The following is a 42,948-nucleotide window of genomic DNA, read 5'->3' on the forward strand; positions in this document are numbered from 1 at the left end:
GCGCACGTCATCGACACCGAGAAGCAGCTCGCCGAGCAGATCACCCACGCCCATGGTGCCGTTCTTGAACAGCCGGTCCTGGCGAACCGTGTGCTCGATGCTGAGTTCAGCGACCTCACCGATGTCGACGACATCGGACGTTCAGCAGCCGATGAGCTGCGCCGCGTGCGGGACGGGTATCACTTTCTGCGACTTGCTGTCGTTCTCGCCATCGCGAGCCCGGCCTGCGAGCGGCGCCTGTGGGACATGCTTGACCGGATTCGGCCACCGGCACCAGATCAACTCGTGGAGACCAACACATCGCTGGAGTCCGCGATAACGCGTCTCAACGAGCTCGTGGAGGATGTCGAAGCGCTCTTGATGGCCGACGAAGTACCGCTCGGCCAATTTTTCCGCCATGCGCATACAGAACTGGTCGCGCTACGCGCGGGACGGTATGACTTCCTGCGGCAATTCCAAGACATCGTCGCCACCGTGAAGACTCCACGCCCGGTGATCGACGGACTGTCGTTCGTGGTACTGCCCCGCGGTGAGCAGCTGCGGACGTATCTCCGCGGCCTGCGATCCTCTGGGCTCTACCGCGGCCACCAGGTCGACGAACAGCGGGTCGCGGTGTTGGAGGAAATCGAGAAGCACTTCGGCGTCGACCAGTGCGAGTGGCATGAAGGGACCGCGTCGTCCGACGGCTTCACCAACCACTATGTGGTCTTAACCATCAAGTCCGCCAACGGCTCTGGGCATCATGCTGTCGCTATCAGTCCGCTGGCAGGCGAGCATGCCACCTATGTTGTGCGCAGCGACTGCACCGAGGAGAACTGGATGACCGTCTTGGCGCAGTCGAAGCCCGATGCCCGTGAGCAAGGTGCGCACAAATTTCTGTTCACCGGCACCGATCCATATAGCGGGATGCGCGCAAAGGTGGTCGATGCCCTGGAGTGTCCACCGCAGGAATTCCTGAAACAGACTTCGGCAGCACAGAATTACCGCCGGGATCACCAGTCCTGAGGAGTGCGCGTCGGCGCCTCACCCGCGTGACTTATCTGGGGTTCAAATTGAGCGTGTATGACTGTTCCCGATTAGGTGCGCGGTGCCGATTCGGCCTAACAGGGAACAGGTCGATCTGCCTGCGTTCCCGATTACGGCTTGACCCGACGGCGAGCGTTGCCGCCCTCGTACAGAATCGGACTAGGGAAGCCCAACAATTGACGCGGCATCACGTGGCGCTGTGGTCCATGACGGCAGCGATGCGACCCAGAGTTACCTGACCGGAGAACGCAAATGACATCTGTCCCCGAGCGTGGTGACATCGACCGCATGCCGCGGGGCGGTCCCGATGCGTCTTGGCTGGATCGGCGCCTACAGACCGACCGCTCTGAGTACCTGGATCGCGACGACGTCGACGATCGGGTGAAGCGACGCATCGTCCGCTCCTTGGAACGGATCGGCAGACTGTCCAACAACCACGAGAAGTTCGCGCTGCTCGCGATCAACCAGGTTGCCGAGGTCCCCGACCCGAGAATCCTAGAACTCGGCGCCGGCCACGGCGGACTGTCACGCAAACTGCTCGAGCTGCATCCCCGCGCGAAGGTCACCGTCACCGACCTCGACCGGGCCTCGGTGGCCGACCTGGTCGCCGGCGACCTGGGCCACGACCCCCGCGCCACAATCGGCACAATGGACGCGACGGCGATCGACGCGCCCGACGGACACTTCGACCTGGTCGTCTTCGCGTTGGGGTTCCACCACCTTGCACCACCGCTGGCCTCGCGAGTCTTCACCGAGGGCACCCGGGTCGCGACAAAGCTGATGATCATCGACCTGCCCCGGCTACCATCGGTTCTGCACATCCTCCAGTTGGGGGTGTTCCTGCCGTTCGCCGCGTTCCACCCCTTCGCGCACGACGGCTTAATCAGCTCTCTGCGTGCCTACAGTCCGTCGGCGATGCGCGCACTGGCCCGTCACGCCGACCCGACCATCGATGTCCGCATCCGTACTCGGGCATGGGCACCCCAGGTCACCATCGCAAGCCGCGAGATCTATCTGGCCGGCGAGGGTGCTAGCTATAGCTAGCTAATCGGGGCCACGAAGTGTTTCATATTCGCGACTAGCGCGCTGCAGCTCCTCATAGTCCGCGTCGGTGACGGATCCGTACCATCTATTGAAGGCATCAGCGAGAGCTCGGCCCCGCGCCCCGCGCTCAAAGTCGAGTCTGAAACGGGTCGCCGCGACGGCGACCCCGTCCACCTGGATCGTCTTGGCCACGTTCTCGGCTGACGAAGGGTCCGGGTAAGTGCGGAGAAATTCAGAGACCTTCGCCGCCAACTCGTTGGCACGTTCTTCGTTGGCATGTGGTATCGGGTTCATTGGTAGTCCTTCTGGAGGTTCTGAGGCGCAGGAGCGCGCGTGCGCCGGGAAGCGAGGTGTGGCTTGCCAGCGCTCAGGCTGTCGGCGGAGGTGGTGCCTCGTCGGTTGGGTGCGGGTCGCGCAGCTGGCCGCCCCGGATCAGGTTGTCGACCGCGGCTTCCCAGGTGCGGAGCTGGTCGGGCGAATCTAGCGGCTCAGGCAGTTGCCTGGAGATGTGGGACCGCAACATCAACGTGCCTAAGACGAGGATAAGCGGGTTGAGTGCGCCCCAGGTTGGGTTGAGGTCAGGGCGCAAGCTTCCCTGGTCGCGCAGGTAGTCCCACTGGTATCGGCCGATGTTGAGGAGCAGGTCGAAGATTCGTCGGCCGGTCTGGTGGTCGTCGATCAGCAGGCGCGCCAGGTAGTCGATCGCGTCGGGATGTTCGGCGATCAGGGTGGTCAAGCGGTGGCTGACGTCGGCGACAGGGTCGGGTGGTGGCGCCGATAGCGGGGCGGCCTCCATGAGGATGGCGATCAGTTCCTGGTCGACGGCCTCGATCAGGGCGCCTTTGGTGCCAAAGTGATGCTGAACTTGGCCGATGGACACGCCGGCGGTCTCCGCCACCATGCGCATCGACGCGGCTTCAGAGCCGAGCGCCGCGAAGCACTCCATGGCCGCCAGGCAGATGCGGCGACGTTGAGGGCGGTCTTCGGGGGCGAAGTGATCCGGTTCGGCGAACGGACTGACCACGAGGCTCACCGTAGTGCTCTCGGACCGCGAACGGGAGGATCTGCGCGAGAAGTTGTGGCGGGCGGGTTCGCCGACAGCCGGCAAGGGCCGTCGCCTGGTCCGACTGTTCGGCCGACAGGTGCGAGCGCGCTTGCCTGTAAAAAGCTTAGGCGCAACGTTATTCAGAAGAGTGCGAGTTGCACCGGCTTCTTCGGGGCGCGCGGTGTGCGACCCCGCTGGCGCGCCTCTTTATGGGCGACTTCGGCGATGGCGGCCTTGGCGAAGGTTAGGAATTCAGCGGACGGGCGGTCGTCGATCTCCTGCCCGGACGGCATGGTCTGTTTAAGCGAATCCCGCAGGGCGGCCGGGACCTTCGACCAGTGCTGCGGGCACATGAACACCTCGGCGGGGACCTCCGTGGGGCAGTCCCGGGCGCGGCAGCGGTGCACGGCGGTGGCGGCGTCGGGATCAGCGGGCATGACTTTTTCCTTCTTTAGCTGCGGCCGGTGCGGATGCGGTGACGGTGTCGGAGGCGGGTGCGAGGTGTTGGTCGGCCGGACCCAACAGGTCGCCGAGCGCGTTGATGAGGCACCAGGTCGCGATGGCGAGGTTGATCGCGGCGGCGATGAGCAGTGGCGCCCAGTTGATGGGTGGGGGCGTGGCGCGACGCACGTGCAGCGAGGGCGGCAGGCGACGCGCGGTCGGCGGCTCGGGAGCCGGATCGAGAAGGGTGGTCATCGGCAGCCTGGTTGGGCCCAGCAGGGAGTTGTCGTCGACCTCGGGGGCCGGTGGTGTTAGTGGCCACCAGTGGCTTGATCCTTCGACGGCCAGCCATCCTTCCAAGACGCCGTAGATGCTTGCGGTGAGCAGGGTCGCGGGGATTTGGGCCAGTAGCCATGGGGTGACGAGTTCGGAGGTCAGCGAAAGGGCGGGGCTGTAGAACAGCAGCGGCAGCGCAGCCAGCGCGGCGCTCCACATCAGGGCCGGGATCGGGTAGGCGCGAAGCCGTTCGGGGATCAGGGTTTTGACGAGCTGGTAGCCGAGTCTGCCGATCGGCCAGCCCAGGGGCGCGGCGATCGCGCACACCAAGACGAGGAGGTTTTCCATTGTGCCGCTGGGGGTTCGGGGGGAGCGCAGCGGCAGCGGCGGGGTCACGTTGTCGTCGTGGGGGTCAGGGCGGGCACCGACCTGAGAGCGGGTGCGGGCGCGGATCTGTTTGGCCAGCAGCTCGGCGCGGCGCTTTTGGAACAGGAAAACGCCTGCGTGGGCGGCGATCCAGGCGCGGCGTCGCTCGTCGAAGATGTCAGCCGGCATGGTCCGGCTGGGTTGCAGGGCGCGCAAGCAGTTCCGATAGCAGCAGGCCGGCGTCGGCGAGGATGTCGCCCGCGTTTCTGATCAGGCCTTCGGCCGCGGCCAGGACAGTGTGGGCGCTGGCGTCGTGGTGTTGGGGCGTGACGGGCTCCCCGCCGTCGAGAACGGCTCGAGCAGAGCCGTGCGCCCATCCGAGAGCTTCATCGAGGCGAGCCAGCGTCGCCGGGGACATGCTGCGCGATCCGGCGGTGGATTTGTGCAGCGTCGAGCGGTTGGGTCCGCCGCGGCGGGCCAATTCGGCGCGGGTCATGTGCAGGACGGCCAGGCGTTCGGAGACGTAGAAGTCGAGCCGGGCGGGTCCGTTCAAAGGTGCATTCACGCCTATGAACCTAACTAAAATCAACCATTGTCGTCTATGACTGTGGACAACTCTGCTTATCCTGCCTACGGTTGGGCTCAAAGCTGCCTATTGGCGGGTCGGAATCCGGCCACGGAAGGGAGGCCACGATGAAGACGCTGGTTGCGGTCCTGGGCGTGCTGATGACCGTCGGTGTCGTAGTGGTGTGCGCGGTTGTCGAGCTGCTCGTCAAACTGGCGCCGCTGCTGGGGTTGGCGGCCTGGATCTGGATCGGCATCAAGGTGTGGCGTAGGTGGCGCGAACGGCGTGCCAACCGCGATCACATCGACGCACCGTGGGGGTGGGAGCACCCGGCTCAAGGTCCAGCGCCGCTCGGCGAGGGCCCGCTACCAACGCCGCGGCCGCCGGCGGTCTCAGTTGCGCCCGCGCGTGCGCTTCCAGTTGCGGGTCGGGCAGCGTCGTTGCCGCCGGTCATCGCCCACCAGGACCGCTCGTTTGTGGTGCGCGGACACGACAGTGGCCTGCTCGCTGATCGCGCGGACGGCTATCTGTACGTCTCGGCGCAGGAGTTGCCGCGCGTGCCGCGGATGCCTGCGACCCACCAGCACCGGCCCAATGCCGCGTCCCGGCGCACGTCGGGACGCCGGGAAGTGCGGCGGCGGCCATGAGTTCGGTTTCCGATCAGCAGTGGCTGCGCCAGATCGGTGTCGACGTCGCCGGCGACAGCAACGACGTGGACGCTCGGGTGAGCGCTATTCCGGTTGACCTCGACGACGCGAGTGCAGAAACAGACGACGAGGCAGAGGAATTCGACGACGTGGACGCCGAGAACGACGACGAGCCGGGGAGTGAGCCGCCAGCCGATCGGGTCGCCACCGACGTGGTTGACGACGACGGGGTTGACGGCGGCGAACTTGACGGCACAGATGTGCGGCCACGCCGCTACACCCCGTGGGTGCTCGGCGCTTTCGCCGGGGTGGCCGTAGTGGCCACGGTCGCCACCGCTCTCGGGGTGGTGCTGTCGGGGCCTGATGCTGCGCCGCCACGGGTGCATCCGTCGCGGCCTGCTCCGGCGCCGACCCTGGCGGCGGCTCCGACGACCGCTGCGCCTGACACCGAGGATCGTCCGCTGCCCTTCACTGCCCGGGCCGACTGTGCGGGCGGCTCGACGTCGGCTAATTCGGTCGCCGATCCCGAACGGCCCTCGCCGTGGATCTGCGTGCGCCACACCGATGGTCAGCCGCTCTACATCACGTTGGGCCCGGCCGGAATTGAGCATTCCTACGTCATTACTGCGGTCAGCATCATCCCTGGCGACACCGCCCCGGCGCAGGGCTCCGGCGGTGATCCGTGGTTGCAACACCGTGTGGTGAGCCTGCTGACGTGGCGTTTCAACGACGTGGCCAATACCGGTATCGACCAAACGACCGGTGACGTGCATGGGGAGGCCGTCCAGCCGGTCCCCAACATCAGTGCCTCGAAAATAACCGTGATCATCCGGCAAACGAGCCGACCGGTCGCGGCTACACCGGCACCGACCTCAACAGAGGACCAGGGACCGTTCAGCGGGATTCTCGGTGGACCAGCGGGGGCGCCGAACGGCCCGGCTGCCAACGGATCGGGTACCAGCCAAGACCGCGACCTCAGCGACGGGACCTTCGCCGTCTCGGGCATCAAAATCATTGGGCACAAGGCGAAGTGATGCAGATCAGCAATGTGTGGAAGCGTCGACTGACCACGTTGGGCCACGGGGGCGGGCGCTTGGCTCTGGTCGTCTTGGTGGCCAGCTCGGCGATCAACGGCCTGGCGCTGCTGTGGCGGTTCATTGTGCCCGCCGACCCGCCGCCGGTCGCGGCGGTTGCGCGCTCGGTCATCAACGAAACCGATCCGGTCAAGGCATTCGCGGAGGACTGCGTCAACGGCCTTCTTACCGCAACCGCCTCCAGTGCAACGAATTTGACGCGGTGCTTTCCCGATGGCCGGCCTTACGCCTTACCGACCACGTCGTCGATGACGGTGTCCAATCCGACCGCCTGGACCTCATCAAAGCCCCGATCACTGCCTAACGACATCACGGTCTACAGCGTGATCGTTCAGGTCGACGAACGGCCGTACCCTTCGGCGCCTCCCATCACGGCGTTCTACCAGCTTCCCGTCGCGGTCTACCGCGACAAAGGCATCCAGGCGCTCGACCGCATCGGCCGCGCCGATCCGCCGCCGCCCGGAGCCGCTGTGCCCCTGGGTTATTCCGTGAGTGTCGCCGCCAACAGCCCGCTGTTCACTATGCTGTCGGGGTTCGCGGCGGCGCTGCTGACCAACACCGGCGGCCTGGAACGGTTCATCACCACCGACTCCGGCATAACACCGATAGGTGCCTATTCCGCGGCGACCCTGGCCACCGCGCAGCTCGACAGTAACCCGCCCGACAATCCTTCGGATAACGCCGAATTGGCCGCCCACATAGAAGTGTCGGCCCGCCGATCCGACTACTCGTCGGTGGCGCTGTCGTATCCATTGACGTTGCGCTCGGTGGGCGGCACCTGGTTCGTCGCCCAGATCGACGCCGTACCCGTGCTGTCTAACGCCACACCCACGCCCGTACCGGCACCCACCTCCCCGTCGCATTAGCCACCACCACGAAAGAAAGAGGAATACATCATGATCGACCCATCCACGCACATCACGAACGTGCAGCTGTTGGCAGCCCACGCCACCTACCAGGCTGCTGGCGCTGGCCTGATCAACATGGCCCACGAGTTGCTCTACATCATTTTGGGGCTCGGTGGCACGTACTTCCTTGGCAGCGGGGTGGTTCGCGCTATGCGCGCGCATCACAAGCAGGGCACCGGCGCCGCGATATCCGCGATCGGCGGCGGCATCGCGCTCGCGGTCGTCGTCATGCACATCATCGGCATCTATCAGCGCGGTAACCAGGAGTTCGAACACCTACCCGGCGGGGTCGGTTCATCCAATGTCAGCAACCGCGGATGGTGACCAACGCCCCCACCGGTGCGCCGCTGCGTCCCACCGAAAAGGCTGAGGCGTGGTCGGGCATCCGCGACATCGACGTCCACATCGGGGAAGCCGCACCCGGCCAGCAGTGGCCCGGTGGACCCTACCGCCCTGCCGAGTGGGTCGCGATCGCACTGATCGCCGGTCCGACGTTGTGGTGGGTCGAGAGCCGTCCTGCCGGGACCACACTGTATGCGCTGGGTGCCGGGGCGGCGCTGTGCGTTGCCACGGTGGTCGCGATGCGGTTGCTGCTGCCCAAGGGGCGGCCGTCGCTGTCCACGCGACTCGTGTTCGCCCGCAACACCTTCCGGCCTCCGCACGTCGTCACCTCACACGCCAACGGGAGCGCGACGGGATTGCGCACTGATGCGACGCTGGACCCGCCGGAGCGGGTGGAGGGCAACTTGGTGTTCACCGCTGGCGGGGTTTACGCGGAGTTCCTGATCGACGGTCTGTCGGTGAGCATGCGGTCGCTGAACGTGCACCGTCGCGCCGCCCAGCTCACCCGCAGCCTGGGCCGCTATCTTCCGTCCGGCTCGCAGCTGCGTGGGCTGCTGGTGGCTGAGGATCAAAACGCCATCTTGCGGGCGATGGTCGGGCCGCACGCCACCAACGCAGCGTGGATTAGGCAGTGCCGGCATTGGATACCTGTGATCGCCAACCCGAACAAATGGGACGGTGATGGCTTCTACGGCCCTGTACGGCCACGGTTTTGGCTCACCGTGCCCGTGGACGCCGGAGTCGAAGGCAGAACCCCGCTGGGCCAGGGCCGGCGCGCCTGGGACTGGGTCAGCGGACGCGACAAAGACTCCGACACCTCGATTCACCATTACGCCACCGTTGCCCGCAAAATCATCCAAGCGCTGCCCAACGACTTCAACATCCGGGCCGCGACGCCGGCGCAGATCCTGTGGTACCGGCGCCACCGCACGATGCTGGGCGTCATGCACGAGCCGATCCCGCCCGCGGGAGTGGGACCGGTCGCACCGGCGGCGCACGATTTCCCCCGCACCGCGTTCGACGAAGGCGGCAACGCTGAGCGCCCCTGGTGGCGAGCCAGTTTCGCGCCTCTGGTTCGCGTCTACGATCCCGATAACCCCGCGCGGCCCGCAAGCTATCAGACGTTCCTGACGGTCGAACACTTTCCCGAGTCGGGCTTGGCGTTCCCGCGTGCGGCGTACCTGAACGCGCTGCTGAACGTCACTACCCAGGCCAGCATCGAGTGGACCCAGCACATCAACATCCGCACGCCCGATGACGCCAAAGCGGTGAACTACCGCAACACCAAAAACATTCAGGACCAAATGCGTCAGCGGGGCAAGCGCGGCGCCGAAAGCGACGAGCTGCCCCGCAAGCTGTCCCGCACCCGCGCCTACACCTCGCATTTGAACGCCAACCCCGCCGAACGCGAACTCGACCATACGGTGATCATCGCCGTGGGTGCGGCGTCCCCTGACGTGCTCGACGACGCGGTCAAACAGATCCGGCAAGAACTCGACACCGTTGGCATCGCGGTCAAGCGACGCCGCGGCTCGCATACGCTGCTGTGGAAAGCGTTCAACACCGGCAGCGAAAACCGCTGCTATCTCGATGAATTCCGTATCCCGACCAGCGCCGACAAGTGGTCGCTGTTTCTGCCGCTCATCTCCGGCCGGGTCGGCAACATCAGGGGCAGCGCCCTGGCGGTCGACCAGACCACGATGCGTCCCTCCATCATCCTGCATGACCCCGAAGGGACCGCGCGGCGCAACAAAAACACCGGACTGGCGGTGGTCGGCGACCCCGGTGGCGGAAAATCCAACCGCACCAAGCTCTCTACGTTCGACCTGATCCTGCGCGGCGCGCGGGCCGTGATCTTCGAGCCCGACACCATCGCCGAATGGAAAAACGCGCTCACCCTGATCGCGGGCGTGCGGTTCGTCGACCCCACCACGGCGCAGTTCTGCTATGACCCGCTGGTCATCTTCGCGGCCAACATTGCCGGCCGCATCGCCGCCGCGCACATCCTGCCCTGGATTGGGCTGCCCCACGACAGCATCCTTGCCAAGCGATACCGGCGGCTGGTGCGTGCCGATACCCGCGCCGCCCACGGCATCACCAGCCACCGGGCATTGATGGACTACCTGCGAACCCAGCCCGGCGCCGACGACGACGAACTGCTGCTGCGCCTGGAAACAGCCGAAGAGGACTTCCCAGGGCTGTTCGATGACACCTTGCCGCCGTATCGCCCTCAAGACTCACCGGCCACGGTGTACCTGACCGGAAACCTGGCGCTACCAGATGCCGATGACCTGACCAACGCAGAGCTGTACAACAAGCTGTCCGGGCCGCAACGCGCCGGAATGGCCATCTACGGGCTGCTCATCGAACTCGAACAGCGCTATATGTTCGACCGTCTCGACGTCTTTGACGTGATGATTTTCGAAGAGTGCGCCGAGCTGTGCGCGTTCACCACCACCGCGCGCATCGCCCACAAGATCACCCGCCGGGGACGCAAGCACGCCACCGGAATATGGCTCATCACACAGGATTACCGGGACCTAGCGCCGATGGGCGACAAGTTCATCACCCAGAAGTGGATCTTCCGCGTCCAAGACCCCGAGCTGGCCTACGCCACGTTGAAATGGGCGCGCATCGACCCCGATATGTATCCACAACTGGTCAGCGCGCTCAGCGAGGACACCAGCCCCGGTAACACCGCCGACGAGGACGTACTGTCCGGCGACGAGTGGGGCCAGCACGTGATCGAAGCCGGCGCTGTCGATCCCCACCGGCTTGGTGAAGGGTTCGCGGTCGACGAACTGGGCCGACCCGCCCGCGTCCAGTTCTTCGGCGCCCCGACACCAGAGCAGGCTCGCGCCTTCGATTCCACGGCGGCGACCGCGTGAGGCAATCGGAGACGCTGGCGGCCTGGCTCGTCTACCACCCCCGTCTGCGGGTGGCCGTGGGCGCGATGACCGCGCTGTATGTGCTGTGCCTGTGGGCCGTCGTGGCCGCACCGCGAGCCTCGGCCGCGGTCGGGTCGGCCGCGCTGGGCTGGACGGGATTACACGACAGCGATGGTGTCCCGCTAGCGGACTACTTCTTGTCGGTGGTCGACACGACCGAAGCCACCCTGAACAACGGCCAGGGAGTGGGCTTGAATCCGACGTCGTGGGCGGCGTGGGTAATCAAGGCGACCAACGCGGCGATCACCCACGGCACGGTCGCGTGGTGGCTGACCAACGAGGCCGCCCTGATCGTGTTCGGCCTCGGAATTGCGTTCTGGCTGTTGAAGTTCGCGCTGTCAAGTTCCTGGCTGCTCGCGTTGGCGCAGATCGGCCGCCCTGTCTTCGCGGCAGTCCACCTGCTTGTCAGCCAGATGTGGCTGGGACCGTTGGCGATCGCGGTGTGTGTGATCTTGGCGGGCCACTACTACCGCAGCGGGCAACCCGGGCGGGGCCTGAATCTGTTGGGTACCGCGGCGGTGTTGACGGCATTGGTGTGGACGGTGTTTCGCAATCCTATCGACGACATGGTCAGCGATCATGGGCTGTTGGGGATGGCCCGCGCCACGGGTTTTCAGATAGCCCAGGATGCCCGGCAGGCATCGTACGCCCCGGGCGGATCGCTGGACGCTCAGCTTGACGCGCTTGTCGCGCAGCTGATTTCAGCGACCGCACGGCCCGCCCTTCAGCTTCAGAACTTCGGCATGGTGGTCGACGACATCGGCAGCTGCCGGCACGCCTGGAGCCAAGCCATCCTCGCCGCGCATGGAACGGGGGACGGACCCGCGCACGCGATGGCGACTTGCGGGGCACCGCAAGCCTTGGCCCACGCTCAGCAGTTGGGGGCCAACGACTTCGTGCTGGGTTTGGTATTCCTGTTCGCCGCCTTCTGGATCGGGGTCTTTCACTGGTATGTCGGACTGAGCACAATGCTGGTCGGAGTCAAGGCCACCTACTACTGCATTGTGGTGGTCCCGGCGGCCATGATGGGCATGACCGGATGGCAGCGGGGCAAAGCATTCGCCATCCGCTGCGGCTCACAGGTGTTGCTGCACGGTGTCGAAATGATCATCTTCACAGTGTTTTTGGCATTGGCCGCCGAAGGTATGGGCTGGACACTGACCACACCGCAGCTCGGACGCGGCGGCGCATTCGTCGTCGCACGCCTGTTGATGGCCAGCATCGGGTCCGCCATCGGGATCATGTTGTTCCGCTACATCGACAAGCACTTTTACACCGATGGTTTCGGCACGATCGGCCACCACCTCGCCTTCGCTTGGGGCTCAGCGCGCGACGGGGTGCGCGATGAGTACAACAACTTCGCTGACGCCGGACGCAAGGCCCGCGGGGTGATCGACCGCTTTCGGCGCGGCCCTGGTGACGATCCCGACGCCCAGGTCGGTGGGGACACCACCGACGACGCAGCGACCGAGTCTGTGCCGGGATTTGATGTCGTCAAGCCCCGCCCCGGCCGGCCGCGCCCCGACAGCGCGCCGACCGCAGCGACACAGACGGCGGGCAGGGCCGCTAGCGGCGCAAGCGCGGGCGAGGCTGCCGGCACCGCGGCCGAGATCGGCGCCGAAGGAGGCGCGGCGGCGGCAGCCGAGGGCGCGGCCACGGTCGCGGCCCCCGAGGTGGTCGTTCCGGCCGTCGTTGTCAGCGAGGCCGCCAAGCATCTGCGCGGCCACCGCACCAACGGCGCAGCGCACCCCGAGCGGACAGACCACGAACGCGGGCCTGGTGACGAAACGCCACCACCGTCGCCGCCGTTCGACCGCCCCGCCGACCAGCCCGCGTATTCCGAGGTCCCGCCGGGATTGACCAGCACGCCGCGCCGCCCAGCGCGCGCGCAGCGTCCAACGTCGATGGACAGCACCGGCGGGTCACCTGACCAAGACCCCGCCCTGCCGTTCGCACCCACGGACAGCGACCAGGCGCCCGTCGAGGCGGCCGTAGAATTTCAGACACCGCCACGACCACGAGGGGATGACCGCCGGTGACCGCCCGCGAGAATTTCGACCAGGGAATCACCCACCTCGGGGTGGGCGGAACCGTCCCCGACCACTGGTCGGCCCGCGATGCATTCACCCGCGCCACCGAAGAAGACCCCGGCATGTGTGATGCCTGGATGGGGCTGGCGGTGGCAGGCGAGGTGAGCGCAGCGACGCTCGGCGGGGCCTATCGCGCCCTGTCGACGCTGCACCGCGAAACCCGCCGCTTCGGGCTAAGTGATTCTGCGCTGGCCCCGACCGTGCATACACCGTTTTTGATTGACCTCTACCCACACACCCCGGTCGGGATCGCGCTGGCCTACGCCGCGACCCTGATCGGTGACGCCAACTACGACGAAGCGGGGATCATCCTCGACGAGGCGAACGTCAGCGCCGAGCCTGAGCAAGCGCAAATCCACCGATTCGTCGGCGCCACACTGTATTTCATCACCCGACGCTGGCCCGACGTGCTCACCTGGACCTCGCGGCCTGCTCCTGCGCATAACGCGATCGTGGAGGCGGCCACCAGGCTTCTCAAAGGGATCGCCCAGACGGGTCTAGGCCAATTCGACGCCGCATTAGCCACGCTGGACTCGATGTCGGAGCTGGCCGAGGAGGCGATGCTAGACCGGCAGGGAACCGACACCCGGCATCTGCTGGCTGAAGCTGCACTGTATCGGGGACTGTGCCAGCGGGCGCTGGGCAACGAGGCGGCGGCCCGCAAGGAATTCGGTGCCGCCAGCATCGACGGCCAGCTGCACGCCGATGCCGCAGCCGCGCTCGAGGACCCGACGTATGGCCCAGCGATAACCACCGCGGAAGCGATCAGCGCTCGCCGGGACCGCTGGGACCCCGAATCGGGGCCGAGTGTGGCCGACCTGCGCAAAGCACAGCAGCGCCAAGAGGCCGGCAAAGTCCTTGAACGCGCCGAGCGGGAGTTGCAGGAATTCATCGGTCTGCGGCGGGTCAAAGAGCACGTTATGGAACTGAAGAACGTCAAGGTCTATGACATGAAGATGGCCGAGCGCGGCCTGCAGATCGGTGAACGCGACACGCTGCACATGACGTTGGTCGGCCCGCCGGGAAGCGCGAAGACGTCGATCGCGCGGCTAATTTGCGAAATGTACTTCGGACTAGGTCTTTTGGAGTCACCGGAGTTCATCGAAGTGTCCCGTAAGGACTTGGTGGGCGCGCACATCGGCGACACCGAGGCCAAGACATCGCTGGTCCTGGAATCGGCGCGGGGTCGGGCGCTGTTCGTCGATGAAGCCCCCGACCTCTACATCGCAGACAACGAGCGCGATTTCGGCCGGATCGCCCTGGACACGATCATGAAGTTTGCCGAGGACCATCGTCACGACACGATGATCGCCATGGCTGGCTATGCCACGCCCCTGAGGCTGATGTTTGGGGCCAACCCTGGTCTGCGGTCACGGTTTCCGTTCCAATTGGAGTTCCCGTCGTGTGAGCCGCAAGACACCGTGGAGATCGCGCAACTGTTCGCGACGCGGTTCAATATCGTCATCGAGCCCGCGGCGCTGTCCAGTTTCAGTGCGACAGCCGAATGGCTGTGCACCACCCCGAACACAGGCGACGGTGAACCCCACAAGCTGATCGACGTCGCCGGTAACGGCCGCTTCGTGCGAACCGTGATCGAAGCGGCCACGCGGAAAGCCAAGGCGCGCATGGCCGCAGATCCCACGGTCGATCTGCTCACCGCAGACGAGACCAAGATCAAGACGATCACCCGGAACGACATCGATGGCGCGATGACTGATGTGCTGGCGGCGCTGAATATCGTGTCGCCCTAACGCAACACCGCCGGGTGACTGAGGTGGACCGAGAGGCCAAATTTTTGCAGGAGCGTGCCTCGCGGGCTGCGACACTGGTATTCATGACATCGCAAGCAGTCGTCGCCGTCGCGAAACAAGCCCGATCAGCCCTCGTGAGTATCCGGTCGATCCCAGGCCTGACCGCCGCCGATGACGCGGATGCCGTTGCGCTTGTTGCCGAGGCGGATCAGCTGACAGACAGTTTCCGCCGGCGGCGCAAAACGCCCGCGGCGGAGAGAGCGTGGCTGACCGGTCTGCGGGCGCTGGTAGCTCGGGGCGGCGAGATTGAGCGGAAATACAGGGCCTGAAGCGCACTTTAGGCACGACATGCCAATCCGTAGCAAATCCGCGTCGCGCGTGTTCGCGCCAATGAGGAGCTGGCCGTCTTGTGGGTCGGGGTAGCTTTAGCCATGCGCATCGTCCTCGTCGCATACACCGTGATGCTGGCTGTCGCTGGGTGCTCGTCGAAGGAAACGACACCTGCCCCGGCGGCCAGCTTGCCGGCGCCAAGCGCGCTTACCGGCGACGGGTACGTCAGATTCGCTGCGAACATCACCGGCCCGGCGACTCGCGCCGAACCGAACCGACCGGAGTGCCTAATCCCCATCCGCGGGGACGATCCACTGGACCTCAATACTAAGGTCAATCTGATAGCGCATCGGCCCGGCGGCGCCACAGGTGTTGACGAGTACGAGGCCGAGTCAGTGCTGGGCTACGGGCGAATTCAAGGCGACGGGACATGCGAATTTCGTGTCGTCATGGAGTTCCCGGTGCCGGCAACCCAGCCGAGTGGCTACACGCTGTCGATACGAGACCGCCGCGGCTGCTCGAACTACTGGCCAATCACGGTTGACCAAATGATGAGCGGGCAACGTGCCCAGCTAACCATCAGCGGAGACTGCTGACTACGCACCTTTGATGGACATGTCGGCGCCCATGCCGGGGCCTGAGTTGCCGCGGGCTAAGTCAGGAAACCCACTGACATGCCTGGGGTTAACGTCTGGTGTGCCTTAGAGGTCTTTGATGGCGATTGTGAGGCCGAGTTCGGCGAGCAAGGGACCGAGTTCCTCGGCGGTTGCGGCGTCTGCCACGAGGTTCAGGGTTCCCTGTAGGTAGCTGATCTGCCGCTCGTCGAGTGCGAGGTAGAGTGCCCGGAACACGGCCGCGAATCCGTCAGCGGCGTCCGGGCCGGCCAGCAGGTTGGTTGTGAAGGAGAAGGCGACGCTTTTCTCCGCGGGGGTCGCAGCAACCGCTCCGCCACCGGCCGGGGATCCGCCGCTGGTGGCGGTGCTTGGCGAGCCCGAGGGGGTGGCGGTGGTCGGGCCGCCGGCGGGTGTGGCGTCTTGTCCTTGACCGCCGGAACCCGCAGTCGAGGTTGTGCACGCTCCAGGGTGGGCTGGCTGGGCGCATGTTGGGCAACTGGCCGGTGCGGGGCGTGCGATCCGCAGCCCGGCGCTGCTCAGGTTCACCTGCCCTGGTGCGGTCGCCGCAACCTCGGTTCCGGCCGCGTCGATGATGCGAAGTTCGCCGGTGTTTATTGCGTCGAAGATGGCGTGCTGTAGATCTGTGTCTCCGCCGTAGAGCAGGGGTAGCCGTGGGGCGCTGTAGAACGCGGCTCGCAGATCTGACAGTGTCTTGCCGTAGTCCTGTTCACGTAGGTTGTGTAGCAATGCCTGGGCGTCGAATTGGCCGACGTCGAATGCTTTGTCCTTATCTGCCAACGCTTTCCATACCGATGTTCCGTTGAGGGATGTCAGTGTGTCGTCGTCGAAGGTGGTCTGGTCGAGGTAGCGTTCCCCGTCTGGGTCGGGTTGTGCCACGAATACGACGTGCTGGTAGGCGCGGCGCAGTGCTTTTTGTAGCTGGTCGCGAGCGTCGGCGAGTTCGCGGGTGCCGATTTCTTTGAGTTCTTCGTCGGCCTGGACCTCCGGGGCTGCCAATGCCCTACTGCGGGCGAGGTATTCGGAGGCCAGGTTTCGGGCTTGGGCGCGTCGTTGGGTGTTGATGACGGAGAAGACGGCGCTGCTAGCCCATTGGACTGGCTGTTGGCCTGCTCCCTGTGCGAGTCCGCTGGCGGCCCTGAGTGCGTCGACGGTGCCGGCTTCGGCTCCGTTGCGAAGGCTGAATTGGGCGGGGTCGAGGATGAATAGGCGTGTGGTGTAGGCGGTGTCGATGCCGAAGTTGAGAAGAACTTCGCCGGGTGTGCGGGTGGGGTCGGCGGGAATGAATTCGAGCTCCCGGAATGGGCCGGAGGTAGCGATCTTCTTGGCGAAGTCGACGAGTACCGCGTCTCGTTCGGCGTCGGTGATGGTGCGGCGGATGCCGGCGACCAGCATGCGGTGGGTGAGACGGGTTGATAAGTAGTAGTGGGCGGGTTTGTTGTTGCCTTGTCCAGCATGGGTTTCCAGCGCCGTCATCCCGCGTTCTGGGTCGACGAGTTCGGAGACGACGGTGTCGGCGTCGGTGATTGTGTAGGCCACGTCGGGAATGCTTGTGGCGGCTTTGACTTCGGGGGCGCTAGCGCCGCGGCCGCGGCTGGGGCGCAGGGTGCCGACGATGCTAGCCAGGAAGATAAGGGTGGCGGCCCGTTCTGCGGCGCGCGGGTTGGCGGCGCTCCATAGCAGCGATTCGCGGCTAAGGTCCTGGCGTCGTGCGGCGCCGTTGGTTTCGTCGTTGTTGATGATTTCGATTTCGGCGAGTGCACGGTAGTTGCCGATGGTGCGTTCGTCTTCGACCAAGCCGCTGCCCAGGATCGCTTCACGGACAACGGAGTCCGACAGTGGTAGGTCGCCGGGCCCGATGAGGGCGGGGACCCATTCACCTGCTTTGCCGCGTTCCTGTTGGGCGTAGACGGTGGCGGCGAAGATGCGGATGGTGGAGCGGACCCGTTGGAATCCGGTGACTTTGCTCCATTCCTCTTTGGCGAGGTCCATCAGCATGGGGTGGAACGGGTAGCAGGCGGCGACCTGTTGGTCCCATTTCCGGCGCCAGTTGGCGCCGATGGGATCCCAGACCTGTTTGGTCCATCCGCGGTCGGCGAACACCGGCCGGTAGAGGTCGGCGGTGGCTGTGACGACCTCGGCGGCGGGTTCGGCGTCGAATAGGCGGCGGCGCAGGATGTCGGCGAAATCGCCTACTTCGGTCACGGTGGCGGGCATGCCGTCGCGTTCCAGCCGCGAGTTCAAGTCATCGCGGCGCGCCTGCGCGGCTGCGGATAGGGCGGTTTTGTCGGCGTCGGAGGCGATCATGACGACCAGCATGGCCACGTGGGGTACGTCGTTGACGACGTCGAGGAGTGCGCGCAGGAAGGCCATGTCCTGGGCGGAAAGTTCGGGGTTGTTGGCGCCGTCGAGCCCGTTGCCGATGTAGTCGAGGACTTCGTCGATGACGATCAGGACGGGCCGGCCGACGGCGCGCAGGGCTTCGGCGATTTTGTGTTTGTCGCTCCAGAATGGTTTGTAGCGTTCGTAGAGGCTGTAGTCCTTGGAGAACAGCCTGAAGAGGAAGCGTTCGTAGAGGCTGTTGGCGGCGGACCCGTCGTATTCCTGAACTGGTGCGCCGGGTGTCATGTTGTCGCAGGGCAGTACGACCACGTGGGGGCCGGCGAGGTCGATGGGCAGTGCGGAGCCGGTCTTGGCTTTCGAGCGCGCGCTGACTTGGCGGCCGAGTTCGGTTGCCAGGAGCGCTTCGGGGTCGGCGGCGAGGTGGAAGGCGCCGATGCAGGCGTGCGACTTGCCGCCGCCCATGCCTTGGTCGAGTCGTGTGACTGCGCGGGCTTTGAGGTAGTCGTCACCGGCGCCGATGCGTATGGCGATCTCGGTGAGGAGGTCGACGAGGCGCTCGGTGGGGTGGGTGATTTCGCCGTAGTACCGGGCGTCTGCGTAGAGCGGTCGGCTGGAGCCGGTGCCGTATACGGCCGCGTGCAACGACATCTGCACGTCGTCGATTTGGCCTGAGGCCGAAAGGATTTCCTGCCGGATTTTCAACGCCTTCCACCATGGCGTGACGGTCGTGGTCAAGGCCGGCCTCCTGGCGTGGTTGGGGGGGTGATCACAGTAGTTTGAATTGGTCTTCTGCGTCGCGCGCTTGCAGTTTGGCGGCGCTGGTTGCGACTGCGGCCGCGGAGACGGCGGTGCCGACGCTGGCGCGGGTGCGCATCACGCGGGTGAATGCGACTGCGTCGGGGTCGTTGTCAGGTAGTCGGTCGGCGAGGAATTGGATTGCCGACCAGAGGTAGAAATCGCCGCTGTCACGGTTCGCGGCGGCGAGAACAGAGCCGATGGCGTCGAGTCCGTCTTCGGAGACGTGGGCGAGGGCAAGGGCTACGTCGATCGTCGCCGATTCTGCGTTGATAGGCTCGGAATAGTCTGCGGCTGAGACGAATTGGACTCCGCTGCTGGCGTCGCGGACCAGGTCGCGGACTTGTGCCAGGTCGAGGTCGGAGGCCAGGGTCTGCCAGCGCAGTTCGGACTTGGCTTGGACTTGACGGCCGTAGAGTCGTACCCACCACAGGGCGAAGCGTGTGCGTGCGTCGAACGATTCCAGTGGTTGATGGTTGATCTCGACGGCCATCGCGTCCTGGACGGCTGCGCGGGCGAGCGGCAGGAAGGTGTAGATGTCGACCGGGTTGCCGCGGGCGTCCAGAACGTGGCTGTAGCGGCCGACGACTTCCATGGCTGGGCCGGCGGCGGCCATCAGCATGTCTGCGGGCGCGAGTCCCCAGCGTTCCCAGTCGGGGTAGCGCAGTTTGACCTCGGCTTTGATCTCTGCGTCGACCGTGCCTTTGCGGCCGGAGGGTCGGTTTGTGGGGGCGAGGCGGCAGGCCATGGTCAGGGTTGTCTCGATGTTGGCTTTGCCCTGTTGGCCGCCGGATTCGGTGTTGGCGGGCCATGATCCGGTCATGACGAGGCCGGCTCGTTCGATCGAGCGCAGTAGTCGCTGCCAGACTTCGGGTTCGCCGTGTCCGAAGACGATGGTGACCACGCCGTCGTCTCGGACGACGTTTCGCATATGGGCGAATGCGTCGGCGATCAGGGTGTCGTAGTGCTCGCGGGTGCGGTGTTCGTCGGGGGCCTCACCGCGGACGCGTTTGACGATGATCTCCTGAGCTTTTTCTTGCGCGCCGTTGGGGTCGGCGGTGATGGTCAGCTCGGGCCATGTGTTGTGTAGGCATCGTTTCAGCCAGACGTAGAACAGGTCGGATGCGTCGGCATAGGCGATCATCTGATCGTAGGGCGGGTCGGTCACGACGGCACTGAACGATCGCGCGGGATAAGGTAATTCGGTAGCGCTGCCGCGGGTGACTGTGGCTGGTACACCGTGTAGGTCGGCGAAGAGGTTACGGCAGGCCGCTAGGACGTTGTCCGAAATTGAGGCCCAGGTGCCTGGGCCCTCGCCGATGCTGGCTTCGAAGAAATCGTGGGAGAAGGTGATGGAGCCTTCGTTAACGAATAGATCGCCGACTTGCGCGCCGCCTTTGGATTGGAAGCGGGCTCCGCGGGTGGAGCGGCGTAGTTTTTTGACCACGACAGCGGTGGCGTAACCGGTTAGCGCTCTGACGTAGTCTGTCGATAGGCCTGCGGCAGCCAATTCGGTTCCGAGCGTGTTGATTAGCCGCGCCATGCGCACGTAGGACAGGGTTTGGCGGTCGACCATGAAGTCGCCGTAGGTGCGGGCGCCGTAGATGCTGGGCCCGATGATGTTGTTGTTGCCGGGGGCGATTCCCTCGTCTGGGACTGCGGGCAGAAATGGTGTGAACGGTGCTTCGTTGGCCAGTGCTGCCGTGGCGGCCTGGGCGGCGGCGAGTTCGGCGGCGGTGGGCAGCCGGAAGGCTTTCTGTCCGTCGGCGGTGATGTCGGCGGCGAGCACGAGGGCATCTTCGCCGTAGCCTTCCTGCAGTAGCCGTCGATGGATCGCCAAGGGGTGTGGGTGGGCGCAGAACACGCAGACCGCGCTCTTGCCGGCGATCTTTCTGCCGTCGAGCATCGCGTTCGACAGTGTCGGTGTGTGGGTCGGTGGCCCTTCGCTGACGATCGCTTCCCAGGTGCCGTTGGCGCGGTCGGTGCCGATGTGGAATGAGGTTGCATCGCGCTGTCCGCGGGCGAGGGTCAGCTCGTAGGAGCCGATGAGCGGGAATCTGTGGCCGCATTCCTGGCAGGGTATGGTGACCGACCACAGGTAGCCCCAAGGGATTTCGCCATCGTGACGGGGGTAAAACTCGCTCATCGCCGCTGCGTGACGCTCGCCGAGTTCGCTGAACATGACATCGAGGTCATGTAGCAGACGATCTGTTGGAGAGGTCGCCAGAACCTCGGTATCGGGTCCGAACGGTAGTGCCGGTTCGCCGGTCCAGTCCTGGAACGGGGCGCGGGTGAGCAGGTGGCTGGCCAGGACCGCGACGGGGCTGTAGTCGACGGCGTGGGCTTCTACGCCTAGGCGGGCGGACTCCAACGGGATCATGCCGCGCCCCGAGAAGGGGTCGAGCGTGGAAGCGCCAGCTGGATTGGCCTCAGCGATCTTTTTGCGCAGTTCGCTGTAGGCGGCGTAGCGGCCGGTCATTGCCTTGCGGACGAGGTCCTGTAGGTCTTTTTGTTCGTTCTCGTCGTCAGGCCATTTGAGCAGTGAGCAGATTGTGGCTGCTTTCGCTTGCGCGGTAGGTCTTTTGGCGAACCACATGAACAGCGAGATCTCTGCATTGCCCGATCCCCAGCCGCGATCACTGTTGGCTGACACCTCCGCGCTGGGAAACCAGCGCTCGATCATCCTGGTCATACGTTGCTTCCCGGCGCGTTTTTCAAACTGGATCCCGAGACGCGGAAGATCGCGTCCCCTTTCATGTCGGTGGAGAACAGGGTGGCCGGGTCCTGGTAGGCGCCGAAGAACCGTCCCGCGCCGTCAGCGCACTCATCGATGACGTAGAGCCAGTAGCTGGTGCGATGCTGGGTGGCGATGAGCACCTCGTTGCCGGTCATGCGGATGCCGGTGCTCGCCGCACTTCCGAGCACGCCCTTGACTTCCACGTGACGGACCTGGGCATGCCGCCGGGCTTCCAGGTCATAGCCACGGCCTTCAGTGTGCACGTCATCCACAGTCCAGCCGTCAGCCACCAGCATCTGCTGCACATGGCGCATCGACACCATCTCGGCGTCGATCTCCGCCTGCACCCCGTCATCGGCGGCCGCGAGGACACGAATGCGTCCCACCAGCTTCGGCTCGGTCAATGTCACCGCAGTCAGGCGCTCCAGCTCGGCGATGCGCGCGGTGGTCTGCGCCTGGAACTGCCGGCGCAGCGCCAGGCGGGTCTCGCGGTCCTCGATGCCGTCGGTCAGGCTCATCGGCAGGTTCATCAGATCCCGGCGGGCCTGGGCGAACCAGTCCATTCGCACCCGGCGATGCTCGGTGGCGGTCGTCTCGGCCACAGCGCGGGCCACCTCGGCGGCCCGGCTCTCACGTCCGGGGTGCATCGTGGTTCCCGCCACGGCGGTAGCGACCAGGTTCGCCAGTGTCTCCCACCGCACCGCTCGCGCGTTGCCGCCGTCATCGACCTTGATCAGCGTGGCCCACACGCTGGCCCGCTTGCCGTCACTTTCGGTCATCGTCGCTTCATAGGCGTACAGGTCATACGGCGTGAGGCTTGTCGGATCTTCAACGGCCCCAGACTGATACAGGTCCTCGGCCAGCTGGCTTTCGGCCAGTTCGATCAACTCTGTGAAGGCCGGCTCTCCTGGTCCAAGGGTGATGGTGTCGCCGATGTCGATGCTGCCTTCGGCGGCCAGGACCGCCTCCCCGCTGGTGGCCACGTGCGCGTCAGCCGCCCCGCCCAGCCCGCGGGGAAGCGCCCCGGTGACCGCAGCCAACCGCAGAAATCCGGGGCCAGCGGCTGTTGGTGTCACCGACAGCACGGCTGCTTTGGCCAACCGGTCCAGATAGGCCTCGACGATGGCTGGATTGACCCGGGCGAACAGGTCGCGTTGCAACAGGGTCAACGCCGCCACGGCGTCCACCTGGCTGGCTAGGCGTCGCTCGTTGTCGCGGACCTGGCGCGCCGCGCGGGCCAGCTCTTGGGCCTGCACTGCGCGGGCTGCCTCGATGGCAGCCCGTCTTCTGGCTTCGTCGTTGCCATAGAGGTCAGTGAGCCAGCGGTCGTAGTCGACACCTGTGATTTCGGCGACCGCTGAGAGGCTGTCGAACATTTGGCCATGCAGTTCGTTGGCGGCCGTCACGAAGTTGTCGAGCAGGCGCAGCAGGGTGTCACCTTCGCGGGTGTCGGTGGCAACCAGGTTGTAGAGGTACACCTCGCGGGTTTGGCCGACCCGGTGGATACGCCCCATGCGCTGTTCAAGCCGCACCAGTGACCACGGGATGTCGTAGTTCACCAGCACGTGAGCTGCCTGCAGGTCGATACCCTCATTGCCGGCGTCGGTGGTGACGATTACCTGAAATTCGCTGCGCATAAACGCTTTTCGGACTTCATCGCGATCAGGTTTGCTTTGGCGGCCCGAATACATCTGTGCGCTGTAGCCCTGAACGCGGAGCCGTTCAGCGACCCATTGCGCCGAGTCGGCGTACTCGGTGAAGACCACGGCTTGCTCGCCGTTGCCGGGCAGGATGTCGTGAGGGGCCAGGCATTCGTCGGTGAGGCGGCGCCACTTGGAGGGCTGCCAGTCGGTGTTGGAGAGGGTCGCGTCGATGCGGTCCACCAATGTCCTGATGGCGGTGCGCTCGGCGCGGGTGGCCGTAGAGGCCGTGTGCACGACCCGGGCTTCGTCGACTTCAGTTTCGTCGCCGTCGCCACGGCTCTCGGCGATCAAGGCGGCTTCGGCTTCGCTCATCTGGCCCATATGGGCTGAGCGGCGGCGCAGAGTCTCTGCCAGGGCGTACAGGCTTGATGCAGCCCGTTTGCCATAGACCATGCGCGCTAGCGGTTGTGCGGCCGGCGGGAAGAATTGCTCGACCATGTCCAGTGCGGCTTGGTAGTAGCCGTACTCGAGTTGGGAGAGCGCGACGTTGTGGTTATGTGCGGTGCGGCCCTTGAAGAGTCGGGTTTTGCCGTCGTAGTCGACGAGGTCTTCCTTCATGCGGCGCAGGAAGTGGATGGGGCCGGGGCGTAGCGGGGAGAGCGCCACATTGGGATCGGTGCCGGGGTCGGGGTAGATGTCGGGGTCGACCAGGTGCAGCAAGTGCCGGAAGAGCCATTCCTTGCCGCGGTGGGGGGTGGCCGTCATCAGCAGGGCGCGGGGGGTGTTCTTGGCGAGCAACCGTCCAACCTGGTGGAAGCCCGCCGCGGTGGGGGTCAGTCGATGCGCTTCGTCGAAGACGACCAGGTCCCACCCGGCCTTATCTGGCCTCAGGGCGTCTTGGACGGCGGGATTGACCGCCGCGAGCTCGAGGGAGACCACCCACAGGTCATTCGAATTGAGCGCGTCTTCGCGGATGGTGGCAGCGGTGATCTGCCGCAGACCGCCTCCCAGGAGGCGGGAGAAGTCGTCGACCCACTTGGTGGCCAGGTTCGCGGGGCAAACGATCAACCCGCGGCGGACAAGGCCGAGGCGCTGCATTTCCCGGATGTAGAGCCCGGCCATGATGGTTTTACCCGTGCCGGGCTCGTCGGCCAGCAGGAACCGCAGCAGCGGCTGGGGCAGCATCGCGCCGTAAACAGCTGTCGTCTGATGTGCATAGGGCTTCAGCGGCATGGCGGCCATGGCGCTGGTCTCGGCATTGGCGGCAGCGGCCGCCATCCACTGGGTCCACATCGCGGCCAACACGCGCGCGGAGTTGCCGTGCCCGTCTGAGACAAGAGGGCGCACTGTGTCTAAGTCACCAGCGCGAAGGTTCACTTCGTGGCGTCGGTCGTCATCGCCGACAAGGATCAGATCCCACGACCCCGGATCGTCGCCTGCGATCGCGAAACGGATCGTAGCGAATTCTGGGACTCCTGCGGCGCAGACACGTACTCGTTGGCCGCGCTCAAACGACGTCACTGGCACTGCCTATCCACGGGCACGGTGCGGGCCCGTGTGAACCCGAAGCTGTAATGATCCAAGGTATTCAGCTATTAGGGGCGTTTCGCGCTGCCGGCCGCGCGGCGTCGTGGCAAAGCGCGCCGAACGGAAGTTTCGCAGCAACGGACCCTGGCTGCTTCCTCATTGGGGACTGGTATGGCGTCGGCGGGTGGGTTGTTAACGGCCATTGCCGCCTTTCGGGGATTGGACGTTCAATGCGTGGGTATTGGGAGTGTAAATCGGGCGGGGTGCGGTGATGCTGCGCTCTGCGGAAACGCGAGCTGGTGGCTCAGTGCGTAGCGGCCGCGCGATCTCGTGCGTTCAGCAAGAAGATCGCGCTAGTCGTCGCTGAGGCCTAGCTGCGGAGTCTGCTGCTCAAGGGCGGGTCCGCGCTGGCGTAGCCAAGTGCTGTCGATGTGGCGTTTGTAGGCTGCGCGGATTTTGGCGCGGAGCTGATCGCTGCGGGCGATGCGGTCGGTCAGGTGCTCGTCACGCAGGCTCGCGTGCAGTCGGCGGCCCTGAGCCAGGGCGGGATCGAGGTCGGGCGGGGTGCCGCCGGCGATGACTTCGGAGCGGGGGTAGGCGCCCAAGGTCTTTGTCCAAGGTAGCTCGGAGCCAAGCGCGCCAAGAAGTTGGCGGGAGGGTTGGGGCGGCCATGTCGGTCCGGTGGTGTCCAGCAGGATCAGCCCGGACTGGTCAGCGGCGGCGCGCTCAGCGAGGTCGGCCAGCACGGCGGGGTCTGCATCGGCGGCATGGTCGACGATGATCAGCGTTCCCGGCGCCAGCGCGCCCCGGCCACTGAGGATCTCTGCATGGGTGTCCGCGACGGTCGCCGCCGCGGTGGCAACGCGGTCTGCGACAGCCGAAGCGGCTTGTTCCTGGGTTGGGCTGCACCACAGGACGTTTCGGTTGGCGCCGATCGCGGCGTCGTGCAGGACTCGTAACGCGGCCGTGCGTTCGTCGGAGGGTGCGGCATCCAGGACTGTGACAGCGAAGGGCAGGGCGGCGGTGCTGGTGAGGGCTGCGGCGTCGGCGGGGTCCAGTGTGGTCACGGCGCTCGGGGTGATCGGCAGGGGCCGCAGCGGTTGGTAGCGGCTGGCTGCGTCGAGGACGCGCAGCTCGGCGTCGAGTTCGTCGAGTTGCGCGGCGATGTGCTCAGCGGAGCGGATTTCGGCCGCGGCGAAAGCGGCCGCGGTGGTGAGTTCGGCGCGGTCGAGGTCGCGGCGCAGCAGCGTGCACTGCCGGCGGGCGGCCGCTACGGCACGGTCGTCTTCACCCATGACGTCGGCGATCAGTTTGTCGACGTCATCGCCGCTGATGATGTGCTCGGCGCCGCCAGCGGCAGCGGCGCGCTCGGCGAGCGCGTGATGCAACGCGGCCTGGAATCGTTCGGCGGGCGTCATCGAGGGCAATTCCATGGTGCGCCAGCGCAGGTCTAGTTTCGCCGACGTGATGTCGTCGGGATCCGCGTCGGGCTGGGCTTGAAGTTGGGCGAGTTGTTCGCGGGCCCATTCGACGCTGGCAACGACGCCGGCGTAGCCGTCTTCGGCGTCGGCCCACTGGGCGACGACGTCTTGGACTGCGAGCAGATAGGGCCGATCGGCGTCAGCGCGGGCGCGCAGGGCAGTGATGCGGGGACCGGCTTCGCGCATGGCGGGTCCATCGCCGATGCGTACGCGGTCGCGAAGCTGGGCGTAGTCAGTGCGGGCCTGCTGGTACTGGCTTCGCAGAGCGTGCACGTTGACCAGGGCGTCGGGAAGTGGAGGGGGCTCGACGCGCTGGCGGGGCAGGTCGGCGAAGTCCAGGGCGCCGAGTTCGTCGGCGCTGTGGGCGATCTCGTCGAGCGGGTCAGGCGCAACGGATTCGGGGTCCCATTCGGTGATGGTGAGGTCGGTGACGGGCATATCGGTCCTGGGCTGTGCTGGGTCGGGGGGGAATTGTTCTTCGTCCTCGGGGTGCAGGGGCGCGCGGTCGGGGATGTCGTGGTCGAGGTGGTCGTGGTGGCCGGCGAACAGGTCGACGGTGTAGGTGATGGCGCGTGCGTATTGGTACGTGGGGATGGCGTGGTCTGGGTCGATGTCGGCGAGGTGTTCGGCGGCGACGTTGAGCAGATCGGCCGGTGTCCATCGGGTGGAGTCGGCGGCGTTGACCGCCGACACCAGGCCCGGCCATGCGGGGTCGGCGAGGATGGCTTCGGCGGCTGCGGAGCCAAAGACGTTGTGCAGATCGGTGATCCACGCTGGCCGCAGTGCGGTGTGCGGGGTGTCAAGGGTGGCTGTGGAGGTCAGCTCGGCCGACAGGCGCCACCACAGCGCGGCGGCGGGCAGTTCGTCGGGCAGCGGGTGGGCGGCCGCGGCGGCGCGCACCAGAGTGGGCAGGTCGGGGCGGCTGGTAGCGGCCTGCGCCAAGCGGGCGGCCAGCCCTGGCCAATGCCCGTCTGCTCGGATGCGGGGGTTGATCGAGTCGATGAGCTGCTCGAAGCGGCGGGCGTGCGGGTACTGAGTCCGCAGCGCCGCTTGCGCGTGGTGTTCGAGCATGGTTTGGATGGCGTGGGCGCGCACGGCGTACTGCGGAGGGCCGAGCAGGCTGGTGTCGTCGGCGGCGACGTCGTGGGCGGCGCGGAAGACAGCGATTTCGGCGGCCAGCTTGGGGTTGGCGGCCAGGACCGGCTTGGCCCAGACGGGGGCGGTGGCCGGTGTCCAGTGGCCGATGACGGTGTCGCGGATCTGGTCGGCCAGCTCGGTGACCAGATCGGCGCGGGCGCCCAGGTAGGTGCCCCATTGTGGGTCGTCGGCGAGCAGGGTCGGGGTGGCCGGCAGCCAGCGCAGCGGCCCGATCCCGCTGGAGTGGGCGCCGGTGGGATCGATGCGCCAGTCGACGACAGCGGCGGGGTCATGGGCACTGAACAGCTCGTCTTGGGTGGCTGCGGTGGTGAGCGCGGCGAGCGGGTCATGGCCGTCTGCGGCGAGGATGGCCAGGTGCTTGCACAGCACCGGCCAGGCTTGGGCGCGGGTCAGGCCGGGGTAGAGCTGGTCGGCGGTGATGTGCAGCTGGGCCAGCGCGGCGGGGGAGGCGGCCTGGTGGGCGGCTTCACCGAGGGCGTCGTAATACATGGCCGCGGCGGGACCGAGGCGGGCGAACGGGTCGGCGGCCTCGCGGGCTGCCGTGGTCGCTGAGATTTGGGCGCCGTCGCGGCGCAGCGTCGCCGACAACACGTCGACCGCGGTCTCGGGGTGGGTGGCTTTGGGGGAGATGACGCGGTGCGGATCAGATTCGGCGGTGGACAAATAGATATGGTTCTCCACCCGCCCCCGGGTTAAAGCGACGTAAAGCAGTTGCCGGGAAAGGGTGCCCGCACCGACGATATGGCAGGCGTGTCCGGCGGTGAGTCCTTGCGCGGAGTCGATGGTGGCTGCATAGCCCAGCGTCACATGCTTTTTCACATAATCAGCGGGCAAGCGCACCATTGTTCCGCTACCCAGGTGTCGCGCTTTGATGCTGCCGTCGTCGTTGGTTTCGATGATTTGGTAGCGGTAGCCGTTGCGCACATAGTCTTTGCGGCCGACGTGAATTCGCCGAGCGTTGCGTCGGGTGCGGATCAGGTCACCTGGTGATGCCGCCAATTTGTCCGACAAGATGATTTCCTTGCCGTGAAGGGTTTTCGGGTCAGCGGCGGCCAGCCGGTCCAGGCGGGCGCGGGCGTTGAGGGTGTCGACGATGTCGTTGGTGGGGGCCAGCAGGATGCTGTCTTTGCCGGCGTCGAGATCGGCGGCCCAGGCGGTGTAGGCCATGTCCGCGGCGGTGTCATCGGAGCCGACATGGACGCGGTGGTGGTCGATGTAGAAGCCGAGCCCGGAGGGGTCTCCGGCCCGGATCGCCAGTGTGGCAGCGCTTTCGGCGGTCGAGCTGAACCGCACCAGCTCGGAGAGAGTCAGCGCGTCGGTGGTCGCGGCGATGTCGCGCATGACACCGCCGGCGGAGATGGAGCCGAGCTGGCAGTCATCGCCGACCAGGCGGATGCTGGCGCCGCGGGCCAGCGCGTGGGTGATCACGGCGTCGAGATCAAGGGTGCCGGCCTTTCCCGCCTCGTCGATGATGATCAGCGTCTGGGGTCCGACGTCGCGGAACCATTCCGGTGGTGTCGAGCCGGTGGGCGTGCCGCCTGGGGTGGCCGACCACACGTATTTAGCGATCGTGTCGGTGGCCGCTGAGAGGTCTTCACCGAGCTCGATGGCGGCCGTGGCGGTCGGGGCGAGGCCGACGATGGTGCCGCCCGAGGAGCGCCACGCATGAGACAGCGCGGCCATGGCGGTGGTTTTGCCGGTGCCGGCGGGTGCCAACGCCAGCGCCACGCGGCGGCCGCTGCTGGCCATGTCGCGGACCAGCGCGAGCTGGCCTTCGTTGAGCGGCTTGTCGCGGGCGGCGGAGTCAGCGAAGGCCAGCGTGATGTCGGCGGCGGTGACGGTGCGGCCGCCGTCGAGCTGGGCGGCGGCGACGATACGTCGTTCTGCGGCAAGCACTTCGCGGCAGGTGTAGGTGGTGGCGCCGTGGCGGGTGTAGACGCTGGCCCCGTCGCGGCGGCGCAGCCGCGACGGTTCGCCCATCTCCGCGTCGCCCTCACCGATATGGGGCACGGAGAGGGGTTCGGCAAGGGCGGCGTCGGTGATTTTGTCGGCCAGGGTGGTGTCGGCGGCGTGTCCGGTGCCGCGCACCACGCGCTGCGCCTCTGCCAAGACGTGATGGCGCTGCCAGGTCGCCCGAGTGGTCGACACGGTCTCGATGACCTGCGCGGCGCGCGCGGCGATCCAGGCGTCGTCGGTGGCATCCAACCGCAGGTGCGGGGTGGACAGGATGGAGCCGAGCATCGCCGTCAGCTCCTTGACGCCGCCGACGACTTCAACAGCTTGGGTGCGCCAGGTGTGGCGTTGCTCGGCCAGCGAGCGCGGCTCGTGCTTGGCGTCGCGGGTTTCCAGGGTGGCTTGCTGGGCCAACGCGATGGTCTCGACGTGGGTGGGTTCACGACCGTGGGTGGCGTGAAATTGCTTGGCCAGCTCGGCGGTGCGGGATTCGATCGCGATCCGCCGCGAAGACCACGCGGTCATCAATTCGGTCGACATGCCGACGATTTCGCGGATCGGGCGTTTGTTGCGGCCCTCGACGGGCACGTCGGCGAACCGCAGCGACAAACGCTGCCCAAGGTGGGCTTCCAGGCGGGTGTTGTACAGCTCGGAGGCGGCCACGGTGAACTGGTGGACGGGCTGGCCGTCGAGTGCGAGCCAACGCATGACGCCGTCCGCATCGACGGTGGCGACCTTGTTGGAGATCGCGACGTGGGTGTGCAGATCGGGGTCACCGGCGCGTGAATCGCGGTGCGTGAAGGCCGCGCCGAGCAGTCCGGTGGTGTCGACTTGGGCGACGCCGTTGGTGCCGGATCGGGTGAACGCGGCGTGGGTCTCCAACCATTTCAGCGCGTCCGCGACGGCCGCGTCGTGGCATTCTTCGATCACCGCCGCGACGTCCATGGGTGCGATCGCCCACAACGCTGACACCGACTTCACCGGGGAGAAGGTCAAGTCGTAGCCCGCGACCGCGGTGGTGCGCGCCCGAGTTTCGCGCGCTATGTAGCCGGTGAGTTCGCGGTCGTCGGCGGGCGCGCGGCCATACTGTTCGGCGAACTTTCTGCGCGCGACGACAGTGCGGATCGCGGCGCGGGTGGGCGCATCGATGGGCGCGTTCCAGTGCGCGCCGACTTCGGTGTTGTGGTCGCGGTAGGCCACCGCCAGGGCGCGGGCGAAGGTCGTTTCGCCATCGCGGATGTAGAACCGGCGGCCCAGTTTGGTGGCTTCGCCGGCCGCGAGGCCGTGCACTCCCCGCGCGGTGACGTAGGCGGCGATCGCATCGGCGTTGGGATGCAACCCTTCTCCGAACAACGCTTTCATTTGAGCTTCGCTGACCTGGGAGCCAGCGTCGACGGCCCACACGTCGGCGACATCGCCGTCGGGCACCCAGCGTGCGCCGGTGGACTCCAGCGAGGCCAGCCCGGAGCCCACCCAGTGGCCCGGGGACTCTCCTTTGGAGGAGTAGTAGTCGATCAGCGGGGCCTTGCCGCGCGAGGTCGAATCGACAGCCGCGACTTGCCGGATGAGGTACTGGTACCCGTCTCCGGCAGTGAGCTTGTGCATCGTCATTGTCACTGCGGCGCTGTCCCTTCCAGGCGCACGTTAGGGACTGGGTTGACGCCGTGTCTCGCATCGCTCCGGAGGTCGTTATCAAACCGTGACCTTAATGCAAGAGGTGTGTGGTTCGTAGGCTGGTCGAAAACGGTTGGTGGCGGTGTGCTCTGGTGATCGGGTTGTGGGTGCGGGTCGAGTTGTGTTGGGGCAGTGATGGACTGGGAAACGGTGGATGTGGACAATAGGGGACAGGATGATGTTGTGGGTGATGGTAGAGACGCGGGTTGACCGCGCCGTAAGGTGCGGCCATGGCGAATATCAACTCGAAAAACGCAGCGCGCAAGAAGGTTCGCGAAGCGCAGGCTCGGGCCAACGAGGCTCGGCAGGAGCATGAGCGGCTCAACGTCGATGACGCGGCGTCGTTTTTGGTCGAGGTGGGCCGGCTGGCGGCCGTGGACGAATGGGAGCAGGGCCGTGTCTCTGAGATTCACGCAGAAGGCGAGCGGCGTCGACACGAGCACCGCCAGGAGGGCGCGGCAGCGGTGTCGCGCATGCTGGATCGCGGGGAGACGCTGGCCGGGATCGCCGAACTCGTCGGCGTCAAAGTCAGCGAGGTGCGTGCGGTGCTGAAATCGGCGGCCGCACAACCGGTCACGCCGCCGGATGCACTAGGTGCGGCCAGCGCGGCGCTCGACGCGGCGCTGGCCGCCGACGATCAGTTGGTGGGCGCGCCGGGCGAGGACGCGGCGCGCCCGGGCGGTGTCGGTGGGCTTGCTTAACGTGGCAGCGTGCGAGGCGAAGGCGCGGCAGCTGCGCTGTGGGTCGATCCCGCGGTGCACGCCGAGGAGTGCCGGCGTTTCGATTCTTTCGTGGTGCGCGGCCCGGGGTTTGATGACTGTGATTTTTTCGTCGGCGCGATCGGCACGGACGGTTACGGCCGGTTTTTCATTTATCGAGGGGGCAGCGGGATCTGCGTACGTCCGCATCGCTACGCCCTGGCGCGTGCTTTAGGCAGTCCGCTGGCGTCGGACGAGTTCGGGTTGCACGAGTGTGACATGCCGCTGTGTGTGAAGGTGTGCGGCGCGGATGCGCCGCGACGTCATGTGGTGATCGGCGACCAGGGCGACAATATGCGCCGGATGGCGCGCATGCGGCGCGGTGGTGGTCGCAAGGTGATTGGTGGCGACGGACTGCGGTCGCGCCGTGAGCGGTCGGTGGCGCTGCGGACGGTGCTGCGGGAGCGCGGATGGGATCGCGACGCAGTGCAGGCGGTGCTGATCGGTGATGCGCCGACGTTGTGGTGAATGTGTGGCCCGCGTGCGGGTCAGCTGGCCAGGGCGGTAGACGCCGGGCGGCTGGATCCGGCGGTGGCGCGGTGCTCGAGCCGGTGAACCGTGGTGTAGAGCATGCGGTAGACGACGACGGTATCGGCGCCCGAGACCGCGCTGGCGGGGTCTGGTCCGAAGGTGGACTGGAATGCCTCTTGGGCGTCGGCCAGCGCATGCAGGGCGACGTTGGCGTCGTGCACGGTGTGAAACGCCAGCCCGGTCGGGCTCTCGGTGGATCGCGTCGAGGTGATGCGAAGTTCACGCATCACGATGGTGGGATCGGCGGCCGGTGGCACCACCACCGGTGTGAGGTCGGGCCTGGCGGTGTCGGTGCGGCGGCAGTGGATGACGCGGGTGCGGGCCGCCGCGTCGAGAGTGCCGGCGCACAGCATTGCCACGGGCACACCGCAGGGGTCGTGTTGCAGGCCGCGGTAGTCAATCCATTTGACTACCGCCTGGCGCTCGGCGAGCGCGACCACGATGCCGTGGTGTGCCCGCACACTGTAGGTCGGGGAGCGCTCGGCCAGGGCGTCGGCATCGCAGGCGCTGACGAGTTGGCCTACCCGAAGGCGTTGCGCGGTCATGGTTGTCGCGTCGCGTCGTCGTGAGGGGCGGTGCGCGGGTCGATCAGGATTTCATCGCGCGGGTCCCAGGAGGTGCCGTGGGTGCGTGTTCCGCCTTTGTCGGTCGCCGTGACCGACGTGAGCCAGCCGTGCGGATCAAACGTGATCGCATCGACGGTGTACTCGTTGTCCCAGTGGTGACTGCGGTAGCGGCCACCGACCACGCGCGGGTCACGCGTCAGGGCAGGCGAGTAGTCAGTGGTGGTGACGGTCAGCGTCGCCACCCGCGTCGAACGCACCCCATCGGTCTGGTTCCAGACGGCGTATTCGCCCCAGCCGTCGATGGGTGCGATGACATCGTCGGGCTGTGACCGGTGGATGTGGTGCTCTGCGAGGTCGAAGGCGGACTTCGCGGTCGGCTGCTCGGGGGACTCCCAGAATGGCATCCCATCGGGCTGGGAGTCGTCGGTGATGGTGGCGAAGTAGCTCATGATTGGTTTCGTCCTAATCGCTTAGTAGAGATGGGCCGATTCGGCCGCCGTGGCGTGGCCCTGGCGGCTGGAATGCGTGTTCACGCCGACACGGCCGTTGCGTCTGATGGCAAATACCGCAGGATTGCTCAGCGCTTTGATCCTGTCGGGCCGGAAGCCGGACCAGTGTTGCTCGCCGGCGATGACCACGGGGGCCTGCAGGTAGCCCAGGCTCATAACGTAATCGCGCGCGGCGGGGTCCTCGGCAATGTCCACAACGTCGTATTCGAGCCCGTTTTTGTCGAGAGCTTTCCGGGTGGCTGTGCATTGAACGCAGGCGGGCTTCGTGTAAAGCGTGACGGTCATTTAAATGCCTCCTTTGATCTCGGAATGGCGGTATCCATAATGCTTATTTTAAGCTTTAATATGTTCTTGCACAACGGTTTTAGGCCGATTAGTGCAATTCTTATGGAGATATCAGGAATGGCTTCTATCGGGTCTTAAGTACGGCGTTTTTCCTTTAGGTCGGCTTGCGTTGGCGGGAGCCTTTAGTCGAATTAAAAACTTTAGATATTGGCTCCATTAGTGACGAGAAATAAATCGTCGTCTGTGCTTCTTAGTGGCGTTGTTGCAGTTTTGCAGAAATGCCAGGGGCCCCGGGGCGGTGGTGTTCTCCCGCGGGGCCCCTGGGGAGTGGCGCTAGTCCTCCTTACAAATCTGGCGGTACAGCGTGTCGGCTTTTCGCTTGCCGAGGATCACCTGCTCGATGTCGCTGAGCGTGTAGTCGTTGTCTTCCAAGAAGCGCAGGTAGGTCTTCGTGATGTCCTGCGGTCCTCGCCAGGCGTCCTTCGCGGTCCGGGCCTCGGTCGTGGCGAGCACCATGCCGAGCAGGATCACCAATGCCCGTCCGTCGCCGGTGGCGGGCAGCTTGGCGACGGCCATTTTCGCGGTTTCGGTGTCGGCCAGGCCGAGGAGTTCGGGCGCGAGCTTCTGGCCGTGGTAGTCGTTGAACAGATCGGGTCGGGTGACGACGACTTCGGCTAGGTAGAGGGCTGTGCCTTTGGGGGCGGTCTTACGGGACAGGAGCTTGTCGCGCACCCACTCGCGGCGCACGATCGCCGCTGCCTCCCCGAGCTTGTTCAAGGCGATGAGTTTGCGGCGCTCGGCGCGCTCCTTGTCGGCCTCCTCCTGGCGAGCCCGTTCCCGCTCGGCCGCACCGTCGGGGTCGCCCGCATCGGCGAGGCGATCGGCGTCGAAGCCGTACTGGCGTGCCGCCCAGTCGGGCATGGTGACCTTCGCCCCGCGGGGGTTGCAGCAGTAGTACTCGGGGCGCCAATCGGTGGTCTCGGTGACGGTGTGAATGTGCCGGTAACCCTCGGCCGGCTCCAGGGTGGGATCGTCGGCGGTGTCGAAGTCGATGTCGTCTTCGTTCACGGGTTCACCGGTCTCGACGTCGAGATAGACTTCCGCGGTTTCGAGGACGACCGCCCAATGCTGAGGGTCCATCTCCGCGACCTTCTCATCGGTCAGGGGTTCGCCCTCTGCGTCACGGAGATAGCCGGTGGGGATGTAGGCCTTGTCCGACCAGCCGGGGCGGTGTTCGAGCACGGTGTAGCCCTTCGCACTGAATGCGGCCGCCGTCTCCTCGTAGCGGCGGCGGTCTTCGCGCTCGGCCCGCAATTGAGCGACGCGGTGGTCGAACTGGTCGGTGCCGGCCACCTTGATCAGCTCGGCCTGGGCCGTGTCGTCGCCGTCGAACTCGACGAAGCTGGTGGCCTCCACCAGGTTCAGCTGTCCGGCATCCAGGGCGCTCATGGCCGTGTGCGATTCGATGGCCACCTTGGCTGCGGCGATGGCGTCCTTGGTGGTGGACAGTTCCTTGGCCACCTTGGTCGGTGACACCCCGTCCAACAGGAGTTGGGCGATGCCGCGTGCTCGTTCAGCCTCGGTGAGAGGGGCGCGGTGATCGTTGGTCACCATCTGCTCGATGACGCGCTGGGCGCGAACGGCGCTTTCGGTTCCATCGACGCTACGCAGATACACCGGCACCGTCTGTAGCCCGATCTGACGAGCCGCCTGAATGCGGCGCTGGCCTTCGCGGACGAACGGCTTGTCCTGCCCGTCGATGCGCACGGCCAGCACCGGGACTAAGACGCCGTGTTCCTGGATGGAGGCCAGGAAGTCGCGGTCAAGGCGCGGATCAAGGCGCACGTTATCCTCGATCTCAACCTCGTTGGGGCTCAGATGAATCAGCTCGGGAGCGGGGGAAGTGGCGGTCATTGGGTGATCCTTTCCTCGAACAGTGTGTTGCTTATAGGCTACACCATGATGTAGCCTATAAGCAACACCATTCGAACAACTAGAGGAGACGATTCTCGATGGACTGGGCCACCAACCCACTTCCTGGAATCGCCGAAAGCGACTGCGGCTCAGCGGTCGTGATGAGCTACGGCATGGGCGTCGACTCGACCGCGATCCTGTTGCGCTGGCTGACCGACCCCTCCAGTCGTGACTTCGACCTCGAGGACCTCGTGGTGATCACAGCGCATACTGGTGACGAGTTCGATCAGACACTGTGCGACGTTGAGGCGGCCGTCCTTCCCGAACTGCGTCGTCACCGGGTTCGGTTCATTCAAGTTGGTCGCTCGCAACGCAAGACGACCTCTAGCGGCCAGGGCGTCGCGGTCCTCGACGACTCCACCGCCCCGCAGCGGCTCTATGTCGACGGCTACAAGTTGTCCGAGGAGATGCTCGCGGCCGGCACGCTTCCTCAACTCGGCGGTGCTCGCATGTGCTCGGTACACGCCAAGGGCAACTGCCTCGATCCAGTGATCGCGACGGTGACCTGCGGGCGTCGGTACCGCCACGTTCTCGGATTTGAAACAGGTGAAAGTGCCAGGGCAGCAAAGGATGTGCTGTTCAACACCGAGCGCCGGACGGGGTGGTACCCGCTGATCGATTGGTCCTGGGATCGCAGCCGGTGCGCGGATTTCATCGCCGAGATGACCGGACGTCGGTGGTCGAAGTCGGCGTGCTCGTACTGCGTCTTCGCAATGACCACCGCTGCTGGCCGACAGGCCATCGTCGAACGCTACCGGCGCGACCCACAAGCCGGCGCTCTCGCGCTCTTCCTGGAGACCGTCGCGCGTACCCTCAACGAGCGCCAGACGCTCATCGCGGGTAGCTCGGCCGCAGCCCTCGTGGCCGGCGACGGACTGACCGATGTTCAAGCCCGGTATCGCGCGATGCTCGACGAATCGGAGCACGCCATCTACGAGGTGCGTCGACTCACACGACGATCGTCGGCGCGACCCCACGGCCGCGGAATCACCGCTCGCTCGGTTCGCACGATAGCTCGCGGCAGCTTCGACCAGATGAACGACGAGCTGCACGGTCTCCCCGGCGAGCGGCGCGTGGGTGTCGACGGGATCGTGCGCCATGTTGTTCGTGCGCGCTCAGAGCAGCTTCCCGCGCTCGAGCATTTCTACGCGGTGTGCCCGGCCGTGGTGGAGGACAAGGAACGCCCCGGATTTCAGACGTGGTGGCAGGAGGCGACTACGAATGAGGTGCTGTTCTGAGCACGCGCGATCAGCCAGCAGCGGTGTAGCCTATGGGCAACGCCGCTGGGAAGGGATCGTCATGCAACAGGCACCCGCCGACGACGGATCGCTCATCCTCTGCGCTCTGGGCGCGGCCATCCGTGATCACCGCGTGCAGGCCGGGCTGACCCAGGCCGAACTTGCCGAACAGGCGGGCATCGGGCGTCCACACCTCAACCACATCGAGGGTGGCCGCAAAAACCCCACCGTTGTCGTGCTGGTGCATCTAGCTCAGAGCCTCGGTGTCGCTCCTGGCGACCTTCTACGAACGGTTGCGGCTCAGTAAGGCGGCGCGCTGTTGTGGCGGGCCCACTCGATGCGCTGGATCAGCGCACGCGTCGATGCAAAGTCAGGCCTGCCGTCTTCGCAGGCGCCCGAATGGATGAGGGCCACCAGCTCGTCGGCCGCACGCAGCTCGAGGCAGGCTGACGGGGCTGCTATCGCCGCGGCGTGGTCGACGGCGTCCTGGGCGGCGATCAGCACGGCGGTAACTGCAGAGCAGTGGTCATTTGCTATGCCCATCGTGGAGTCGATCCGGGCGGATTCGACGTTGGTCAGCGACCAGGGCACGCTCACGATAGGCCTCCTGGGGTGTAGGAACTACGCCGATTGTGGGGCCTGCAACGACAAGCGCCGGGCCTGCCATCCGTTGTTGTGGATAACAGACCCGGCGCGGGGGCCGTCTGTGGATAACTGCTAGCCGACAGGTGGCGGGGTGTAGTCGTCCTTGGTTGGGTCCTGAGCATGCTCAGGACCGTCGAGCAATACCTGGACGGCTGTACGGTGCGCCGTCTGGAGAAGCTCGACGGCCCCGCGGCACCCGGCCTGGTCGAGGATCTGGAACGTCACTGGCCCCATGCACAAGTCTAGCCACCGCACTTGCCGGGCGCGGTCGCGGGAGAGCTCGCGGCGAGGGACTACTGCGTAGGCGGGTCGACGCGTCCAGTCGATGGCGACGGTCGGCCGGGCGAAGGAGTCCGCCACCGGTGACATCGCGGGGATCTGGCGGGGGATGAGTGCCATCGCCGATCGCGCGGCGCTGAACCCTTCGAGCACGCCCTGGCAGGCCTGCGCCGAGATCATGGTCATCAAGATCCCGCCCCACTGCAGTCGCAGCCGGGCGCTGGGGGAGCAGGCGTGTTGGACAGCGATGTCGCCGTCCTGGGCGCCTTGGATGCGAATCATGGTGTGGCTGATGAGGGCTGCGGGGGCCAGGTGGGCTTCGGTGAGTCGGGTCTTCATGCGCCTGCCTTTCAGGAAGTGTTGCTTATAGGCTACAGACTATCCTTGAATTGCCTTATACCGCAACCGTTTTCGCAAACGAATCATCTAGCGGGTTGTGCTTGAAACGGTCCTCGTTCGTCGACGCACAATCCCGTCACGGCGCGAGGTTCGGGCGCTCGCGTGCGTCTAAGCCGTCAGCGGGCTCAGCTTTCGCGGAGCTATACGGCGACGAGCATGCCTTTTACCCCCTGAATTATGCTGTACGACCAGTGATTCCGAGGCGACAGCAATAGTCGTAGACCGTTTGCCGACTGACACCGAAGCGCAATGCGTTTGTCCGACCAGCCAAAACCGCCGAAGTGATCCCACCACCCCTCTCGCATATCGACGTCGGGAAGCGCTTCGATCGGTAGTCGACTTGTCATGCTTATTGCGCCTGCCGCCGTAGCTACGTCGTGGGACCGCCGTAGGGGCGAGTTTGGCCGGAATGCAGCAGAGCGTCGTGGTCGGGATCTGTTGCAATCAAACCGAATTCGATATCGACGAGTTCGGCCTCGGTTGCTTCCGCGCCGGCGTTGATGGCGCGCAGGCGTGCAGGCGAGATGTGGACCCCGGCCTGCGCGAACTGACAACTGAGTCGTCGCGCCTGCCTAGAAGTCAGGCCAAGCGACCGATTGTTGCCTGCAACGTTTCGGCCCCTGGCGGCGAAGACGACGAAGATCGCTGTGGCGGTGAGGCCGGAAAGCGACGTCGCGAAAACTGCGACGATCCACGGAACAAGAGCCGGCGGGCCGACTGGTTTCCCGACAGCGGCCATCTCGTGTAGGACACCGCCAACAGAGCACGATATCCCCGCTGACAGACCGAACACCCGGAACGCGTGCCCGGTCCAGCGCGTGGTTGCTAGCCGCATGGCTGATGATTCTGCTACTGCACGCCAACAGATTTCTATCATCGCTGCCGAAAAACCCACCGCACGAGCTATTTCGGGGCGTGCTTGGCGCCGGTAGCTAGATTTCCGGGTTGTTCACTTGAGCGTAAAAGTTGGGCACGCGCGCTACGCACTCGGCCCGAAACAGTGCGAACTCGCTCGCTGTGAAATCAGGAGGCATTGCGCGTTCGAGACCGTCCAAGACATCGTCGAACCGCAACGACGGATTCGCCCCGGGCTGGTGGACATGGATGTGGGCCATCATGTCGGCGATGCGGTACACGGCCTGGTCGGGGTTGGTGCGCCATAGCCAGGCGAAGATATCACCGGTCGTCATACCGACCACTGCGCCGATAGTGCCATCGGAGTCGCTAAGGATGTGCTGGGCCGCCCGTGCAGTGAAAGCACTGAGCAGTCGCTCCTGGATCTGGGGTGGTACGTCTGCCGAAGGCGACATCACGACGGCGTCGGCCTTTCGGCGCGAGCCGACGAAGACGCGCGCTCGGCGGTCAGAGGTGACGAGCGCCAGGTACTTTGCCAACCCATTCCGGAACTCGGCAACCGACAGCACATCGCGAGGAGCCATAGGTCCAAGTATATGCACATCATCATGTACATGAGAAGGCACAATACGCCGGGGGCGGGGCGCTGCTCGACGGAATGAGTGGCGGCACCAACGGCCGTCGCGTGCTCGTCCAAACCCTCGACAACGGCGACTCTGTCGCCATTCCCTTCGAGTTACGCGTCGTCTAGATCTACAACGAGCTCCTCGACCGTGACAGCTGCACTAGGCGTCAGTCGTCACGTGACAAATCAGGGGTTGGAGGGCGCCGACCGGTGGAAGAACGTTCGGTCGCGCCCTAGGGGGATTTGAAGACGTCGTGGTCTCCCACGCGACGCCACCGACAGCGCAATTCGCCAGCGACCGTGACTAATTCGAATGTGGCCCGCCCGTCAGGGCTGGCGAAGGACCACGTCATCTCCAAGATGCCGGGCGCGCCTTGCACGGACTTGACGCGCAGCGATCGCGGCCACGGAGTGGCCGGATCGGCGGCGTAGGCATCGCAGGCTGGGACGAACTTCGTTCTCACCACGTCCTGGAAGGTCGCTCGGTGCTCAGCCTTCAGTTTGCGGTAGTCGGCATCGAAGGCAGGAGTGGTCTCGAACTTCACGGCTGAGGCGGGGCGTCGTCGGCCTGGGCCTGGTCGTCGAGGTGATCCAGGTGATCAAGGAAGGCGTCGCCGTCGTCGTGAACGGTGACTCGTCCGGCCGCCACGTGCTCGTCGACTTCCTTTTCCCGCTGCTGCCAGCGGTCCTGCCAGAACCACCGCTGATCGGCGGGAATCGGTAGCGCTGGCCGAAGCTCAAGCACCCCGTCTTCACGCTCGGTGATCTCGACCTGGGCACCCGATTCGTCGAGGTGCAGCCGCCGACGCACCTCGGCCGGCAGAGCAACGAGACCGCGGCCCTGGACCGCCACGAAACCATGAAAAGCCATGGCCCCATAATCCCACTTTGCCGTAACACTGTAAAGCGGTAATGCTGCAAAACGGAATTGCCGATAAGCATCGGTATGGTCAATCACGCGGCGCTGAATATTCCGATTCGGGTGCATGCCATGGCGATGCTGTTGTCATCATTCTCGATAACTATAGTGCGCGGCGATCTGTAGCTCGAAGGAAAACCCTACCTGCGCCCATTCGTCACAGTGACGCATTGGGCTGTCTTACTAGCCCAATTCAGCTGCAGCTCAGCATGGTTCGGCAGATTCATGGATAATTGTCATTATCCATGAAATTAGTCTGCATATTGCAGCAGATGAATCATCTTCCTCGTCTCCGGTTGCGCCGGCGAGTGGCGCTGTTGACGTTCTGAGATGGGCATTGACCTGCGATGTCGGTGTCCTCGGTAGTAGGACTCCACCGGTGTAGGTCTTCGCCCTCTGCCGATAGCCTGCACGGCCTGTCCTAGATGCCTAGCGCTGACGTGCTCCGATGTGGTAATGATTCATTGATTGATTCAATAACTCATCAAACGAGACACGCTCGGGAGGCTGTTTTGCCCGTCGACAAGAGCGGCCGTTTCTACGTCGTTGACTCTGTTCCGCTGCTTCATCCCGAGGCACAGACGGTTCGGGAGATGCTCGACGGTTGGCGCAATCAGCAACTGTGTCGCAACCTCGCACACGACACCATCGACCAGCGGATCCGACTCGTGGAGCGGTTCCTGGCGTATACCAACGAATTTCCGTGGACGTGGACTCCAACGATGGTCGAGGAGTTCTTCAGCGACCTGCGCTCGATATCGCGGCGCAGGCAGTCGACGATCCGCGGGTATCAGAACGCGTTGCGGATGTTCTGCTCCTACGTCAGTCATCCCGACTACGCCTGGGACCGGGTGTGCGAGCAGAGATTCGGTAGTCACCCCGCGCAGGTCTTCTTCGAGTGGAACACCGCCGCACACGTGCAAGACAACGAACAATCGCCGGCCAAGCGTGCATTCACCAAGAAGGAGCTGCAGGATTTCTTTGACCACGCCGACGACCAAGTCGTGTTGATCGCCGCCTCTTCACGCAAGGGCTGGTTGCCGGCCTACCGCGATGCTGTCATGTTTAACCTGGCCTACTCGTATGGGTTATTCTCCAGGGCTCAGTCCCCGTGCGGCAGCGTGGTTCTCTGAGTTTGCGCAGCTTGGAAGCTGGTGACGAAATGCTATCGGTTGCAACAGGTGTGGTGCAAGCGGGCTCGCCGCGGTTCATCGTGGCCGGCTCGGCGTGTTGAGTCGGGCCATGAGTTCTCGGTTGGCGGCGCGGGCGGCGGTCAGGTCGTCGTCGCGTTCGTCGAGTTGCTGTTGAAGGTCGAGGTTGTGTTGTTCGAGCTTGGTGATGCGCTGGTGGAGCGCGTCGATGTCGGCGGGGGCGCCGAGGCCGGACTCGCGCCAGGTATGTTCGCCGAGCGCCTCGGAAAGCCGCTTCTCCAGTTGGTGGATGCGGCTGTTAAGGCGGGCGGCTCTTTCGTGGGCGGCCAGCAGATCCGTCCGCAGCGACGCGCGTGTGACCGCGTGATCGCTGTTCACGTCAGGGACTGGATCTGCTTGCAGCGCATGGATTTTCTCCAGCAGGTCCCGGTGCCGGTAGAGGAATGTGCGGTCGACTCCAGCCGCGCGAGCGATTGCGGACGCACTGATCGGGTCCCCCGCGGCGGCGGCCTGGTCGAGCACCGCCAGCACCCGTTGGCGGCGGCGCATCGAGTCGCCGCGCCGGCCGGCGAGCATCGGCCGAGTATGAGCGTTGGTGGTGAGTGTCATGCACTGGCCTCCGAAGAAGGTGTGGTGGGTAGTGCGGGCGGGGTGACGCTGAGCACGGGCATACCGAGCGGCACCGTGTGGGCTGCGCGGTGACGGCGCACGATGGCGACGGCGTCACCGATGCGGGCTCGCTCGGTTTCGTCGATGCCGGTGATATCGCCTTTGATTCGGTTGATCAGCCGCCGGACCCGGGTGATTTCTTCCTGAGTCGGAGTGGCGTCGGCACGGGCCCAGTCATCAATGCCATCAACGGTGGCGGCCAGCCGTTCTCGGGTGCGCAGCAGATCATCAAGGTATACCTGCAACTCGGGAAGGAACGCCACGTTGGTGCGGAAGTGGTCGCAGCCCACGCACCGGTACCGGACCGGGCACGCTCCGCCGCCGGCTTTGACGTTGGTCGGCTCGGTGCAGGTGCCGTAGGGCACGGCGACCTCTCCGACAGCGTGGCGGGCGCGTTCGGAATCCAACAGCATCTGCGCGTCGCGCCAGATCCGGTTGCCGTGCCGGTCGAAGCTCAGCGCGGTGACGGTGTCGACGGCGTCGCGGCGGCGGCCTTCGCCGATGCGGTAGTAGCGGCGGGTCATGGAATAGCTTCGGTGATCGAGCAGTTCGGCCAGGACGTCGATCGGCACTCCGGCATCCGCGTGACGTTGGGCATACGAGCGGCTTGTGTCCGCAGAGGCCGTGTGCAGTCGGGTTCGTGTTGCATTGGTGCTGGGACGATTCCGGGCGCGGGTTCGCGATGCAGATCGCCGCCGGTGTGGCGATAACCGACCGGGCGCTGTGACT

At 65.5% G+C, this 42,948-nt stretch carries 35 protein-coding genes and 2 pseudogenes; 17 read left to right on the plus strand and 20 right to left on the minus strand.

What is annotated here, in order from left to right:
• Both CYU59_RS04175 and CYU59_RS04180 read left to right on the plus strand, forming a co-directional pair.
• A partial coding sequence (locus tag CYU59_RS04175) for a hypothetical protein (RefSeq protein WP_292976201.1) occupies nucleotides 1-1,005 on the plus strand: 1,005 nt, incomplete at its 5' end.
• A gap of 273 nt (nucleotides 1,006-1,278) precedes the next feature.
• Nucleotides 1,279-2,070 carry a class I SAM-dependent methyltransferase gene (locus tag CYU59_RS04180; RefSeq protein WP_292976204.1) on the plus strand — a complete coding sequence of 264 codons (792 nt, stop codon included), beginning with the start codon at nucleotides 1,279-1,281 and terminating at the stop codon, nucleotides 2,068-2,070.
• Here CYU59_RS04180 and CYU59_RS04185 read toward each other — a convergent pair whose 3' ends face one another.
• The 5 genes from CYU59_RS04185 to CYU59_RS04205 form a co-directional block, all read right to left on the minus strand.
• Nucleotides 2,071-2,364: a hypothetical protein gene (locus tag CYU59_RS04185; protein ID WP_292976207.1), complete on the minus strand. Its 294-nt coding sequence runs from the start codon at nucleotides 2,362-2,364 to the stop codon at nucleotides 2,071-2,073.
• 73 nt (nucleotides 2,365-2,437) lie between these two features.
• Nucleotides 2,438-3,094 carry a TetR/AcrR family transcriptional regulator gene (locus tag CYU59_RS04190; RefSeq protein WP_292976210.1) on the minus strand — a complete coding sequence of 219 codons (657 nt, stop codon included), beginning with the start codon at nucleotides 3,092-3,094 and terminating at the stop codon, nucleotides 2,438-2,440.
• Between the two features lie 161 nt (nucleotides 3,095-3,255).
• Nucleotides 3,256-3,552 carry a hypothetical protein gene (locus CYU59_RS04195; RefSeq protein WP_292976212.1) on the minus strand — a complete coding sequence of 99 codons (297 nt, stop codon included), beginning with the start codon at nucleotides 3,550-3,552 and terminating at the stop codon, nucleotides 3,256-3,258.
• Nucleotides 3,542-4,387, minus strand: coding sequence for a hypothetical protein (locus CYU59_RS04200; protein WP_292976214.1), 846 nt, complete (start codon nucleotides 4,385-4,387; stop codon nucleotides 3,542-3,544). Before CYU59_RS04200 ends, CYU59_RS04195 begins: the two co-directional genes overlap by 11 nt.
• Nucleotides 4,377-4,763: a helix-turn-helix transcriptional regulator gene (locus tag CYU59_RS04205; protein ID WP_292976217.1), complete on the minus strand. Its 387-nt coding sequence runs from the start codon at nucleotides 4,761-4,763 to the stop codon at nucleotides 4,377-4,379. Before CYU59_RS04205 ends, CYU59_RS04200 begins: the two co-directional genes overlap by 11 nt.
• A gap of 128 nt (nucleotides 4,764-4,891) precedes the next feature.
• On the opposite strand from CYU59_RS04205, the gene CYU59_RS04210 reads away from it, so the two are divergent.
• The 9 genes from CYU59_RS04210 (at nucleotide 4,892) to CYU59_RS04250 (ending at nucleotide 15,469) form a co-directional block, all read left to right on the plus strand.
• Nucleotides 4,892-5,410 (plus strand): hypothetical protein, encoded by a 519-nt coding sequence (locus tag CYU59_RS04210; RefSeq protein ID WP_292976219.1) that lies wholly within the window; start codon nucleotides 4,892-4,894, stop codon nucleotides 5,408-5,410.
• Nucleotides 5,407-6,444 (plus strand): hypothetical protein, encoded by a 1,038-nt coding sequence (locus CYU59_RS04215; RefSeq protein ID WP_292976221.1) that lies wholly within the window; start codon nucleotides 5,407-5,409, stop codon nucleotides 6,442-6,444. Before CYU59_RS04210 ends, CYU59_RS04215 begins: the two co-directional genes overlap by 4 nt.
• Nucleotides 6,444-7,370 carry a hypothetical protein gene (locus CYU59_RS04220; RefSeq protein WP_292976223.1) on the plus strand — a complete coding sequence of 309 codons (927 nt, stop codon included), beginning with the start codon at nucleotides 6,444-6,446 and terminating at the stop codon, nucleotides 7,368-7,370. The genes CYU59_RS04215 and CYU59_RS04220 overlap by 1 nt, the downstream gene beginning before the upstream one ends.
• Nucleotides 7,371-7,400: 30 nt before the next feature.
• Nucleotides 7,401-7,736 (plus strand): hypothetical protein, encoded by a 336-nt coding sequence (locus CYU59_RS04225; protein ID WP_292976225.1) that lies wholly within the window; start codon nucleotides 7,401-7,403, stop codon nucleotides 7,734-7,736.
• Nucleotides 7,730-10,642, plus strand: a complete 2,913-nt coding sequence (locus tag CYU59_RS04230; protein ID WP_292976228.1) for an ATP-binding protein — start codon at nucleotides 7,730-7,732, stop codon at nucleotides 10,640-10,642. The genes CYU59_RS04225 and CYU59_RS04230 overlap by 7 nt, the downstream gene beginning before the upstream one ends.
• Entirely contained in the window at nucleotides 10,639-12,741 is a 2,103-nt protein-coding gene (locus CYU59_RS04235; RefSeq protein WP_292976230.1) for a hypothetical protein, read from the plus strand. The genes CYU59_RS04230 and CYU59_RS04235 overlap by 4 nt, the downstream gene beginning before the upstream one ends.
• Complete coding sequence (locus tag CYU59_RS04240) at nucleotides 12,738-14,543, plus strand: AAA family ATPase (RefSeq protein WP_292976233.1); 1,806 nt, start codon at nucleotides 12,738-12,740, stop codon at nucleotides 14,541-14,543. Before CYU59_RS04235 ends, CYU59_RS04240 begins: the two co-directional genes overlap by 4 nt.
• An 83-nt stretch (nucleotides 14,544-14,626) precedes the next feature.
• Nucleotides 14,627-14,872: a hypothetical protein gene (locus CYU59_RS04245; RefSeq protein ID WP_292976235.1), complete on the plus strand. Its 246-nt coding sequence runs from the start codon at nucleotides 14,627-14,629 to the stop codon at nucleotides 14,870-14,872.
• A 102-nt stretch (nucleotides 14,873-14,974) separates the two neighbouring features.
• Nucleotides 14,975-15,469 (plus strand): hypothetical protein, encoded by a 495-nt coding sequence (locus tag CYU59_RS04250; protein ID WP_292976237.1) that lies wholly within the window; start codon nucleotides 14,975-14,977, stop codon nucleotides 15,467-15,469.
• Nucleotides 15,470-15,574: 105 nt separating this feature from the next.
• On the opposite strand, the gene CYU59_RS04255 is transcribed toward CYU59_RS04250, so the two are convergent.
• From CYU59_RS04255 to mobF, 4 genes are all read right to left on the minus strand, one after another.
• Complete coding sequence (locus CYU59_RS04255) at nucleotides 15,575-18,583, minus strand: DUF499 domain-containing protein (protein WP_292976239.1); 3,009 nt, start codon at nucleotides 18,581-18,583, stop codon at nucleotides 15,575-15,577.
• A gap of 31 nt (nucleotides 18,584-18,614) precedes the next feature.
• On the minus strand, nucleotides 18,615-21,335 hold the full coding sequence (locus CYU59_RS04260; RefSeq protein ID WP_292976242.1) for a DUF1156 domain-containing protein: 2,721 nt from the start codon (nucleotides 21,333-21,335) through the stop codon (nucleotides 18,615-18,617).
• Nucleotides 21,332-24,544, minus strand: a complete 3,213-nt coding sequence (locus CYU59_RS04265; protein ID WP_292976245.1) for a helicase-related protein — start codon at nucleotides 24,542-24,544, stop codon at nucleotides 21,332-21,334. The genes CYU59_RS04260 and CYU59_RS04265 overlap by 4 nt, the downstream gene beginning before the upstream one ends.
• Before the next feature lie 359 nt (nucleotides 24,545-24,903).
• On the minus strand, nucleotides 24,904-30,747 hold the full coding sequence (gene mobF, locus CYU59_RS04270) for a MobF family relaxase (RefSeq protein WP_292976247.1): 5,844 nt from the start codon (nucleotides 30,745-30,747) through the stop codon (nucleotides 24,904-24,906).
• 299 nt (nucleotides 30,748-31,046) lie between these two features.
• On the opposite strand from mobF, the gene CYU59_RS04275 reads away from it, so the two are divergent.
• Together CYU59_RS04275 and CYU59_RS04280 are read left to right on the plus strand one after the other, a co-directional pair.
• Nucleotides 31,047-31,517, plus strand: a complete 471-nt coding sequence (locus CYU59_RS04275; RefSeq protein ID WP_292976249.1) for a hypothetical protein — start codon at nucleotides 31,047-31,049, stop codon at nucleotides 31,515-31,517.
• A gap of 54 nt (nucleotides 31,518-31,571) precedes the next feature.
• Nucleotides 31,572-32,042, plus strand: coding sequence for a hypothetical protein (locus tag CYU59_RS04280; protein ID WP_292976251.1), 471 nt, complete (start codon nucleotides 31,572-31,574; stop codon nucleotides 32,040-32,042).
• A 20-nt stretch (nucleotides 32,043-32,062) separates the two neighbouring features.
• Here the strand turns inward: CYU59_RS04280 and CYU59_RS04285 are convergent, their stop codons facing one another.
• From CYU59_RS04285 to CYU59_RS04300, 4 genes and pseudogenes are all read right to left on the minus strand, one after another.
• Nucleotides 32,063-32,650, minus strand: coding sequence for a hypothetical protein (locus CYU59_RS04285; protein WP_292976253.1), 588 nt, complete (start codon nucleotides 32,648-32,650; stop codon nucleotides 32,063-32,065).
• Nucleotides 32,647-33,120, minus strand: coding sequence for a hypothetical protein (locus CYU59_RS04290; protein WP_292976255.1), 474 nt, complete (start codon nucleotides 33,118-33,120; stop codon nucleotides 32,647-32,649). The genes CYU59_RS04285 and CYU59_RS04290 overlap by 4 nt, the downstream gene beginning before the upstream one ends.
• A 126-nt stretch (nucleotides 33,121-33,246) precedes the next feature.
• Nucleotides 33,247-33,465 (minus strand): annotated as a pseudogene (gene nrdH / locus CYU59_RS04295) (glutaredoxin-like protein NrdH); the annotation flags it as partial.
• A gap of 333 nt (nucleotides 33,466-33,798) precedes the next feature.
• Nucleotides 33,799-35,379, minus strand: coding sequence for a ParB N-terminal domain-containing protein (locus CYU59_RS04300; RefSeq protein ID WP_292976257.1), 1,581 nt, complete (start codon nucleotides 35,377-35,379; stop codon nucleotides 33,799-33,801).
• Between the two features lie 98 nt (nucleotides 35,380-35,477).
• Here CYU59_RS04300 and CYU59_RS04305 point away from each other — a divergent pair, with 98 nt between their 5' ends.
• Together CYU59_RS04305 and CYU59_RS04310 are read left to right on the plus strand one after the other, a co-directional pair.
• A complete protein-coding gene (locus CYU59_RS04305; RefSeq protein WP_292976259.1) occupies nucleotides 35,478-36,677 on the plus strand; it encodes a hypothetical protein in 1,200 nt (399 codons plus the stop codon).
• A 61-nt stretch (nucleotides 36,678-36,738) separates the two neighbouring features.
• Complete coding sequence (locus tag CYU59_RS04310; RefSeq protein ID WP_292976261.1) at nucleotides 36,739-36,984, plus strand: helix-turn-helix transcriptional regulator; 246 nt, start codon at nucleotides 36,739-36,741, stop codon at nucleotides 36,982-36,984.
• On the opposite strand, the gene CYU59_RS04315 is transcribed toward CYU59_RS04310, so the two are convergent.
• Both CYU59_RS04315 and CYU59_RS04320 read right to left on the minus strand, forming a co-directional pair.
• Entirely contained in the window at nucleotides 36,978-37,274 is a 297-nt protein-coding gene (locus CYU59_RS04315; RefSeq protein WP_292976263.1) for a hypothetical protein, read from the minus strand. The genes CYU59_RS04310 and CYU59_RS04315 overlap by 7 nt on opposite strands.
• Nucleotides 37,275-37,394: 120 nt before the next feature.
• Nucleotides 37,395-37,940: a hypothetical protein gene (locus CYU59_RS04320; RefSeq protein WP_292976265.1), complete on the minus strand. Its 546-nt coding sequence runs from the start codon at nucleotides 37,938-37,940 to the stop codon at nucleotides 37,395-37,397.
• Nucleotides 37,941-38,409: 469 nt separating this feature from the next.
• On the opposite strand from CYU59_RS04320, the gene CYU59_RS04325 reads away from it, so the two are divergent.
• The gene (locus CYU59_RS04325) at nucleotides 38,410-38,748 is read left to right on the plus strand and encodes a hypothetical protein (protein ID WP_292976267.1); all 339 of its coding nucleotides are present in this window, start codon (nucleotides 38,410-38,412) and stop codon (nucleotides 38,746-38,748) included.
• Between the two features lie 184 nt (nucleotides 38,749-38,932).
• On the opposite strand, the gene CYU59_RS04330 is transcribed toward CYU59_RS04325, so the two are convergent.
• The 3 genes from CYU59_RS04330 to CYU59_RS04340 form a co-directional block, all read right to left on the minus strand.
• Nucleotides 38,933-39,424: a hypothetical protein gene (locus tag CYU59_RS04330; RefSeq protein ID WP_292976269.1), complete on the minus strand. Its 492-nt coding sequence runs from the start codon at nucleotides 39,422-39,424 to the stop codon at nucleotides 38,933-38,935.
• A gap of 289 nt (nucleotides 39,425-39,713) precedes the next feature.
• Nucleotides 39,714-40,025 (minus strand): hypothetical protein, encoded by a 312-nt coding sequence (locus tag CYU59_RS04335; protein WP_292976271.1) that lies wholly within the window; start codon nucleotides 40,023-40,025, stop codon nucleotides 39,714-39,716.
• Entirely contained in the window at nucleotides 40,022-40,351 is a 330-nt protein-coding gene (locus tag CYU59_RS04340) for an AbrB/MazE/SpoVT family DNA-binding domain-containing protein (protein ID WP_292976273.1), read from the minus strand. Before CYU59_RS04340 ends, CYU59_RS04335 begins: the two co-directional genes overlap by 4 nt.
• A 560-nt stretch (nucleotides 40,352-40,911) precedes the next feature.
• Between CYU59_RS04340 and CYU59_RS04345 the strand changes: the two are divergent.
• Nucleotides 40,912-41,490: pseudogene (locus tag CYU59_RS04345) on the plus strand (site-specific integrase); the annotation flags it as partial.
• A gap of 117 nt (nucleotides 41,491-41,607) precedes the next feature.
• Here CYU59_RS04345 and CYU59_RS04350 read toward each other — a convergent pair.
• A complete protein-coding gene (locus tag CYU59_RS04350) occupies nucleotides 41,608-42,159 on the minus strand; it encodes a DUF6262 family protein (protein ID WP_292976275.1) in 552 nt (183 codons plus the stop codon).
• Nucleotides 42,156-42,791, minus strand: coding sequence for a transposase (locus CYU59_RS04355; RefSeq protein ID WP_292976277.1), 636 nt, complete (start codon nucleotides 42,789-42,791; stop codon nucleotides 42,156-42,158). The genes CYU59_RS04350 and CYU59_RS04355 overlap by 4 nt, the downstream gene beginning before the upstream one ends.
• Nucleotides 42,792-42,948 lie beyond the last annotated feature (157 nt).

The organism is Mycobacterium sp. (assembly GCF_002863225.1).
Lineage (GTDB): Bacteria > Actinomycetota > Actinomycetes > Mycobacteriales > Mycobacteriaceae > Mycobacterium.

Coding starts and splice junctions, on each gene's coding strand:
- CYU59_RS04180 (WP_292976204.1), top strand. CDS start 1,279: ATGACATCTGTCCCCGAGCGTGGTGACATCGACCGCATGCCGCGGGGC.
- CYU59_RS04185 (WP_292976207.1), bottom strand. CDS start 2,364: ATGAACCCGATACCACATGCCAACGAAGAACGTGCCAACGAGTTGGCG.
- CYU59_RS04195 (WP_292976212.1), bottom strand. CDS start 3,552: ATGCCCGCTGATCCCGACGCCGCCACCGCCGTGCACCGCTGCCGCGCC.
- CYU59_RS04200 (WP_292976214.1), bottom strand. CDS start 4,387: ATGCCGGCTGACATCTTCGACGAGCGACGCCGCGCCTGGATCGCCGCC.
- CYU59_RS04210 (WP_292976219.1), top strand. CDS start 4,892: ATGAAGACGCTGGTTGCGGTCCTGGGCGTGCTGATGACCGTCGGTGTC.
- CYU59_RS04215 (WP_292976221.1), top strand. CDS start 5,407: ATGAGTTCGGTTTCCGATCAGCAGTGGCTGCGCCAGATCGGTGTCGAC.
- CYU59_RS04220 (WP_292976223.1), top strand. CDS start 6,444: ATGCAGATCAGCAATGTGTGGAAGCGTCGACTGACCACGTTGGGCCAC.
- CYU59_RS04225 (WP_292976225.1), top strand. CDS start 7,401: ATGATCGACCCATCCACGCACATCACGAACGTGCAGCTGTTGGCAGCC.
- CYU59_RS04230 (WP_292976228.1), top strand. CDS start 7,730: ATGGTGACCAACGCCCCCACCGGTGCGCCGCTGCGTCCCACCGAAAAG.
- CYU59_RS04245 (WP_292976235.1), top strand. CDS start 14,627: ATGACATCGCAAGCAGTCGTCGCCGTCGCGAAACAAGCCCGATCAGCC.
- CYU59_RS04250 (WP_292976237.1), top strand. CDS start 14,975: ATGCGCATCGTCCTCGTCGCATACACCGTGATGCTGGCTGTCGCTGGG.
- CYU59_RS04260 (WP_292976242.1), bottom strand. CDS start 21,335: ATGACCAGGATGATCGAGCGCTGGTTTCCCAGCGCGGAGGTGTCAGCC.
- mobF (WP_292976247.1), bottom strand. CDS start 30,747: ATGCACAAGCTCACTGCCGGAGACGGGTACCAGTACCTCATCCGGCAA.
- CYU59_RS04275 (WP_292976249.1), top strand. CDS start 31,047: ATGGCGAATATCAACTCGAAAAACGCAGCGCGCAAGAAGGTTCGCGAA.
- CYU59_RS04285 (WP_292976253.1), bottom strand. CDS start 32,650: ATGACCGCGCAACGCCTTCGGGTAGGCCAACTCGTCAGCGCCTGCGAT.
- CYU59_RS04290 (WP_292976255.1), bottom strand. CDS start 33,120: ATGAGCTACTTCGCCACCATCACCGACGACTCCCAGCCCGATGGGATG.
- CYU59_RS04300 (WP_292976257.1), bottom strand. CDS start 35,379: ATGACCGCCACTTCCCCCGCTCCCGAGCTGATTCATCTGAGCCCCAAC.
- CYU59_RS04305 (WP_292976259.1), top strand. CDS start 35,478: ATGGACTGGGCCACCAACCCACTTCCTGGAATCGCCGAAAGCGACTGC.
- CYU59_RS04310 (WP_292976261.1), top strand. CDS start 36,739: ATGCAACAGGCACCCGCCGACGACGGATCGCTCATCCTCTGCGCTCTG.
- CYU59_RS04320 (WP_292976265.1), bottom strand. CDS start 37,940: ATGAAGACCCGACTCACCGAAGCCCACCTGGCCCCCGCAGCCCTCATC.
- CYU59_RS04325 (WP_292976267.1), top strand. CDS start 38,410: ATGCAGCAGAGCGTCGTGGTCGGGATCTGTTGCAATCAAACCGAATTC.
- CYU59_RS04340 (WP_292976273.1), bottom strand. CDS start 40,351: ATGGCTTTTCATGGTTTCGTGGCGGTCCAGGGCCGCGGTCTCGTTGCT.
- CYU59_RS04350 (WP_292976275.1), bottom strand. CDS start 42,159: ATGACACTCACCACCAACGCTCATACTCGGCCGATGCTCGCCGGCCGG.